Here is a 57,671-nt window from a genome sequence, read left to right as displayed (position 1 = left end):
AGACTTTCAGCCAAATCACTGCAAGGCTACCAAAAGGTAATACCTTTAACTAAAGTGATCATGCAGTCTATTAGCGACCTTGCCAGTCATAATCAAGATGATGCCAAACGTTTTATTGAGCTTGGTTTAAAGCCTGAAAAGGCACGCGTATTTGGCTCAATTAAATTTGATATTACGCCAACAAATGAGCAATTAAATAAAGTCGCAGCACTTAAAAACAAATATAACAACGAACGATTTATCTGGGTTGCAGGCTCCACTCACCCTGTTGAACATGAGCTTATTTTAAGTGCTCATGAAAAGCTGTTAAAAGCCTTACCCAACGCTCTTTTGATTATTGCTCCGCGTCACCCAGAGCAATTTGATAAAGTCGCAGAGATATTAAAAAGCTCAACGATGAACTTTAGTCGTCGTAGTGAAGATAACTATGACAACCAACAAGTTGTGCTAGCTGATACTTTAGGCGAGTTACAATGCTTATATGGTGTGGCAAACATCAGTTATGTTGGCGGAAGTTTAATAGAGCGAGGCGGCCATAATCCATTAGAGTCAGCAGCGTTTTCTGTTGGGGTATTAGCAGGTCCTCATACCTATAACTTTGACCATATTTATCCTGAGCTGATTAGTGCTCAAGGAGCTAAAATTGTCATCGATGAAAACCAACTAGCTGACACACTTATCTCTTTGAGTGCTAATCCACAGGAGACGATTAAGCTTGGTCAACAAGCTGCAAAATGCGTTGCTAATAATCAAGGTGCTATCAGTAAAACGGTCAATTTAATTGAGCTTTACTTAGAAAAGTAATTTAGAGAAATAGAATAGAGAAAGAATGTGACTGCAAAACAAGCGATGAATCGCCCAGAAAAACAAATGCGCGAATGGGTATCAAGCGTAATCGTAAAATACAATTTCTGCCCCTTTGCCCGTAAAGAAGTTGAAAGCAATTGCATTCATTATCAAATCAGTCAGTCTATTACACTTGATGACGCAGTAATGGACATGCTTGAGCAGTGTAGCGAGTTAGATCAGCAAGCACAGCGCGAAACAACCCTTTTGATGTTTGAACAAGGCTTTAAGGACTTTGAAGAGTTCTTAGATTTAGTCGATTTAGCCAATGCGCTTTTAGCAGCGCAAGGTTATGAAGGTAAATATCAAATAGCCAACTTTCATCCTGACTATGTCTTTGCTGACAGTGATGACAGCGATGCTGCAAATTATACCAACCGTGCACCTTACCCGACACTGCATTTGATTCGTGAAGCCAGTATGAGCGAAGCGTTAGATAACTACAATGAACCAGAGTCTATTCCGGAGCACAATATTAAACTTGCAAGGCGCAAAGGCATCGACTTTTGGCAGCAATTGTTACAAAACTGCATCGATAAACGCTAATGTTTACCAATCGTGTAAATGTAAAAAAGCCAGCAGTGCTGGCTTTTTCTGTTTTGTACTGATTCGTTTAATAAAGTGAGTTATTTTTTTACCCACTGACCGTTCACTTCAATGTAGTGACCCGGCTTAGTTTTCTCGATAGTTTTAGCAGCTGCAAGTGCTTCAACTTGCGCTAAAGAGAGGTTGTTCTTTTTCGCCAGTTTTAAATATTGCTCTTTGCGCTTTGCATTTATTTCTTCAACCACCGCTTTTGCTTCACTGTTATTAACCACTAAACCTAAATAGCCTGAGCTGTTTTCACCCACTAGCCCTTGGCTCTTTGCATCATCAAGGCTGATAGCCCATACAGAGAAAGATAAACAAACAGCACTGATCATGGTGATCACATTTAGTTTTTTAAGTTGTAATTTACGCATGTTTGCTCCTTAGAATAATTCACTATCATCACTGAATAAGGTATCAAGTTCTTTATCCACTTTTACGCGGATCTCATGATCAACTTTTACATTTAAGTTGATTGTAATCGGCTCTTTTGCTGCCACCTCTACACGGTGAGTACAGGCACTCAGCATGCCTACAGCCGTCAGCATTACTAACCACTTAGCCATCATTGCTTCCTTTTTTTGCATACTCTTTCTCAACTCTTTGAGTAATTTCATCACTTAAACGCAGTGCCCTAAGTAAAGTAAATACATTCTCTTCATGATTATAATTAAAGTTCACCGCTTGTTGCTGCGCTTCATTATAACCCTCTAAATTGACACCTAAATGTAACCAACCATCTGGTTTGAGATTAACACTACTACGTAGTTTTTTAATATCTAAATTTTCAAGTAAACTCAGCGTTGTGCTCAGTTCCTGCTGCTGTGCCTTTACAGCTTCAAAACCTGCATTATTGGTGATCAGTAATTTACCGTCACCTTGATTAACCAGCTGCCCTTGCTTTACTTCTACCCCCTGCTTGCTTATTACAACAGGTAAGGTGCCCGCTAAGCGGCCACTTAAACTAATTCCAGACTCAGCATCAAGGGTGACTAGTTTGCTGGCATCAATATTTTCAAACTTAACAGTCGCGGTTTGGTTATCACTCAGTGGACAGTAGCTATTCACCACAAATTCCCCCCCCATAACCTGACCGGTTAGATTAGCTGCGCAAGGCTGGTTAGCCGTTACCTGCAACTGACCCTGTATATTTTTCACCACTGCACCTGCACGCAGTTCATTAAGTGTAAATTTAGTCGCTGCAATATTAAGCTGCCCTGAATTAAACTTCCCGTTTAGATCCACAGCAAAATCGTTCGCGAGGTAATCGTTGTAAAGCGCACTGAATTTATCTATGTGCAAACTACCCTGTGCTTGTTGAAGATTTACATCACCTTTAATAATGCCCGAAACAACCCCATCAGTGACGGTAGCTAGGGGCTCAAACTGATAAATTATAGGGTTAAGCTTAGCAATTGTCTGCTCTGGTATCACGAGTTCAAATGGGTGCGCAACCTCAGACATATGGTGGCTAATTAGCACTTCAAAGCCATCTGCAAACACATGATGCGTTGCCTGTAAGGCGCGACTTTGTAGTGCATTTGTAACGACGGACAACTTATTTAAGGTAAGCTCCGGAGTTGTTAATTTGGCGGCAGAGGTTTTGGCATCAATATCAGCAAATAACTCCCCCACACTTAGGTCTGTTCTGAGAGTTAGCTCATTACTGATTTTTGCTGCGTTAATATCATTATAATTTAATGATTTAACCTTGCTGTTAGCTTTAACAATTAAGTGCTGCTGGGCATTATGCTCAGCGTCAATAGTGCTAGTAAAGTCAGCTATCGTTGCATCCGATATAAGCGCGTTTTTAACACTTACATTTGCATTCAGTTGAGCAACTATTGGACTCGCAAATAACTCATCAATGTTTAGCTTTCCTTTAGCCCCAATACCCTCAACCAGAGCACCGTCAGCCTGTAAATCTAAAAAAGCTGGTAATGAATTCAATGACAGCTGAAAACCTGATTTAACAGTTCCATCATTTAAATGAGCATCAAGCTTAAATTCACTTATATCTTCACTATTAAAATGAATGCCAACTTGGCTTTTAAGTGATGTGAGCGGGTTCTGTAAAGAAAGTGACGTATTACTTACTTTTATCTCGCTTTGCCTCTCATTTGCTTGCAGCTTAACTATAGGGACTGATAGCAACTCACCATCAACACTTAACGGTTCTGCAATTTGCAACTGCCAAGCAAGCGGCAGCTGCGCTCTAATAAATGATTGGTACTGTTGGTTTGCTATATAGGTAAAACAATCTTGGTGTGCACTAAATTGATTCCGTAAAGCTGATAAATCCGCGTTTAGATGCTGTTGATTTAGTTGGTACTTTGCACTCAGGCTCCCTTCAGTAGCAAAACTTAAGTCACATTGCTCTAAAGCGTGCTGATAATTTACATTTACCACGCTTTTAATAGCAACCGTAATACCATCAAAATTAACCTGTGACTGAGTAGTAAAATGGCTGTTTTTGGGCAGTTTGATGAATCGTTCAAGCACTTTCTCATCAAGGGTGAGATTGGCTTTCACTTCATAATTTGATATTTCAACGTCTGCACTGATATCACGTGAAATCGTAAAATGATTTAAGCGTTTTTCCCGTATCGCCAACCTAACAGGATTGTCGGTAAACGGTGAGACTACATCAAGCTGCTGAATGCTAATTAGCGGTCTTTGCTCTGGTAATACTAAAGCGAGCTTTTTGAATTCTGTTTGTGAAGAGTCAGATTGTTTACTTACCTGATTGCTAAGAGTGAGATTAGCGCGAGAAACTGTTACCTGCTGCTTATTAGCAATAATACCAGCCAACTCAATTTGCTGTCCTTGGTAGGTTAAACATAATTTCTCGATATTTAAATCAAGCTTGCTGGTTAATGACCAATCAATACAATGAAGCGCAACGCCATTTTTACTGAGCATAGGTGTTAAGTACCACGATGTCAGTGGCAATCTGAACAGATACGCCAAAAGCACCATGCTTAGCACGATACCTAGCAACCCTACGCTTATCCGTTTAAAACTCAAAAAACTCTCCTTGCTTCTCGCTTCTCGCTTCTCAGATCATTATAAACAAAAAGGCCACACATGATAGTGCAGCCTTTTTAGTTTAAACGGTTTGTATGAACCTAGCTTGTATAGCTAGGCACATAGCTAACTTCTAGCCAACGTTTTTGCGTGCGTTGCGGAACATACGCATCCACGGGCTATCTTCACGCCATTCATCTGGGTGCCATGAGTTAGCAACCGTACGGAATACACGCTCTGGGTGCGGCATCATAACCGTTGCACGACCATCTGTAGAAGTAATACCTGTGATACCCTCTGGTGAACCGTTCGGGTTAGCTGGGTATTGCGTAGTTGGGTTACCGTAGTTATCAACAAACTTCACTGCCACAGTACCTGACTCAAGCGCTGCTTTAACAGCATCAGCGTTTGCGAACTCAGCATGGCCTTCACCGTGAGAAACAGCGATAGGCATACGTGAACCTGCCATACCATTAAAGAATACTGATGGGTTTTCTTGCACTTCTACAAGGCTAAAGCGAGCTTCAAAGCGCTCTGACTTATTCGTCACGAAACGTGGCCAGTGCTCAGTACCTGGGATCAATTCTTTCAATGTTGAAAGCATTTGACAGCCATTACACACACCTAAGCTGAATGTATCTTCGCGGTGGAAGAAGCTTTGGAACTGCTCACGAGCCATCTCATTAAATAAGATTGACTTAGCCCAGCCTTCACCTGCACCTAGAACGTCACCGTAAGAGAAGCCACCACATGCCACTAAGCCTTTAAATTGCTCAAGTGTTAAACGACCTTCAAGGATATCGCTCATGTGAACGTCAACCGCAGCAAAGCCTGCACGATTAAATGCAGCAGCCATTTCTAAGTGAGAGTTAACACCTTGCTCACGAAGTATCGCCATTTTCGGCTTCGCACCTGTAGCAATGTAAGGCGCTGCAACATCTTCGTTTAGGTCAAAGTTTAGTTTTACGTTAAGACCTGGGTCTTTTGCATCAAACTTAGCATCAAACTCTTGCTTAGCACATTCTGGGTTGTCACGACGTGCTTGCATTTGGTAAGTTGTTTCAGCCCAAATAGTACGAAGCTCAGTACGCGTGTGGTTAAGTACTACATCATCACCACGAGTGAATACCACGCGGTCATCAGCGTTTAATGTACCAATTTCATGACTGATAGCAGCTAGACCGTGGTCAGCAAGAACCGCTTTAACTGCGTCTAAATCGTCATTAGCTACTTGAATCACTGCACCTAACTCTTCATTATAAAGCGCTTCGATGTCTGAACCTGTTAAGCCTGCAAGGTCAACAGTTACACCCGTGTGGCCAGCAAATGCCATTTCAGCAACCGTAGTGAATAAGCCACCGTCTGAACGGTCATGGTAAGCAAGTAACTTATTATCAGCTACAAGTGCTTGCATTGCGTCATAGAAACCTTTTAATAATGCTGGGTTATCAACATCAGGTGTCACATCACCTAGTTGCTTATAAACCTGTGCAAGGCTTGATGCACCCATACGGTTTTGACCAGCACCTAAATCAACTAATAATAGTGATGAGTCACCTTTATCAGTGCGTAGTTGTGGGGTCACTGTTTTACGAACATCTTCAACACGACCAAATGCAGTGATGATCAGCGATAATGGTGCAGTAACAGATTTTTGTTCACCGTCTTCATCCCATTGAGTTTTCATAGACATTGAGTCTTTACCCACAGGGATTGTTAAACCAAGTGCAGGACAAAGCTCTTCACCTACAGCTTTAACTGCTTCATAAAGACCCGCATCTTCGCCAGGGTGACCAGCTGCAGCCATCCAGTTTGCAGATAGCTTGATATTTTCAAGGCCACCGATGTTAGCACAAGCGATGTTAGTTAGAGACTCAGCCACAGCTAAGCGAGCAGAGGCACCGTAGTTTAAAAGTGCAGCTGGTGTACGTTCACCTAATGACATTGCTTCACCGTGGTAAGTATCAAACGCAGCAGCGGTTACCGCACAGTTTGCGACTGGCACCTGCCAAGGACCTACCATTTGGTCACGAGCAACTAAACCCGTTACCGTACGGTCACCAATAGTGATTAAGAATGTTTTCTCAGCAATCGTTGGTAAGCGTAATAAACGCTGTGCAGCATCAGCAGCATCAATGTGAGCAATGTCTAATGGTTGCGATTGTGCTTTTTTCGATTCAACTTCGCGGTGCATTTTTGGTGCTTTACCAAGTAATACATCAAGCGGAAGATCTACAGGACTGTTACCGAAGTGGCTATCTTCAACCGTTAAGTGACGCTCTTCTGTTGCTTCACCAATAACAGCATATTCTGCACGCTCACGTTTACAGATTGCTTCAAAGCGCGCGAAGTCTTCTGCCGCAACTGCTAATACGTAACGCTCTTGAGATTCGTTACACCAAATTTCGTGTGGTGCCATACCCGGCTCATCGTTTGGAATGTCACGAAGTTGGAATTTACCACCACGACCACCGTCGTCTACAAGCTCAGGGAATGCGTTTGAAAGACCACCAGCACCCACATCGTGGATGAAAGCGATTGGGTTTGCATCACCTAGCTGCCAACATTTGTCGATAACTTCCTGACAACGACGTTCCATTTCTGGGTTTTCACGCTGTACCGATGCAAAGTCTAAATCTTCGTTTGATTGACCTGATGTCATACTAGACGCAGCACCACCACCAAGACCGATGTTCATTGCCGGACCACCTAGTGCAATTAGCTTAGCACCTACAGGGATTTCACCTTTTTGAACATGTTCAGAACGAATGTTACCTAAACCACCTGCAAGCATGATTGGCTTGTGGTAACCACGTACTTCTTCACCGTTATGGCTTGATACTTTCTCTTCGTATGTACGGAAGTAACCAAGTAAGTTAGGACGACCAAATTCGTTATTGAATGCCGCACCACCTAATGGACCTTCTGTCATAATATCAAGTGCATTAACGATACGACCAGGCTTACCGAAGTCAGTTTCCCAAGGTTGCTCGTAGCCAGGAATACGTAGGTTAGATACCGTGAAACCAACTAAACCAGCTTTAGGCTTAGAACCACGGCCAGTAGCACCTTCATCACGAATTTCACCACCAGAACCAGTCGATGCACCTGAGAATGGCGCAATCGCAGTTGGGTGGTTATGAGTTTCAACTTTCATCAAGATTTCGATGTTTTCTTGATGATACGCGTACTCACCCTCAAGATTAGGGAAGAAACGACCCGCTACCGAACCTTTCATTACCGCTGCGTTATCTTTATATGCCGATAACACGTTTTCAGGGTTCTGCTCGTAAGTATTTTTGATCATTTTGAACAAAGATTTTGGCTGCTCGATGCCATCAATTGTCCAATCAGCGTTAAAGATTTTGTGACGACAATGCTCAGAGTTTGCTTGTGCAAACATGAATAATTCGATGTCGTTCGGGTTACGCCCTAACTTTTGGAAGTTTTCTACTAAGTAATCGATTTCGTCATCTGCAAGCGCAAAACCTTGCTCAACATTTGCTTTAGCAAGTGCTTCACGGCCACCACCTAAAATGTCAACTGATGACATTGGACGCGGGTCATCGTGGCGGAATAATTTAGCTGCATCAGCCATATCTGCGTGAGTTGCTTCAGTCATACGGTCATGTAACAACGCTGCAACTTCAGCTGTTTGATCAGCTGATAGATTACCTTCAACGTAGTATGCAATACCACGCTCAACACGGTGAACTTGGCTTAAGCCACAGTTATGTGCGATGTCAGTTGCTTTTGATGCCCAAGGCGAGATAGTACCTGGACGCGGCGTTACAAGAATTAACGTGCCTGCTGGCGTGTGCTCAGCAATCGTTGGACCATAAGTAAGCAGTTTTTCCAGCTTTGTTTGCTCATCAGCTGAAAGTTCAGCAGTGAGATCTGCAAAATGCATGAACTCAGCATAAACGTCAGTAACTGGAAGTTGTGCCTGTTGGCAACGCGCTAAAATTTTCTGAACTCTAAAATCGGAAAGTGCTGGTGCACCACGAAGGATCAACATAGGTATTTTCATCCGGGGTTAGGGATTGAACGATATTTTAGGCGCATATTATAGTGCAAATAACGTCTAGATTTAACTCAAAATTACGCTTTTATTTAAATAATCTCGATAACCGCTATTATAGTCACATCAATTAACTATCTTAGTACTCATTATTTTTCTGCAGGTTCTTGTTCTGTATGACTTATCTACCTTCCCCCTGTTACGATTATTAATTTTTAAATAGATATATAAAACTATTCGCCAAGTGACGTGGCTTTGAAGTTTTGTTATAACGGTAACGTAATGGTTTAAGGGGCATTTATAATCTATGCAAAAGTTACTCGCTATTTTTAGTTTAGTGCTCATGTTATGTGCGTGCGATATGCAACAGCAACCCTCGCAACTCGCTCATATCAAGGCACAGAACAAAATTAGAGTCGGCACTTTAGCTGGTGCGAGTAATTACTATCAAGCACCGCAAGGTGTGCAAGGCTTTGAATATGAACTCGCTCAAGAGTTTGCTGACTATGTTGGTGTTGAGCTTGAAATGGTGCCCTTTTTTAATCTATCCGATATGTTCGCACGCTTAGAAAGTGGCGATTTAGATATAATAGCTTCAGGTCTTACATATAATACGATTCGAGCTGAACATTATCGCTTCGGCCCAACCTATCGCACAATTAGCCAAAAGCTGGTCTATAAACAAGGCCGCACTCGTCCTCGTGAGTTTTCAGATTTAACCGGTAACCTAACTGTTCTAGCAAAAAGCAGCCATTCGTTGGCGCTACAGCAATTAAAACAGCTGAATCCAGAGCTTAGCTGGAACGAAACTGAAGACATGGATGAAGAAGAGCTTCTGCAAGCTGTTATCGACGGTGAAATTGATTATACCCTAGCTGATTCACACACCTTGTCGTTGTTTCGCCGCTACCACCCAAATTTAAGCATAGGTTTCTCGGTTACGCGAAATGACCCTATCGCTTGGCTACTAAGAAAAGATGGTGACGATTCTTTATATGCCTTGATGGTGCCATTTTTTGGTGACGTAAAACAAAGCAACCAGCTTTATGTTCTAGAAGAAAAATACTTCGGCCATGTTCGCCAGTTTAATTATGTGAACACCCTAGCTTATATCGAAGCAATAAAAGAGACCTTACCTAAATACCAACCTTGGTTTGAGCAATACGCTGGCAACATAGATTGGCGATTACTGGCAGCCTTGAGTTATCAAGAATCAATGTGGAACCCAAGAGCTAAGTCACCAACGGGTGTTCGTGGTATTATGATGCTCACTCAAGCAACTGCAAAACAGGTCGGCGTAACTAATCGATTAGAACCAGAGCAAAATATTAAAGGCGGTGCAGAGTACCTTGCCAAAGTGATCTCTTGGATCCCTGAACGCATCCCACAGCCTGACAGAACTTGGTTTGCCTTAGCCTCTTACAATGTTGGCTGGGGACACGTAAACGACGCTCGTATCATCACTGAGCAAGAAGGTGCAAGCCCTGACAAATGGGCTGATGTTAAAAAGCGCTTACCTCTTTTAATTAAAAAGCGTTACTATCGTAAAACCAAATATGGTTATGCGCGGGGCGATGTCGCTGTGCAATATGTTGATAATATTCGTCGTTATTACGATGCGTTAGTTTGGCTTGACGAAAATGATGCTATTGCTAATCCCGAGAGCGAGCAACAAACAGCTGAAGAAGCAAAACCTGCAACAGAGGCAAGCGAAATAAAACCAAGCGACAACACTCAACAAACTAACTCAGAGCAGCAGAAGTCAGAAAACAACTAACTTCAAGCACCGAAATCTGTTTACTTGTCATCAAATGATCATTATCTTCCTGTAGAGATCAATATAATGCTTTACTCTCACTTAAGGAGCACACATGTTAAAAAGAAGACGCAAGACACATAAGTTCAAGCGAAATGTTATTTACTCAACGGCTACACGTCGTCGTATCATGCTACGCAATACACACAAAAAAGTTATCTGGCGTCGCCGCCTATTTGCGATGCAGTTAATGGAAGCACAAGTTCCTGCAACGCCGGTTGTCTAACTAGGCGTTGCGAGCAGCCAGCTTTGCCGCCTTTTTCTCTTCTCTACGACGCTTAAAAAACTTAGATATCACCGCCCCACACTGCTCACTCATAACATCACTGGTTACTTCAACTTGATGATTAAGCCTAGGTTCTTGTAGAAGATTCATAATTGAGCCTGCCGATCCTGTTTTTGCATCCTTAGCGCCAAATACAAGTCGCTTAATACGGCTATGAACCAAAAGGCCTGCGCACATCGAACAAGGTTCTAAAGTTACATACAGAGTGCAATCTATTAGGCGATAGTTGTTAAGTACTTTTCCTGCTTCACGGATTGCCATCATTTCTGCATGAGCTGATGGATCGTTATCAATAATTGAGCGGTTATAGCCATAAGAGATCTGTTGATTGTCTTTTACGAGTACTGCACCAACTGGAATTTCATTAATCGCAGCCGCTTCATTGGCGTAGCTCAATGCTTTCTCCATCCAATACTCGTCGCTAAATTGTTCGCTCATATATCACACAAATCTTGTAAAACTGTGAGTAATTATACCTAGTTAGTGAAAAATGTCGGCAATAAATGCTGCTACAATTAAAAATTAACGCAAAATTTAGTGGCTTTTTCATGGCTCAATGGACCCATATTGCGCTATAATCTCGCGCTTTTTTTATTTAGCTTACAACACGGGTAGCAAATGAAATTTCCTGGACGCCGCAGGCATAAACATTATTTTCCGGTGGAAGCCAAAGATCCACTGACGAATCAACTTAACTCAACCGACCGACTACAACGTAGTTATATTACGGGTATCGACCAAATTGTGGTGGATATTGAAGCGAAAGTTGATCAAGCTTTCCTAGATGAATTTCAATTGCGCCGTGGCATGTCGCAAGTGATCGAAAACGATATTACCAATGCGTTATACGACAGACTGAAACTCGATAACATGATCGATTATGAGTTTGCCGGTGGTACGGTGGGTAATACCATGCACAACTATTCAACACTTGCTGACGACCGCTCTGTGTTGTTAGGAGTAATGAGTGAAAATATCAAAATCGGCAGCTATGCATACCGTTTTTTATGTAACACCTCTAGCCGCGTTGACCTTGACTACCTTCAGCCTGTAGATGGCCCAATTGGTCGCTGTTTTACCTTAATTGACGAGACAGGTGAACGCACCTTCGCAATTAGTGCAGGGCTTATGAATCACCTTCGCCCTGAATCAATCGATCAAGCTCTTATTGAAAATTCATCAGCATTAGTGATCAGCGCATATCTGATGCGTACTCAAGGTGATGAAACCATGACAGAAGCCACTATGCAGGCAGTAAAATATGCCAATGATGCAGGTGTTCCTGTGGTTTTAACCCTTGGTACTAAGTTCTTAATTGAACAAGATCCAGCTTGGTGGGCTGATTTTGTTAAAGAACATGTTGATATTCTTGCTATGAACGAAGAAGAAGGTCTTGCTATTACAGGTTTTGAGGATCCGCTTCTGGCTGCCGACAAAGCGCTAGACTGGACTGATTTAGTTATTTGTACTGCCGGCGAAAAAGGCTTATTTATGGCAGGTTACGTAGACGATTCATTCAAGCGTGAAACAGAATACCCATTATTACCAGGTGCAATTGCTGACTTTAACCGTTATGAATTTTCGCGCGCAATGCGTAAAGAGGACTGCCAAAACCCTATCCGTGCATACAGCCACACAGCACCGTTTATGGGCGGCCCTGATAGTATTAAAAACACTAATGGCGCAGGCGATTGCGCTCTTGCTGCGGTCCTACATGACTTATCAGCCAATGTTTACCACAAACTAAATGTGGCAAACTCAGCGAAGCATCAACAACCTGCAATAACTTACTCATCACTTGCACAAATCAGTAAATACGCTAACCGTGCGAGTTATGAAGTACTGGTTCAGCACTCACCACGTTTATCTCGTGGCTTACCAGAACGTGAAGATTGTTTAGAGCAAGTTTACTGGGATCAGTAACCGCAACTAAAAAATAGAAATATCCAGTTTCTGGGATAAACGCTCAAGAGCCGCTATCCCAGCAACTGAATTCCCATATGAGTTAAGTCTTGGCGCCCAAACAGCCACTGTAAATTGATTCGGTAACACAGCTAAAATAGTGCCCGAAACCCCAGATTTACCCGGCATACCCACACGGTAGCCAAAATCCCCCGCAGCATCGTATAAACCACTAGTAAACAGCAACGAGTTTAACTGCTTGTTTTGTCTAGCACTAAGTACTTCTTGCCCATTGGCATCTTTACCTTGGTTCGCTAAGTAGCTGTAAGCTTTTGCTAATTCTACGCAGTTCAGCTCTATGGCACAGAAGTTAAAGTAAGCCCATAAAACATCATCAACTTCATTATTAAAGTTGCCAAATGACTTCATTAGATGCGCCATCGCGGCATTGCGGTGACGAAACTCATATTCAGAATTAGCCACTTTCTTATCAATAACAACCTGAGCATTACCTGATAACTGGCGAAATGATTCAAGCATAGAGTGCATCGGTGCAGATAAACGACTGTATAAAGCGTCACAGGTGACAATAGCACCGGCGTTAATAAATGGGTTGCGTGGTATGCCCTGCTCAAACTCAAGCTGTGTGAGTGAGTTAAAAGCAGTGCCTGAAGGTTCTTTTCCGACTCGCTGCCATAATTCATCGCCATAACGCTGAAGCGCTAAGGTTAAGGTCATTACTTTTGAGACAGATTGAATCGTGAAACGCGTGCTGCAGTCACCAGCGCAATAGGTTTGCCCATCCACGGTATGAATTGCAATTGCGAATTGGTTTGGTTCAACCTCTGCTAGCGCAGGAATATAATCAGCAACCTTACCTTGGCTCAGTAATGGCTGAACTTCTTTTGTTATTTCATCTAATACGTGTTGATAATCAATCTGTGACATACCGCGTCCTTTAAAACAAAAAGCCCCGCATTTGCGAGGCTTTGTAGTCTACTAAAGATGGTTTGCTATAGCGATTGCTATTAGCTCATAGCTGATTGCAGTTTTTTCATCGCTGTTTTTTCTAGCTGGCGAACACGCTCTGCTGAAACATTGTATTTCTCAGCAAGTTCTTGCAGAGTTGCTTTATCGTCAGCTAACCAACGCGCACTTACGATGTCTTGTGAACGCTCATCAAGCGTTTTTAACGCACTGAATAAGCGTGCATGAGACTGTTCTTGCCATTGCTGCTCTTCGATATCATCAGCAAGATCTGCACTGCCATCAGTTAAATATTGTACTGGCGAGTATGTGCTTGTCGGTGCATCGTCATTGTCATCGCCCGTTAAGTCAAAGCCCATATCTTGGCCACTCATACGTGATTCCATCTCACGTACTTCTTTTTCACTTACACCTAGCTCATTAGCAACTGTGCTAACTTCAGCTTGGTTAAACCAACCTAAACGCTTTTTATTTTTACGTAGGTTGAAGAATAATTTACGTTGCGCTTTTGTTGTAGCAACTTTCACGATACGCCAGTTTTTCAGTACGTACTCATGAATTTCGGCTTTGATCCAATGTACTGCGAATGAGACTAAGCGGACACCTACACTTGGGTCGAAACGTTTTACCGCTTTCATCAGACCTATGTTACCTTCCTGAATTAAATCAGCTTGCGGTAAGCCATAACCTGAATAGCTTTTCGCAATATGAGCAACAAAGCGCAGGTGCGACATAATGAGTTGCTTCGCAGCTTCAAGATCACCTTCTTCCTGAAGACGAGTCGCCAACTGCTTTTCTTTCTCTGCATCAAGCATAGGAATAGTGCTAACCGCTTGAAGGTAGCCGTCCATACTTGCGCTCTGTTGACCTGCAGTAAGTGCCATTGCGTATAAATCTTTACTCATTTTTCACCTCAGTGATAAACATTTGAAACCATCTTAGCACTCTTTAAGCGAGAGTGCTAACTTCAATTAAAAACTTTTTTAAAGTTCAAATCAAGTGGTTTTTGTATCTATTTTTAGTCTACGCTAACACGCTGAATAAGCGATGAATTCTAGCTTGGAGTGATATTTTTAAAAATTTACGCGAATACTATTTATCGCTAAAAACGAAGTGTAACAACGAATTGTTACACTTTATCGGGTTCAATTTCTTTTATGTAGCGGTTAACTGATAGGTAAGAACCAACAAATCCTAACCCTGTTGCAAGGGCAACCAAAATGCCAAACTCTTTCAGTGTTAAGCCAATTAAGTCAAAGTTGGTTTCATATACGCCAGCAACATCACTCACCGCAGCGCCAAGCCACCACATCATTAAAGCAACGCAAATAAAAGAGAACAAACCACCAATAATGCCGTACCAAATACCCGTCCATAAAAATGGCGCATGAATAAAGGTATTTGTCGCCCCTACTAACTTCATCACTTGAATTTCATCTTTCTTATCCATGATCGATAAACGGATCGTATTACCAATGATCAGGGTAACGGAGGTTAATAATAGTAGAGCGATGGTAATCACGCTTTCTTTTAATAAACTTAAAAGTGCGTTTAAGCGTTCAAGCCAAGCAATATCGAGCTTACCAAAGTCAACTTCTCTTTCGGCTTCCAGCTTTTGTAATAATTGCTTTGCCGTATTAGGCTGACGGTATCGTGCTGTGGGTGTGACAATAACAACATCAGGTAACGGGTTAGCATCTAAATACTCAAGTGCTTGACCAAATCCTGATACTTGTTTGAATTCAGTGAGGGCATCGCCTTTTGATATAAACTCCACTTTATCTACTTCAGGGTAGAGTGCTAAACGCTTAACTAAAGTCTGCGTTTGTTGTTCAGTCATGGTTTCTTTTACGAACAACGAAATCTCTGCAGCATCTTCAAAGCCACTGCTTACTTGAGAGACATTTTTAACTACTAAATAAAGTGTCGCAGGGAGCGTTAAGCTTAAACCTAATACCGCAATGGTCATCAATGAAGCAAGAGGCGTTCGCCACATTTCACCTAGGCTGTGCACTCCTTGACGAATAAGGTTAATAAAGAAGAAATAAGGCGCAGCTAAAAATGACTTTTTCTGACGTTCGTTTTGGCTATTACGACTTTTAAATAATAAACTCATAGCGTCCCCTCAGCTAAAGGGTCCTCAATCATGCGACCATCTTTAAGCGTTAGACTGCGATAACGCATACGCGCAATTAAGCCGATATCGTGAGTTGCAATGAGCACAGTTGTACCATGATTATTAAAGTCTTCAAATAAACGTAATATGTCCATTGAAAGCTCAGGATCTAAGTTACCTGTTGGCTCATCGGCTAGTAAAATAGGTGGTGAATTTACGATAGCTCGGGCAATACCAACCCGCTGCTGCTCACCACCCGATAACGTTGCAGGATTACACTTTGCTTTATCAAGTAACCCAACTTTATCAAGCGCACCATGAACACGCTTAGCTATTTGCTTATGGTGTGTACCTTCTATGATTAAAGGCAAAGCAACATTATCAAACACTGAGTAACGTTCTAGCAAACGATGATTCTGGAAGATGATACCTATATCGCGACGAACATAAGGGATCTGACGGGATTTAACTGCATTTAAATCAACACCATTAATAAGCACCTGCCCCGCCGATGGACGCTCCATCAAGCTAATGAGCTTCAATAAGGTACTTTTACCTGCACCACTGTGCCCTGTTAAAAAGGCCAATTCGCCAGGTTTAATATGAAAGCTGACTTTTTCAAGGGCACGATGGCCACCTGGATATGTTTTACTGACTTGCTGAAAATTTATCATTTTAGTTATCAATCATCTTGCAGCGAAAAAAGGGAGCAAGCTCCCTCTAATTAATTATGCGTCATCCTCGTCTTGGCTAAATAGCGCATCAATAAAGTCACTACTATTAAAGGTACGTAAATCATCAATACCTTCACCAACACCAATGTAACGAATTGGGATGTTAAATTTATCTGCAACGGCGAAAATCACACCGCCTTTTGCGGTACCATCTAATTTAGATAAAGTGATACCTGTTAAACCAACACATTCATTAAATAGTTTAACTTGGCTAATTGCATTTTGACCCGTACCAGCATCGATAGTTAGCATCACTTCATGCGGTGCATCTGGGTCAATTTTCTTCATTACACGAGCTATTTTCTCAAGCTCCTGCATTAAGTTGTCTTTATTTTGCAAGCGACCTGCTGTATCAGCGATTAACACATCAACATTACGCGCTTTTGCTGCCTGAAAAGCATCAAAAACTACTGAAGCACTGTCTGCACCTGTATGTTGAGCAATAACAGGTATGCTATTACGTTCTCCCCAAACTTGAAGCTGCTCAACCGCTGCAGCACGGAAAGTGTCACCTGCAGCAAGCATCACCGACTTACCTTCACTTTGGAATTGCTTAGCTAATTTACCAATTGTAGTGGTTTTACCAACACCATTTACACCCACCATTAAGATAACAAATGGTTTTTTATCACCACTTACAACCAGCGGTTGCTCAGCAGTTTTGAGCATGCTTGCCATTTCTTGCTTCATTAGCTCGTATAAAGCATCACCATCTTTTAACTGCTTACGATCCGCTGCATCTGTTAGGTTATCAATCAACTTCATAGTTGTATCAACACCTAAGTCCGCTGTCAGTAACTGTGTCTCTAGCTCTTCGAATAACTCATCGTCTATTTTCTTACCACTAAAGATAGAGGCAAATCCTGAGCCGATATTAACGCGAGTTTTTAATAAGCCCTTTTTAAGGCGCGCGAAGAAGCCTTCTTTCTTCGGTTTTTCAGCGGCTTGAGCTGCTTTTTCTTGCTCTAAACGTTCAGCTTGTGCTTTTTCTGCAGCAATGCGCTCTTGTTCTACACGTTCCGCTTCCGCCTTTTCTGCCGCAATACGTTCTTGCTCTAAACGTTCAGCTTGTGCTTTCTCTGCCGCGATGCGTTCTTGTTCTACACGTTCAGCTTCTGCTTTTTCTGCAGCAATGCGCTCTTGCTCTAAACGCTCAGCTTGTGCTTTTTCTGCAGCAATGCGTTCTTGTTCTACACGTTCAGCATCGCGTCTTTCTGCAGCAATGCGTTCTTGCTCTAAACGCTCAGCATCGCGTCTTTCTGCAGCAATACGTTCTTGTTCTAAACGTTCAGCTTGTGCTTTCTCTGCCGCGATGCGTTCTTGCTCTAAACGCTCAGCTTCTGCATTTTCTGCCGCGATACGTTCTTGTTCTAAACGTTCAGCTTGTGCTTTCTCTGCCGCGATACGTTCTTGTTCTAAACGTTCAGCTTCTGCATTTTCTGCCGCGATACGTTCTTGTTCTAAACGTTCAGCTTGTGCATTTTCTGCCGCGATACGTTCTTGTTCTAAACGTTCAGCTTGTGCTTTCTCTGCCGCGATACGTTCTTGCTCTAAACGCTCAGCTTCTGCATTTTCTGTCGCGATACGTTCTTGTTCTAAACGTTCAGCATCGGCTTTTTCTGCCTCGATACGTTCTTGTTCTAAACGTTCAGCTTGTGCTTTCTCTGCAGCAATGCGTTCTTGCTCTAAACGCTCAGCATCGCGTCTTTCTGCAGCAATGCGTTCTTGTTCTAAGCGCTCAGCATCGGCTTTTTCTGCCGCGATACGTTCTTGTTCTAAACGCTCAGCTTCTGCTTTCTCTGCCGCGATACGTTCTTGCTCTAAGCGCTCAGCATCACGTCTTTCAGCTGCAATACGCTCTTGCTCTAAACGTTCTGCTTCCGCCTTTTTGGCTGCAATAAGCTCAGCTTCGCGTTGCGCTTGTTCAGCGGCAACACGTTCTTGCTCTAATTTCATAGCCGCTTCTTGCTCTGCAAGACGGGCTTGTTGTTCTTGACGTTGCTGCTCTGCTGCTTGTTGCTCTTGAGCTAAGCGATCCGCTTCGGCTTTTTCTGCTGCAATGCGCTCTTGCTCTAAACGCTCCGCTTCCGCCTTTTCGGCTTCAATACGCTGCTGTTCTTCTATTTGCTTCTGGTTATCAGCCTCTTTTGCTGCTTGTTCTGCTTGTTGCTTATCTGATTTGCCAAAACCAAACCAAGACAGGAATTTACTTTTTTTTGCCATACTTGCTAATAACCACTTATAAAAATCTGATAAACTTATATGAATAATAGTTTGGTGACAGTTCAGCTTTTTAGCCAAACATAAACAGGTACCATCTATCGCTAAGATCGCAATACTATCACTTTTAGCGCTGTAGAAAAATGACACGCTAGCTATTGCATACAATATTATCTGAGCTAGGGGTCAGTTACCAATAATTAGTGAATTAAATGAGAAAAAAATCAACAGCTAACCGCCAAACAAAAGCAGCGAATAATAAATCATCAAATGGCTTTATTCGTATCATTAGTGGGCAATTTCGCGGTAGAAAATTACCAGTAAAAGATGTGCAAGGCTTGCGCCCAACCACAGATCGTATAAAAGAAACCGTATTCAACTGGCTAATGCAAGATACACGTGGCGCAGCTGTACTCGATTGCTTTGCCGGTTCTGGCGGTTTAGGTTTTGAAGCTTTATCTCGCTTTGCAGAACGTGCTGTCTTTTTCGAGCTAGATAAAGGTGCCGCTAACCAATTACAAGAAAACATTAGCACTCTTAAATTGGATAATGCCGCAATAAAACAAGGTAATAGCCTTTCATTATTGGACCAAAACACGCAAAACGAGCAATTTGATCTAATTTTTGTTGACCCACCATTTCGACAAAATTTGGCTGAAAAAAGTTGTTTTTTACTCGAAAAAAATAACTGGTTAACTGCCCAAGCACTAATTTATGTTGAGGTCGAAAGCGAACTAAGCGACTTAGACATTCCAGGTAACTGGATGCTTTTAAAAGAAAAAACTGCTGGGCAAGTGATTTGTCGTTTGTATCAACGCGAGACAAATTAACACTATTTTGCAAACCTAGTTTCTGTTAATATTATTCTTTACATGTGGTGTTGCTTCGGATTACAATACCGCACCATTTTTGAACCACTTGATCGTTATTCGATCAACTTGAGCAACGCTCATTATTTAGGTAGGTGAATTTTTAATGCCAGTAATTAAAGTAAGAGAGAACGAACCGTTTGACGTAGCACTTCGTCGCTTCAAGCGTTCATGTGAAAAAGCAGGTATCCTTTCAGAAGTTCGTCGTCGCGAGCACTATGAAAAACCAACAGCTGAGCGCAAGCGTAAAAAAGCTGCAGCAGTAAAGCGTCACATGAAGAAGCTTTCTCGCGATAACGCACGTCGCGTTAAATTATACTAATCAGTATTTGGTCTTGTATAAATGAGCCTTTTATTAACGCTAAAAGATGCGCAAAAAGATGCGATGAAGGCAAAAGACAAAGAACGTCTTAAGCCTATCCGCATGGTACTTGCTGCAATCAAGCAACGTGAAATTGACGAGCAAATTACGCTTGACGACGACGGTATTACCGCTGTTTTAGTAAAGCTTGTTAAACAACGTCGCGATTCTTACACCCAGTACATTGATGCGGGTCGTGAAGATTTAGCTGAAATTGAAGCCAGTGAGATTAAAGCACTTGAAGAATTCTTACCTCAACAATTGAGTGAAGAAGAAATCATTGCTCTTATTGACTCGGCTATAGCTGATACAAACGCAGCGGGTATGCAAGACATGGGTAAGGTAATGGGAGTTATCAAAAGCAAAGCTGAAGGTCGTGCCGATTTAGGTAAGATTTCTGGCTTAATCAAGCAACGATTAACTGCCTAGCCCCCACATACAGATGTATGATTCAAGCAAACCGAGCCCAGTGCTCGGTTTCTTGCTTTTAGTCTTTCATAAACACAGTAATTGTGTTCAAATCTTATTTTAGAACGCATAGATAGCGCAGGAAAAACAACAGCTATGGCCGGAAAGATCCCTCGACAATTTATAGATGATTTACTCGCTCGCACAGATATTGTTGAGTTAATTGATTCGAGAGTTGGCCTCAAAAAAGCGGGTAAAGACTACCAAGCCTGTTGCCCTTTCCATAACGAAAAGTCACCTTCTTTTACCGTTTCTCAAGATAAACAGTTTTACCACTGCTTTGGTTGTGGTGCGAATGGCAATGCAATTTCGTTTGTTATGGAATACGACAAATTAGAGTTTGTTGATGCTATTGAAGAATTAGCGAGTATGCTCAATTTAGACGTACCTCGCGAACAAGGCACAAGCTCAGGCCCGCAACGCACCGCAGAACAAAAGCGCTCTGATTACGATTTAATGTTGCATGCTGCTCGCTTTTATCAACATCAATTAAAGCATCATGCCAACTCAAAAATGGTTATCGACTATATTAAAGGTCGTGGTTTAAGCGGTGAAACAGCGAAAAAGTTTATGATTGGTTATGCGCCTAGTGAATGGGAAGCACTCTGCCAACAACTTGGCCGCAACAAAGAACAAAAAGAACAACTTGTTGAGTTAAAGCTTGCCTCTGAAAAGTCGCCTGGTCGCCAATTTGACTTCTTCCGTGACCGACTCATGTTCCCTATTCGCGATAAACGCGGTCGGGTGATTGCGTTTGGTGGCCGTGTTATGCAAGCGGATCAAGGTCCAAAATACCTCAACTCACCAGAAACGCGTATTTTCCATAAAGGCTTTGAACTTTATGGTTTATACGAAGCAAAGCAAGCACATAAAAAACTTGAACATATTTTAATTGTTGAAGGTTATATGGATGTTGTTGCTTTAGCTGAGCAAGGCATCGAGTATGCCGTTGCAGCCCTTGGCACTGCAACTACCGCAGAGCATATGCACACTTTATTTAGAACTACAGATAAAGTAGTTTGCTGCTACGATGGTGACCGTGCTGGCCGCGATGCTGCTTGGCGTGCTCTGGAGAATGCGCTTCCTTATCTTGCAGATGGCAAATCATTAAAGTTTGTGTTTTTACCAGACGGTGAAGACCCTGATTCACTGGTACAAAAAGAAGGTAAAGACGCTTTTGAAGCAAGGTTAAAGGAAGCCGATGATTTTACCAAGGTGCTGTTTAATAAGCTCAGCCAAGAGATTGACCTTACACAAGATGCAGGTAAAGCAAAGCTACTTAGTGATGCCCTCCCGTTGATTGAAAAAATTCCCAGTGATTTTTACCAAGAAAATATATTGGAACATCTTGGCCGCTTAATAGGTCGAACAAGAGAGCAATTAAATAATCGCGTTAAATCACCAAAGCAACAGCACGCTATTGAACGTAAATTTAAAATAACGCCGATGCGCCAAGCGATTGGTATTTTATTGCAACACCCAAACTTGGCGACCAGCATAGCTTATATGCCGGAATTGGCAGAAATGAAAATAGCTGGTATTGAGCTGTTTTTGCGGATACAGCACTTAGCGCTAGAGCGTGAAGGCATAACGACAGCACAAATTTTAGAGTCATTTCGCGATACCGCCGAATATGACGCGCTGGTTAAATTAGCAACTTGGCAGCACCAAATAAATGACGATCGTTTAGAGACTGTTTTTAAAAATACTTTTAAATTTATTGAAGACCAGTGTTTAAATTATCGACTAGAGACCCTATTAATAAAAGACAAGACCCAAGGCTTAAGCAGTGAAGAAAGGCTAGAATGCCACTTACTGACGCAAGCGTTAAAAGGCAGCAACAGCTAGTCAGAATTGAATAATGCTGTTATACTGTGCTATTCACTGCGTCTAGTTAGTTTTCGTGTCGCTTAATTAATAAGCGAGCTGGCGCCTGTTGTATCAACTTTCAGAGTGGAAGAATAAATCTCTATGGATCCAACTCCTCAGTCACAATTAAAGCTTCTGATTCAAAAAGGTAAAGAGCAAGGTTATTTAACTTTTGCAGAAGTTAATGATCACCTTCCACAAGACATTATCGACTCAGATCAGGTAGAAGATATCATTAGCATGATTAATGATATGGGTATCAAGGTAAGTGAAAACGCGCCTGATGCCGATGAATTAATGATGCAAGAAACAACGACAGACGAAGACGCAGCAGAAGCCGCGGCAGCTGCACTTGCGACTGTAGAAAAAGAGATCGGTCGAACAACTGACCCTGTACGTATGTATATGCGTGAAATGGGTACTGTTGAACTTCTTACGCGTGAGGGCGAAATCGTAATCGCTAAGCGTATTGAGGAAGGTATTAACCAAGTACAGATTTCAGTTGCTGAATACCCAGAAGCAATTACCTATCTACTAGAGCAATGGGACAAGTTTGAAGCAGAAGAAATGCGCTTAAGCGACATTATTTCTGGTTTCTTTGACCCTAACAATGAAGATGAATCACAAATCTCTGCAACACACATCGGTTCTGAGTTAAACGAAGAGCAACTCGACGACGAAGACGACGAAGAGGATGATGATGAAGACAGTGATGATGATGACGATAGTGATGGCGATACAGGCCCTGATCCTGAAGAAGCGCGTATTCACTTCGAAAATTTACGTGAGCTTTATAACAAAGCACGCGATACGTTCGAAGAAAAAGGTCGCTCACATCCTGATTCACAGGAAGCTATTACAGAAATCGGCGAACTATTTAAAACATTTAAATTAGTGCCAAAACAGTTTGACCGCATGGTTAATAACATGCGTGAAATGATGGACCGCGTTCGTGTACAAGAACGTATTATCATGAAGCAAGCTGTACAAATTGCTAAGTTACCGAAAAAGAACTTCATCAAGCATTTTGCAAACAACGAAACGGATGCTAGCTGGATTGACCTTGAGATTGCTGCAAATGAGAAATACTCTGTAGCTCTTGAAGAAGTTAAACCAGAAATCATTCGTTGCATCAGCAAACTAAGTGCAATTGAAGAAAGCACGGGTCTTAGCATCGAACGAATTAAAGACATCAACCGTCGTATGAGTATTGGTGAGGCGAAAGCTCGCCGTGCGAAGAAAGAAATGGTTGAAGCGAACTTACGTCTTGTAATTTCAATCGCGAAAAAATATACCAACCGTGGTTTACAATTCTTAGACCTTATCCAAGAGGGTAACATTGGTCTAATGAAAGCGGTTGATAAGTTCGAATACCGCCGTGGTTATAAGTTCTCAACTTATGCAACATGGTGGATCCGTCAGGCAATTACGCGTTCGATTGCTGACCAAGCACGTACCATCCGTATTCCTGTACACATGATTGAGACGATCAACAAGTTAAACCGTATCTCTCGTCAAATGCTACAAGAGATGGGGCGTGAGCCGAGCCCAGAAGAATTAGCTGAGCGTATGTTAATGCCTGAAGACAAGATCCGTAAGGTACTTAAAATCGCTAAAGAGCCAATTTCAATGGAAACGCCAATCGGTGATGATGAAGATTCGCACTTAGGTGACTTCATTGAAGATACCACTATAGATTCACCTATTGATTCTGCAACAATGGAATCATTACGTGGCGCTACAAACGACGTATTAGCAGGCTTAACAGCACGTGAAGCTAAAGTACTGCGTATGCGCTTTGGTATCGACATGAACACTGATCATACATTAGAGGAAGTTGGTAAGCAGTTTGACGTAACACGTGAGCGTATTCGTCAAATCGAAGCGAAAGCGTTACGTAAATTACGTCACCCTTCTCGCTCTGACTTACTGAAAAGCTTCTTAGATGCTAAGTAATTTAGTATCGCATTTTTAACTAAAAGGCCGCTGTTGCGGCCTTTTTTCTATTCGAGAGATATTCATGGCTTGGATCCAAATTCGTATCAATGCAAACGCTGACAACGCAGAATTAATCAGCGACTTATTAATGGACACCGGCAGTGCCTCAGTGACCTATGTTGACGCCAAAGATACCCCTATTTATGAGCCAAAGCTTGGCACAGTTCAACTATGGGCTGATACCACTGTCATTGGCCTTTATGACGCAAACCACGATATGGACAGCGTTGTAGAGACTCTAAAAGCTGAAGCAACACTCGCCGATAAACTTGTTTATAAGATTGAACAGCTTGAAGATAAGGATTGGGAACGAGAGTGGATGGATAACTTCCACCCAATTCAATTTGGTGAACGCTTATGGATCTGTCCAAGCTGGCGTGATATTCCAGATCCTAATGCTGTTAATGTATTACTCGATCCTGGTCTTGCTTTTGGTACGGGTACCCATGCAACCACGGCGCTTTGTTTAAAATGGCTAGAAAGCCAAGATTTAACAGGTAAAACCGTTGTCGATTTTGGTTGTGGCTCGGGTATTTTAGGAATAGCGGCAATCAAATTAGGTGCTGAGCGCATGATTGGTATCGATATTGATCCACAAGCCCTTGAGGCAAGCCGCGATAATGCAAAACGTAATGGTGTTGCAGATAAACTTGAAGTGTATTTACCTGAAGATCAGCCAGAGTTCACAGCCGATATTGTGGTTGCAAACATTCTAGCTCAACCACTTCGCGAACTACATGAAGTGATCTTAGGCCTTTTAAAACCGAATGGTAAAATTGCTATGTCAGGTATTTTAGAAGAGCAAGCTCAGTCTGTTGCCGACGTTTATGCCCCATTTTTAGTCCTTGATGAAGTGGCTGCTGAGGGGGAATGGACCCGAGTAAGCGGCATAAAGAAAGCCTAAACAGCCCTAGAGCATTTACTCAAACATAATAGGTAAAGCCAGTATTTAACAGGCTTTACCTTATTTTTACAGTTAGTAGTTTCTCACTTTTTAGTGAGTAAAAATTTTTCTGTTCAAATAACAAACAAATCAACCTACCCGTCAAACTGTTATCAAAAGTCAATACGAAAAGGGCAAAAAAAAGTCACTTTTGTTCAATTTATAGCCTTTGATTTTTGCTAAAAAAGCCGTAAACTTAGCGCCCCTTGAAAAGAGGCCAATTGAATAACAGTGCGTATCGGTTCATACCAACTTGAGAACAACGTAATTGTCGCGCCAATGGCAGGCATTACAGACAGACCATTTAGACAACTTTGCCGTCGCTTAGGTGCTGGCCTTGCTGTTTCTGAAATGCTCTCGTCAAACCCGAAAGTATGGAAAACCGAAAAATCGATGAACCGTATGGATCACAGCGGTGAGTCGGGAATTCGCTCGGTGCAAATCGCCGGTGCCGATCCTGAGCTTATGGCGCAGGCAGCACAATTCAATGTCAGCAATGGTGCACAGATCATAGATATCAATATGGGGTGCCCGGCTAAAAAAGTGAATAAGAAACTCGCAGGCTCTGCCTTATTACAGTTTCCTGAATTAGTACAAGAGATACTCGATGCCGTTGTTAATGCTGTCGATGTCCCTGTCACTTTAAAAATCCGTACCGGATGGGATCAGGATAACCGTAATGGTGTCGAGATTGCGAGAATAGCTGAACGTTATGGCATTGCCTCACTTGCAGTACATGGACGAACACGTGCATGTATGTATAAAGGTGAAGCAGAGTACGCCACAATTAGGGATATTAAACGTTCAGTGTCTATCCCTGTCGTTGCCAATGGTGATATTACTTCACCAGAAAAAGCAAAGCAGGTTTTGGATTATACGGGTGCAGATGCCATTATGATTGGTCGAGCCGCCCAAGGTCGCCCTTGGATTTTTAGGGAGATAGACCACTATTTGCGAACTGGAGAACATTTGCCAGCACCTGAAATTTCAGAAGTGCGTAGCATTTTGATGGAGCATTTAGACAATCTTCATCAGTTTTACGGGGAGCCAATGGGAGCGCGTATCGCTCGAAAGCATGTATCTTGGTATTTGCAAACCCATGACAGTGACGGTCAGTTTAGGCGAGTATTTAATGCGTTAGATAACCCACAGGCACAAGTCGACGCATTAGAAGAATACTTTAAAACACTAGCAGCTAACTAAGAAAGAAAGAGACATATAACGATGTTCGAACAAAACGTGACTTCTCCATTTATCACAAACCCTCATGTACAGTCACACGAGAAACCACAGCCGTTGCGTGATGCAGTGAAAAAAGCTGTTCATCACTACTTAAAGCAACTTAATGGTCAAGACGTACAAGACGTATACGACCTTGTTCTTTCTGAGCTAGAAGCACCATTACTTGAAGAAGTAATGACGTACACGCGTGGTAACCAAACTCGTGCTGCAATCTTACTAGGTATCAACCGTGGTACTTTACGTAAGAAGCTTAAAAAATACGGCATGAACTAATACTGGTTATTGAAACCGTAATCATTCTAACGAGCTATCGTTATAATTGCTTACAGCTTCATAGTAACTGGTAATAAGTTATTTGAAAAAAGCACCTTAGGGTGCTTTTTTTATAGCTGTTAAAAACTATGCAAAATCCTCACGCTTTAAACGTCGTTTTTTAAAGCAGATTCAGTTAAAATACCGCCTTTCTAAGCTAGCTCAAACATTGAGGTAATCAAAACTACAATGGATACACATCGTCCAATTCGTCGCGCACTATTAAGTGTGTCAGATAAAACCGGTATCGTTGAATTTGCTCGCGCTCTTGAAGCACAAGGCGTGGATATTTTATCAACTGGCGGTACTTGCAAATTACTTGCTGATAACGGCATCAAAGTCACTGAAGTATCTGACCATACTGGTCACCCTGAGATCATGGATGGTCGCGTAAAAACACTTCATCCAAAAATTCACGGCGGCATCCTAGCGCGTCGCGGTCAAGATGAAGACGTAATGAACGAGAATAACATCTCTGCTATCGATATCGTTGTAGTTAACTTATACCCCTTCGCAAACACTGTTGCGAAAGAAGACTGCAGCCTAGAAGATGCAATTGAAAACATTGATATCGGTGGTCCAACTATGGTTCGCGCTGCGGCGAAAAACCATAAAGACGTGACTATTGTTGTAAATGCAAAAGATTACGACCGTGTAATCAGCGAAATGCAAAACAACAATGGTTCAACAACTTATAAAACGCGTTTTGATCTAGCTATTGCCGCTTATGAGCACACAGCTCAGTACGATGGCATGATTGCAAACTACTTCGGCAAAATGGTTCCTGACTATACAGAGGAAGCTGCTGAAGAGACTAAGTTCCCACGTACTATCAACATGCAGTTCACTAAGAAGCAAGATATGCGCTACGGTGAGAACTCACACCAAGACGCTGCTTTTTATGTTGAAAACGACTTAACTGAAGCATCTGTTGCAACTGCGGTTCAACTGCAAGGTAAAGCACTTTCTTATAACAATATTGCTGATACTGACGCAGCATTAGAGTGTGTAAAAGAATTCGACGTACCAGCGTGTGTTATCGTAAAACATGCGAACCCTTGTGGTGTGTCAATTGGTGACAACATTCTTGAAGCCTATGATCGCGCATTCAAAACTGACCCTACATCAGCATTTGGTGGCATCATCGCGTTCAACAAAGAACTTGATGCAGACACTGCTGAAGCGATTGTTTCTCGTCAATTCGTTGAAGTTATCATTGCACCTAAAGTATCTGAAGCAGCTGCACAAATCGTATCTGCTAAGCAAAACGTACGCTTATTAGAATGTGGTGAATGGTCTGGTAATGCAACGGGTCACGATATCAAGCGCGTTAATGGCGGTATTTTAGTTCAAGACCGTGATCTAGGCATGGTAACGCAAGGCGACCTTAAAGTTGTATCTAAGCGTCAACCAACTGAGCAAGAATTAAAAGATCTATTATTCTGCTGGAAAGTAGCTAAATTCGTTAAGTCTAACGCGATTGTATATGCTCGTGACGGTATGACTATCGGTGTAGGCGCAGGCCAAATGAGCCGTGTTTACTCAGCGAAAATTGCAGGTATCAAAGCAGCTGACGAAAACCTTGAAGTAAAAGGTTCTGTTATGGCATCTGATGCATTCTTCCCATTCCGTGACGGTATTGATGCAGCTGCAGAGGCTGGCATCACTGCTGTTATCCAACCAGGTGGTTCAATGCGCGATGAAGAAGTTATCGCTGCAGCTGACGAAGCTGGTATGGCAATGGTATTTACAGGTATGCGCCATTTCCGCCACTAATCACATAAAGGGTTAAGCAAATAGCTTAACCCTTTTTGTTTGCCACAAATTCACGTATTCTGATTAATAATAATAATTACCCATATAATGAAGGAACAGATGATGAAATTTGCCGTAAAATCGTTACTCGTTGCCAGCCTTGCGCTAACATCAGCACAGGCACTAAGCCACGCCCATGAATCAGCGCTTACAAATGCTGTGCAATCAAGCGAACGTGATGCTAAAAATAGCGCACGTGATAAATATCGCCATCCAGTTGAAACACTTGAGTTCTTTGGCTTTAAGCCAAACATGACAGTTGTTGAAATTGCTCCAGGCGGTGGATGGTATAGCGAAATCCTTGCACCAGCCGTAAAAGGTCATGGTGTTTACTACGCGGCACATTTCCCAGCAGATTCTGAAGTGGGTTATTACCAACGTTCATTAGCTGGTTTCAAGAAAAAGATGAGCGATGACGCGCGCTTCAGTGAAGTTAAACTGACTGAATTTGCGCCAGTGACACATCTTGATATTGCACCAGCGGATAGCGCTGATCTTGTCTTAACATTCAGAAATGTCCACAACTGGTACATGGGTAAAGATAAAGAAGGCGCGTTAAGTGCATTTAAAGCATTTTATAAAGCACTTAAACCAGGCGGCACTTTAGGTGTAGTTGAGCACCGCCTTCCTGAATCGCGCAGCGATGAAGATCAGAAATCATCAGGTTATATGAAACAAAGCTATGTAATTGAAATTGCAAAACAAGCTGGCTTTGAACTGGTGGCAAGCAGTGACATTAATGCAAACCCTCTTGATACAGCTGATCACCCTAAAGGGGTATGGACACTACCACCACGTTTAGCACTTGACGAAAAAGACGCTGCTAAATATAAAGCGATTGGTGAAAGTGACCGTATGACGCTGAAGTTTAAAAAACCGCTATAAATAGGATTATACGCCATGAATGTACTTGTCATCGGCAGTGGCGGCCGCGAACACGCTCTTGCGTTTAAGGCTGCACAAAATACTAAAGTAAACACCGTTTTCGTCGCTCCAGGTAACGCGGGTACTGCACTTGAGCCAAAACTTGAAAACGTTGCTATTAATGTTGAAGACTTAGCAGGTTTAGTTACTTTTGCTAAAGAAAACAACGTTGAGTTAACCATTGTTGGCCCTGAAGTACCTCTTGTTTTAGGTGTGGTTGATACATTCCGTGAAAACGGTTTGGCTATCTTCGGCCCAACAGCTGGTGCTGCACAATTAGAAGGCTCTAAGTCGTTCACTAAAGACTTCTTAGCACGTCACGACATTCCAACAGCGGATTATCAAACATTTGAACAAATCGAACCTGCGCTTGCATACCTAAAAGAAAAAGGTGCGCCAATTGTTGTTAAAGCTGATGGCTTAGCAGCGGGTAAAGGCGTTATCGTTGCGATGACTGAACTTGAAGCTGAAGAAGCTATTCGCGATATGCTTGCAGGCAACAGCTTTGGTGAAGCTGGTAGCCGTGTGGTTATCGAAGAGTTCTTAGAAGGCGAAGAAGCATCTTTCATCGTGATGGTTGATGGCAAAAACGTGTTGCCATTTGCAACTAGCCAAGACCACAAACGTGCTTACAATGGTGACCAAGGTCCAAACACTGGCGGCATGGGTGCATACTCACCTGCACCAGTGGTTACAGATGAAATTCACCAGCGCATTATGAACGAAGTGATCAACCCGACAGTTGAAGGCATGGCAAAAGAAGGCCACCCTTACACTGGCTTCTTATACGCTGGTTTAATGATCACCGCTGATGGCACTCCAAAAGTGATTGAATACAACTGTCGTTTTGGCGATCCAGAAACACAACCTATGATGCTTCGTCTTAAGTCTGACCTTGTTGAGCTTATCGAAGCGGCTAACCGTGAAGAACTTGATAAAACCGATATCGAGTTCGATCCGCGCGCAGCTGTAGGTATTGTACTAGCAGCAAAAGGCTACCCAGATAGCTACCCGAAAGGTGACACTATCAACGGCTTACAAGTTACTTATCCTGAAGGTGAAAAAGTATTCCACGCAGGCACTAAGCAAGACGGCGAAAATGTTGTTACGGCTGGCGGTCGTGTGCTTTGTGCTACAGCGCTTGGCAACACAGTTACTGAAGCGCAACAACGAGCTTATAAACTAGTTGATGAAATCAGCTGGGAAGGCATGGAATATCGTACAGATATCGCTTACCGTGCAATTGCTCGCGAACAGAATTAAGGTCAAACCAGTCTAATTCTAATAAAGCGCAGTTTATCTGCGCTTTTTTAATGCTACACTAATAAGAATATTTACCTAGATAAAGAACTAATTTTGAATAATAAAGCACTGAAATATAACTTTGTTTCATTTCTTATTTTAACAATTTTGTTTTTTATCATTGCCACCCTAGCGGCTCATTTAGCCAGCCCTACCCGCTATACCATTGACAAAACGGCGCCTATTTACAGTAAAACGGCGTATCGAATCGACTACAGTAAATCACTAACTCTGGAGCAGTTTTTAGCAGAACCAGAAAAGCTAAAGCAACGCCCTTTTAAAGATATTGAGTGGGATTTAGCCGAGCAAGATTATTGGCTAAAGCTTGATTTAGAAAACCGTCAAACAAAGCCAGTAGAGCTGTCTATTCACTTTGACAACCCAATGGTTGATTACCTCACTGTCTATCATGTTGATGATAAGGGGCTGCTTATAGATACAACCGAGCTAGGAGATAAAGTAGCTGGGCTCAGTTTGTTCCAATACAGCACACCGCACAGCATTTTAACAATGCAGGGCAACGAGCAAACAACCCTCATTATTAAGATAGATACTGTTGGTATTAGTAAGACACCTATCAATATTTATGGTGAAAAAGAGTTCCAAGATTTACTTCGTTCACAGTCGGGTATTTGGGGGATCTTTATTGGCGTGCTGATAATGGCTGCACTCTATAACTTGGTATTATTTTTAGGGATTCGTGACCGTGTCTACCTTATTTACATAGGTTATATAATCTCAGCATTGCTACTTATGGGCTCAGTGCTTGGTTTTGGTTTTTATCTATGGCCTTTGTCATGGCAAATGTTTTTTAATGAGCAAGTGGTCTTCAGTAACTATGCAATAGCCTTTTTCACTGTAGCATTTTGCACTATGTTCTTACGCTACCATAAAGACAATTGCCGCCTTTATAAACTCAGTATTAGCTTTTTAGCCCTGCTCTTCAGTCTCAGCCTGATCAGTTTTTTCATGCTGGAATATCATTCTTCAAAAATCTTTTTTGCCATCATGGTACCGCTTTATATTTTATGTATTTGCATGATATACAAAAAGTTAGTGAGTGGCTTTAGATGGGCAAAGTTTTATGTAATGTCTTGGGTGCCACTGATAGTAGGCGCTGCAATTCAACCTTTAGAGCTTACTGGATTTATTCAGTATAGCTTTGCAGTTAGACATATTTTTTTAATCGCTATTCTGTGTGAAATTGTGCTCATGGCAATGGCGCTGGCTGATCGAGTCCGGTATCAACGTGAAAAAGCGCTGTATCATGCAACTCATACTCAACAAACAGAGTTACTCAATCAAGCTATGCTCAAACAAGCCTATATGGCGATCACTTCAGAGCACAGGCTCGCTAATCTTTGTTTAGTGAAAATAGAGCAATTTAATGCCCTAATGAGCATCCTTAAGCCAAGTCAGAGTAGCCAAATAATTATCACAGTTGCTCAATCCCTAGAGCATCAAATCAATAAAAAGAGACAATTTATTAATTTAGAGTCGGCTTTAGATAATAGCCCAAAAGTAGCTGATTTAGGGAATGGTATACTCGCCTTTATTTCTACCAAAATTCAATCTCAAGTAGAGCTTTATCAAGAGCTTAACAACCTTTGTAAACAGCTCCCTAAACAATATAAAGTGGCAGACTTAGACCTACAGCTTTACTATCGCTTTAGCATTACCGAGCCGGTTAGTGATGATGGCTTTGATATTTGGCTGCAGCGTGGCTACTTGGGTTTATCACAAAAACAACAAAATATTGACTTTAACGCACCACATATTGATATGGATGTCAGCCTTGCTGCAGAATTACAGCAAGCAATACGAAGCAATACATTAGCCATTTACTTACAGCCAATTATCAATTTACACAGCGGCGCTATCTGTGGTGCTGAGGCGCTATTACGCTGGCCTACAGCTGGTAAGTATCTCGATATTGAGCAACTGATTTTATTGGCTGAACGAACAGGTTTAATCAATGAACTAAGCTTATGGGTAATTGATCAGGCTTGCCTTGCTGCTGCACAGCTTAATCGACAAGGTTACCGCGAGCATACTATTAGCGTTAATTTAAGTGCGAAAAATCTCGCTATCCCTAAACTCGTCGAAAAAGTCGAAAACACTATCTTAAAACATGGTATTACCGCGGATCAGTTAAAGTTTGAATTAACCGAGTTTGCGCTTATTAAAAACCATGATGAAATGGTCAGCTTTATCAGCGAGCTCAATAAACTCGGGAGTAAGGTAGTACTCGATGACTTTGGTACTGGCTACTCTTCGTTGAACTACTTGGTGAATTATTCATTTAGCACTATAAAAGTAGATAAGTGCTTTATTCTGGATTTAGTGGATAACACAACTAATCAAGTGGTTGTAAAAACCGCCATTGATATGGCCCATAACCTTGATATGAATATCACCATCGAAGGTGTTGAAAACCAAGCTACAGAGAAAATGCTGATCAAAATGGGGGCTGATCAAGGCCAAGGCTATTATTACAGCAAAGCACTGCCGATTAATGAGTATCTAAGCTTTATTGCCTCACAATTTAAATAGGGCGTGTTACACTGCTCTTTTTAACATCTTTAGGGGCCATGTAAAGATGCAAGGTACGATCAGAAAATTAAAGTCGACACTTACCTCTCCTGTCGAATATCAATTACCTATTGGTGATGAGCTAGTTTCGTTAAATGACTATATTGGTAAACCGCTAACACTCACTTTTACTGGCAATATTTTTTGCTGTAACTGCGGTAAAAAAACCAAGAAAAGCTACTCTCAAGGCCACTGTTTCGTGTGTATGCGCAAACTGGCTAGTTGTGACATGTGTATCATGAAGCCTGAAACGTGCCACTTTGATAAAGGTACCTGTCGTGAGCCGCAGTGGGGTGAAGAAAACTGCATGATCCCGCATTACGTGTATTTAGCAAACACCTCAGGCCTAAAAGTAGGTATTACACGCCATACTCAAATTCCTACACGCTGGATTGACCAAGGTGCGACGCAAGCTTTACCTATCTTCAAAGTACAAACCCGCCTTCAATCTGGTTTAGTTGAGGTTGCCTTAGCCAAGTTTATTGCTGATAAAACCAATTGGCGAAACATGCTAAAAGGCCAATCTGAAGCAATTGATTTAAAAGCCGCTGCCAGTGAGCTGATCCCACAAATTGATGCTAAGCTGAGTGAACTTGCTGAACTGTTTGGCTCAACGGCAATTGAAAAGCTCGATGAAGATGTGGTTGAGCTAGACTACCCTGTGAGTGAATACCCAAGCAAAATCAGCTCTTTCAATTTTGATAAAGCACCAGAAGTATCGGGGATTTTAAAAGGCATTAAAGGCCAGTACCTAATTTTTGATACTGGCGTAATTAATATTCGTAAGTTTACTTCTTATGAGATAAGCCTTAATTAATCGCTTTTTTCTGTATTAAGGTAAAAGTCATACCATTGCTGTTTCGCTACGGGACGGCAAAAATAATAGCCTTGAATGATATCGCAGTTAAGTGAACGTAAGTAATTTAACTGCTCTACCTTCTCAACCCCTTCGGCGACAACATGAATACTTAAACTTTTCGCAAGACTAATAATCGCCGTTACTATTTCACTATTACCATATTCATCAGGTACTTTTGCTATAAAGCTGGCATCTATTTTTAACGTATCAATAGGCAGTTTTGTTAAATAACTTAAAGCCGAATACCCCGTACCAAAGTCATCCAAAGTAATATGCACACCTAGTTTTTTCAGCGCCAACAACTCTTGCTTGGCCTCACTAAAGTGGCTTATAAAACAGCTTTCCGTCAGCTCAACTTCAAGCTTGTGTGGGTCAACATCATAACGCTCAAGTAAACGCTCAACATTCGATGCTAATTGCCCCTGACGTAAGTGATTCGCCGATATATTAATTGCTAAGCGCCCTGCTTCAATCCCTTGTTGCTGCCACTTTTCTAACTCTTTACAAGCCTGCTCGATTACCCATAAATCGAGTTTTACAATTAGACCAAGCTCTTCAGCAAGGGGGATAAATTTAGCCGGTGAGATCACGCCAAGATTCGGCTCATGCCAACGCAAAAGCGCTTCAACACCTAAAATTTTACCCGAGTTTAACTCTTGCTTCGGTTGGAAATAAAGCTCAAATTCGTCACATTCAATGGCATTTTGCAAACGGCTCATCATTGCCAGACGTTCTAAAGAGCGCGCATTCATAGCTGGTTTAAATAATTGAAATGAATTACGACCGACTTCTTTGGCGCGGTACATAGCAATATCAGCATGCTTAAGTAATGTGGCGCTATCTACGCCATCATCTGGATAAACTGCTGCGCCAATAGAGGCTGTAATTGCAACTACATGCTCGTTAATAGCAAGCGGCATACTCACTTGCTGTAATACTTGTTCTGCAAAGTTTAATAACGTTTCAACACGATTTACTTCGCATAGTAAAACAAATTCATCACCACCTAAGCGTGCTAGGGTATCCCCTTCAGGTAAGATTGATAAAATTCGTTCAGCAACTTGTTCAAGCAAATTATCACCTGCGTCATGTCCTAAGCTGTCGTTGACCTCTTTAAAGCGATCTAAGTCAATAAACATTACAGCTAAAAGATCATGGTTACGCTTGGCGGTGCTTAGTGCAATGGAGAGCCTGTCATGAAATAAGCGCCGATTTGGCAGGCCGGTCAATTCATCGTAATAGGCAAGCTGGGCAATTTTTTCTTCAGCACGTTTACGCTCAGTAATATCGCTAAAAATAGCTGCATACAGCACCTCATCAAAGTTAGGGTCTTTAATTTGAATGATGGTTAGCCACTCAACAAACTCTTCGCCGCCTTTCTTACAATTACAGATCTCCCCTTGCCACACCCCTTCATATTCAATGGCATGCCACATTTTTTGATAAAAAGAACGACTATGTTTTGTTGAGCTTAGAATATTTGGCCGCTTACCTATTACTTCATGTTCAGCAAAACCTGTCAGCTCAGTAAAAGCTGGGTTAACTTGAATAATGGTGCCGTCTTTGCGAGTTAACATGATGCCATCAAGTGAGGCATCAATAATTTTATTTGCAAGAAATAGGTTACGTTGTGACTTTTGCAAAGCAAGATCACGCTGCTCAATAGCACGCTCAAGCTCGCAACAATAAGCCGATTCAATCTCTGTGATCAAATCAGCAAATGAAATCACCCCACAGATCTCATCATCTTTGACCACCAAATGGCGAACATTATGCTCTGTCATAGTGCGATAAGCATCAAATAAACTACTTTCACAATCAATTTCAATTAACGGATAACTGGCATACTGCCAACAGGGATTTAGCCACTCAGTTTGGATTATCAATTCAACAATGTCGCGCTGAGTAATAATACCGTGTACTTCAAGCTCTCGGTTATAAACCAGCACACTATCAAGCCTGCCAGTTCGCATCAGCTGCACAACCTCTTCAATCGGTGTCTGCGCATCAACGACCTCAAGGTCGGTGCGGTATTGCTCATGAATAGGCCTAAACTGTAGGTAGTGGTCCAGACCTTGGTTATGAACGATATCAGAAAGGTTCAGCATACCAGCAGGTTGGTTCTCACTATCCATTACTAATAAATGGCGAATACCATGTTGTTGAAAACGCAGCGTTGCATCACTGACTGAACATTGGTTAGGCACCGTAATAACAGGTGCTGACATCACCTCATGAATGGCAAGATTCTTGTAAGCTGGGCTGCTGATATCAATTTTCAAACAATCAGCTTCAGTCCAAATCCCAACCACGGACTGTTCATGTTGGATAAAAATAGCCGTTACATTGTGAACATGCATCAACCTTACCGCATCGACCAAAGGCGTATGCGCAGGACATGATACCAATTTATGCGAAAAGACATCACTGACCTTTTGATGTCGTCTTGGTTGATTCATAAGTCGACTTTCCTAGTTCTTGCATGAATTGACAATTATAATCATTTCAATATTGGCAACTTTGACACAGGACAATAAATGCACTCATCATTTCCTAAGATTATTTTTTCAGCTAATGAATTAGCATTAGTAGAAGATGAAGCCGATATTGAAAGCTTTGTTTATGGTTTGAGTGAGGAGCAGCAACTCGCAGTTATTATGCTTTTAGCTACAGGGCAGTATGTTAATTTGCAGGGTGAGAGCGTTAAAGCCTTAACTGACGCTGAGCTTGCGACTAAAGTGACTGAGCATCTAGCACAAGAAGGAGTGTGCTGTTTAAGTAAGGTTTCTCGGCTTAGACCATCGCAAGCCTTTGCTATGCTGGCAGATTAAGGTGCATCCACCAGCGCTTTAATATGCGCCACAGCACTTCGACCAAGGGCTGATAAGGCATAACCCCCCTCGAGGTAAGAGACAATCCCTTTACAATCTTGCTGTTGGCAAAACTCAGCTAGTTGTGTAGTGAGCCATGCGTAATCATCTTCAACAAACTTCAGGCTTGCCATGTCATCTTCAAGGTGAGCATCAAACCCAGCACTAATAAACAATAGTTCAGGCTTAAATTCATTGAGTTTTGGCAGCCATTGCTCAAGGTACACAGCTTTCAAGTCATTACCATCACTGGCAATTGGCAGCGGTGAGTTCACTAAAGTCGCGTTATTTTCAACCGCAGTATTAGGATAAAATGGGTGTTGAAACAAAGAGCAAAACAACACATTATCATCTTCTAAAAAGATATCTTGAGTGCCGTTTCCATGGTGAACATCGAAGTCTAAAATAGCGATGCGTTTTACACCTTTGCTTTGCGCATATTTCACGGCAATGGCTAGATTATTAAAAACGCAAAACCCTGCAGAGGAGCTGCGGTTTGCATGATGGCCCGGCGGTCTAACCGAGCAAAAAGCTGCATCTAGCTTATCAGCAAGGATCTCATCAACGGCTAATAACCCGGCGCCAACGGCGCGCTCAATCGCTTTCATTGAGTCTGGACACAGCCAGGTATCGCCGTCTAATTCAGCAAGCCCGTCATTAGGAATTGTTTGTTCTACATGGCTGACCAAAGACTCATCATGAGCACGTAAAAAATCGTCGCGGCTAGCTTTTGGAGCTTGTAAATGAGTAATTGCAATATCAACACCGCTTGCTAGCAAACGGTCGGTGATCACATCTAAACGCGCGGGACATTCTGGGTGATCCTCAATCATTTTATGTTTACGACAAAATGGATGTGAGATAACTGCCGTTCTCATAATACGCTCCTTGGATTATTTTCCCCCAGTATAACAAAGCCACCGAATGGTGGCTTTGCGACTTTGGTTTACTTTTTAGCGCGTAAATCTAAATTTCTAAAGTCAAAACTAAAGTCAGTGACCGCCGTTGATACAGCGCGCATTTTCGCACCACTCACTCTGTTTTCTGGGCTCATTTGAAACTCTATGTAAGCATCCGCTTCAAGTAACTTTTCATCCCACTTAACAATAAAGGTATTGCCAGTGTAATGCTCTAGTTGACCTTTTAAGCGCTTTGTATGAGTAAAATCAATACGTAGCTGACCATTTAACTCTTCGATGACCACATCACCATACCAGTTATCATGCAGTGTACCTGTGTAGTTGATGTTTGGTAGTTTCGGTTGATAATCGGCCGGTGTTTCTGGTTTTGCATTTGCGTAAGCTTCTTTTTTACCTTCAAAATGCTTTTTCGCAAGATCTTCAACCCAGTCTTTATCTTCAAGATCTAATGCATCTTCTAACACTTCATAAGTTACTGCAGATAACGCACTAAATGCTTGCTGGTTACTAAGAATCACAATACCGAGGTTTTTCTCTGGTAATAATGTCACTTGAGACACCATACCTAAGATACCACCACCATGGCCTAACTTTTTAATGCCGTGGAAGTCTTCAATACTCCAGCCTAAACCATAGCCTCTAAATTGCTGATGGTAAGCTTCATAAGCTCTTTTTGAGGCCATTGACGTAGTATGTGGATGCCACATTTGTTGCTGCTGCTTTTCAGTGAATAACTGATCGCCATTTGGCATTTTGCCATGTGCAAGCTGCGTGCGTAGCCATTGGCTCATATCACTCACGCTTGATGCAATCGCACCTGCACCACGGAAGTCTTCAAGGTAGTTAACAAAAAATGGATGTAGTTGCCCATCCATTGGGATATGACCCGTAGCCCAGTTTTTATTACTACTAGGGATACGTGAAAAACCAGCTCGCGAGTTTTTCATATCGAGAGGCTCAAGAATATTTTTCTCAATATAATCATTCCAGCTCATGCCAGAGACACGCGCAACCACCTCACCTGCTGTCACAAACATTAGGTTGTTATACGCGTATTTACTGCGAAAACTACTTGCCGGTTTCAAATATTTTAGGCCTGCGATGATCTCATCAATCGATTTGTCGGTATCTGGCCAAATCATTAAATCACCTTGCCCTAAACCCAAACCGCTACGGTGGCTTAATAAATCGCGAATGGTCATTTCACGCGTAACATAAGGGTCATACAAGCGAAACTCAGGTAGATGATCAATAACTTTGTCATCCCAGCTTAGCTTGCCTTCATCAATCAATTTAGCTAACGCTGCTGCGGTAAATGCTTTGGTGTTTGAGGCTATACCGAATAATGTGTCTTTATTTACTTTTTTACCGGTATCAAGGTGAGATACACCAAAACCTTTTGCTAACACGACTTTATCATTTTCAACAATCGCCACAGCCATACCCGGTACATCAAAACGTGCCATCGACGTTTCGATCACTTTTTCGATTTTCTTAGTATCAATATCAGCATAGCTGTAAAACGAACAGCTTGATAACAATGCCGCTGCAACGGCTAATTTACGGAGTTTCATAATATCCCTTGGTGATTTTTATTGTTGTGAATAGCGAACTCTTTCGCTGCTCGGGTTTTATCTGGATCATCGCAACTTTGTCTTGCGAGTATTGCTTCACTGTAATGATTTGGTACACCTGCTTCAAGCGCTCCGCGATGAACATGCTGAAGATACCAGTCGAATGGAAGTAAAGACTCATCAAGGGTGTTAGCAATATAACAATGCGCAGCGAGTTGCTCGCCATCAATTAGCTCAACGGTGATATCTACACAGTCATAACGTGGCCCTTCGATATCATCAAGAATCGACTTTTCCGCTTCGTTAAGCTGATAAACAACGCCATATACCAAGGTATCTGCTTGCCCTGTTTTACGCACGCTGCATTTTGCAGAACCATCGGTACTCACCATATCAAAAGTCAGCTCATAACCCTTTAAAATGGCTGTGCCCACCCGTTTTGCTCCAGGTAGCCTTGCCAGCAATCGACTCGATGACATATTTGAACCAAATGAAAAGTTATACAGCGCCATACTCACCTCACACAACAACGCGAATAGCTAAGGCAATTAAGATCACCCCAATGCCTCTATCAAACCAATATCCGCTTTTTAAGAAAAATGCTCTCACCGATGTTTTTGATAACACCAATGATAAAAATGAAAACCACAACCAAGTTGCCATTGCCATATATACACCATATCCAGCTTGCACTAAAACGGGTGTTTCAGGACTAATCACAAGAGTAAACAGCGACATAAAAAACAGCGTTGCTTTGGGATTAAGGGCATTAGTAAAAAAGCCGCGTCGAAATGCTTTATACACAGATTCAGGCTCAGCAGGTGCAAGAGTTTGCTGCTTACTATCGTTGGGTTTTGCACTGCGTAAGGCTTGTACACCTAAGTAAGCCAGATAGGCCCCTGCAACGTATTTTAAAGCCATAAATAAGCTTGGTGACTGCGATAATATTAACGCCACACCTAATACACAATAAGCAATATGTAACAGAATAGCCGCACCCACACCGGCACTTGTCCAGAGCGCATTTTTACGACCTTGTTGAATACTTTGTTTTAGTACGATCGCAAAGTCAGGGCCTGGACTTGCCACTGCAAAAAAATGAGCAATAGCAATCAATAAAAACTCATCTAAATACTGCACGAAAAATTATCCTACGGCTTGTTCATCTAGAGCCAACAGCAAAGGATTTGCACTATTACTAATCAAAGCGTTAATTTGCTTTTGCGCTTTTTTATATTGGCTGCGTAAATGGGGCTTTAAAAACTTTTTCGACTGACTGTCCCCTTTAAAGTGCGTAACCAGCGCATGCATAAACAGAGTCTGTGGTTCAGTCAGCGCCGCTTGGCGATTGGCATAGGGGTTATAACCGCAGCCACAGCCACCTTTAAATTGATATACCGTATTGCTCATCATTACCCCAAAACCTAAATAGCATGCTAACGCATCACTTGCTTGTGGTAAGTACTCTTTACCGCCAGGAGGTAATACACCCACATGGTGAATCAAAATAGTGGCTAAGGTTCCTGCAAAACTTGCGACTAAATCTTGTGGTTGATTTATTTGGTTTGGGTTAAACGAGATATTCACCGGGTGATTTGCCGGTACGATTAAACTTGCCTCGCTACCGCGTAAATTGTCTTGGAACTCAAAGTGCGGAAACACCTGAGGAGTCAGCCCTGATGGCGCAACTAAGTTAATTGGCCACGCCTTCATACCCGCATAATCAACAACTCGACTAAATACCTTTTCAGCCATTTCACTGACGCTCGACACCCTATCTGGAAAAAATTGTCCGTTGGGTAAAATAACTTGGGTATGCTTTAAAAAATAATCACTATCAAAATGCTCAACCGCCCATAAAAAGGTATCAATTAACCATTGCTGCTCTTGCTCATCAATTAACGGGGCTGATTTAAATAACGCTAACATAAATTACTCTTGTGTTTGTGCCCATTGCCATGCATCCGTGTTGTAAAGGGGCACGGTAGATAAAGCGTGATGATGGCTGCCACTTGACTCTTTGGTTGAATAAGACAAATACAAAAGAGTGCGTGTAGGTGCATCATAAATTCGACGCACTTTTAACGATTTAAACAAAATACTTTTCGATGACTTAAATACCACTTCACCCGATTTACTGCGGTCAATTTGCTGTAATTGTTCAGCCGTAATCGGCCCTGTTTGACGACAGGCAATAGACATATCGGATGGATCAGCAAAATCAAGATTCGCTTCAATATGACTAATGTGGCAAGTAACACCGCTGATCAGCGGATCTTGTTGTGATACCACTTTAATATCTTTGGTAGTGAATAACCCTAAACTTACCGAAGCAGCATCATCCGAGCAACCGCTCAACAAAACTAGTGGCGCAGTCAAAGCAGCTAATTTTAGTAACTTCATCCTAGTGTTCCTTATTAAAAAGCGATAGTTGTCCGTTTACAACGATTTGCTTGCTATGTTTCAATACTATCTCAAAATATCTTCAACAACGAGCATCTAAACAATGAAAAAATCGTTTGGTTTACTGTGTTTCATGTTCTTAAGTAGTACAGCTCATGCTGGCTACTCTATTAGCGCTGGTTTTGGCAAAAACTTTACTAACTCGGTGCAAACCGAAGAAAACCTTAAAATTGAGCTTGAGGATGACAGCCATTTTACTGTCAGTCTTGATAGAACCATTGATAATGCTCGTTACGGGTTCTTTTATTCAGCAACCGAACTTGATATGAAAGACCAAACCAACAAGCAAGTCGAGATGCAATATCTGCTATTTCAAAGTGCCGTAGAAGTGCCATTGGCTGACCGTGTGGTTGGTTTTGTTGGCGCCCAAATTGGCGCAAACTACGTCAGCACTGACTTTGCCGATTCTGATACATTTTTTACCTCGGGCCTTTATGCTGGCGCTGATTATTTATTTACTGAACAAGCTCGGGTTTATGTTGAAACTCGCTGGCTGGCAACTATTGTAAATAATGCAAGCAATGTATCGTGCACATTGCCAACATCAGAAGACAATCAATGTCTATGGCACTTTGATGGTGATGTGTTAAACCAATTTCAGACAAACATCGGTTTTAGTTACCGCTTTTAAGGAAAACCCTATGCCGCACATTGTTATAGAACACTCAGAAGACTTGCCAATTCTGCCACAAGTGTTAGTTGAAAAAGTTCACCAAGCCGTTTTTGACTCTGGCTTATTTGAGCTTTCGACCATAAAGACTCGTGCAATTGCTTATCAGCATTACGAATTAGGTGAAGGCAAAGATGGCTTTATTCACATCGGCGCATCAATCATGGCAGGCAGAACCATAGAGCAAAAGCAAATGCTCAGTGAGCAATTGCTAAGTTGCTTAAAAACATACTGCCGCCGCTCGTATAGTTTAAGCGTTAATATTTACGATATGGATGCTGATATCTATCGTAAGTGTTAACTCACTTAGGTAAATAGGCTGCAGGTAAGCGCTTGATTTCTGTCTCTGGCGATAGGTATGCGGTGTAAACCAACCAACGCTCATTGGGTATGTAGGTCAGACCCGATGAGCGGCTATAAGCTCGCTCAGGTAAAGCAATTAAATCATGGTGCTGCTTACTCGCTAAGTCATAGTAGCTTATGCGGTAATCACCTAAGCGTTCTTTATAATAATAAATACGCCCATCATGGTAAGCATTTTTTGCCACCAGCAACCATGCATAATTGCGCGCCAATTTAATATCATTCACAAGCATTTCTTCAACACCCGTCTCATGGTGTTTAATCCAAATAGCATGGCGTGAATTAGTAAATAAAATATCACCCGCTTGTGTTTCAACGCCGAACTGCGCTGGTACATCAACGGCTTTGCCTAGGCTTTTTGCTGTTAAGTCATAACGGTATAGGTAGTCACCATCAGAGACTAAAATATGCTGGCTATCAGCGCTAAACTTGGGTTTAACTGCATGACTAAATGGCAGCTTGATTTGTTGGCTTTGCTCTACTTTGAAATCATAAAAGTATAAGCGGGTACTGCCATTGTCGTACAAAGAAAACAAAATATAGCGCCCATCAGCTGACCAAGTTGGGTCACGAATTTCCCCCGTGTTATGTGCAAAATGGGTAAGTTGCTTTCGCGAGCTGCTATCGGGGTTTACAATCCAAAGCTGCGAACTGCCCGATTCATTCGACACATACAGCAGTTTATCTTGCTGCTGATTATATTCAGGAAATAGCGAACTAAAGTTGGTCGACAGCATAGAAAACGGTGAGCTGGCTACTTGCTCGTCTATTTTCAAACGCGTGATCACTTTATCTAAATCCCATTGATGATAATAAACACTGCCATCGCTACTGTAATTAGGCGAGCTCATACCAGCGATTTGCGTGTTAATTAGGGTTTGATCATTAATATCGTAAAAATAGCCATAACGTTTGCCGCCTTCAACTGCGCTAAACGCCAATTGCTCTTTAGATGGATGCCAATCCACACCATGAATATCAACAAAGTCATGAGTTAAGCGTTGGCTTTGCCCTGTCTTTACATCAATTAAAAACAGCGCTTTTTGGTTGTTTTTAACAGTACGAGTAACCACAACTCGCTGAGCACTTGGCGAAAACGATACCGACTCATACACAGTTTCGCAGTCATTATTGCAAGGAATAACCGTTTCACTTGTTTGTTTTGCCTGTAAATCGAGCAGCTTAATACGAGTTACATAATCACCTGACTTACTGGTGTGATCAGCAATGTAAGCCAAGGTTTTACCATCACTACTGATATCAAGATCTGGGGCATATTTATTACTGCACTCCCCTAATACAACACTGGTAGCATTAACCAAAGACAGCTTTACAATTTCACAGACATCTGACGCCATTCGGTAATAGTACAACGTGTTTGCATCTGGGCTAAACACAGAGCGGCCTTCAGTATAGGGTGAGTCTGTTAATTGCTTAGCAGGATGCTCAGGAAAATGTAAATCGCGTAAATATAGGTTATTTGGTTTACCAAGCTGACGCCACGAATACACTAAATAATGCTGATCATCTGAAATTGAAGGGTAAATCTCACGACCAGGGCTTGCCGTAACACTTTCGATGCTATTGAGCGGTAGCACAAAGCTTGAATTTGTTTGTTCTGAAGGCGAAGAAAACAGCCAATACATCACTGCTAGGCTAATTACACATAAAGCTACGAACAGCTGGCGAATCTGCGCAGCAGTGATACTTAAGGGACCAGGTTTATCTTTATCAGCTGTATCTATTGGCTGAGGCTTTAACAAAACGCGATAGCCAGTTTTTCGTAATGTCTCTATGTAAGTTTGTTCTGGGTCGAGCTCTTTAAATGCTTTTCGTAAATGCCAAATAGCATTCGTTAAGGCTTTTTCACCGACATAAAAATTGCCTTCCCATACATGATTGATGAGCTCTTCACGCGTGATTGGTTCGGGGTAACGCGCCACTAAGCAGGCTAACAACTCAATAAACTTAGGCTGCAAAAGTTGTTCACTACCATTGCAGATCAGTTTATTTTCGAGTGGGTTAACAATACATGAGCCCAGCAGATAAACGCGATTAGATGTTTCCATTTACTCTAAATAAAACCCCATTTTAGAAGTACAGCAGTATAAAGCCCTATCAATTTATCGTAAAAGTGGTTCTTTCACCAGCTTTAACGTTGCAAAACAGTTAACAATGACCACTTCTTAAGCCACTGATTTTAAATAAATAGATATTCAATAGATGTAAAATAGAGACATAAACGAGCCACCTAAGATTGTAGTTAAGTTCACATTCCTATAAAAATTTTTACGTCAATACCGACCAACCAGAGTGTTGCTCACTGTAAATTTTAACTGCCCTTAAAAAGAGCATCACTCTGGTTCTAAAAACTAAAAATAAAACAACTAGGAACGCCTGTGAGAAATCTACTAACCAAACCTTGTGCTATTGCACTTGCTGTTGCCAGTGGTTTTAGCCAGCATGCATTTGCCAATGAGGCTGAGATTGCCCGCCCTGCCAACACCACTCCAGCAGCTAATGAACAAACTGAAGAACCTGAAAAAATTGTTGTAACAGGTTCACGTATTAAACGCGATAGTTTTTCAATTCCAACACCACTGGTCACAATGGACCGTGAAGCCATTGCCGATACAGGTTTAACCAACTTATCAGATATTCTTGTTGATAATATGCCTGCTCTTAGTGAGAGCATAGGTAACACCACCAGCCAATCAAGTGTATCAGCAACAGGGTTATCTACAGTACAACTACGAGATTTAGGTGCTAATCGTACACTAACACTGATTGATGGTCGCCGTGTTGTTTCAAATAGCTACAGCGGCAACTATGTAAGCTTAAATACCATTCCGAGCGGCATGGTTGAGCGTGTTGAAATAATCAGTGGCGGTGCATCTGCAACCTATGGTGCCGATGCTGTAGCGGGTGTGGTAAATATTATCACCCAATCAAAAAAAGAAGGCTTTGACTTTAAAGCGAATACAGGTGAAACCACCGATGGCGGCGGTAAAGAATTTACCCTTGATTTAAACTACGGCACCTCATTTGCTGAAGATCGCGGTTACGCCTATTTCAGTGCCAACTGGGACCGTGATTTCGGTATGACTTTTTACGATCGTAAACGCGCACAAATTGAAGATAGTTACGATTACGACCCAGATCGCATGTGTAATGTAATGCAAACAGCAGATGGCGATCAATGTATGCGTGACATCACACAAGCTGATTGGGTTAGCAAAAGCGATGGTATTCCGGGCGGTGTGTTCTTAGAAAATAATAACAACGACACTCAGTTTTGGTATGACGGTCAAACCCTACGTGATGACTGGAAAGGCAACGAAGAAATTTACGGTGTGAATTCAAATCAATACGTGATGCTTGATGTACCAAGCGATAACGTATCTGCAGCAGTTAAAATTGATTATGACTTAACTGACGATGTGATGTTTTACGCACAAGTTCAATACAGTGAAAGTGGCTCGTTTAACAATAAGTCGCCTGAAGATGAATACGAAGGTGCCTATGTACCGCGTTATGACCCTACCACTGGCGAGCCTCTTGCAGATGTAGCACCGGGCTATATCCCAATCGACAACCCATATGTGCCGCAAGAAATTCTCGATGCCAACCCATATAAAGATCGCATTTATTGGGATCGCCGCTTTAGCGAAGTCGGTAATATCAGCACAGATAATACCCGTAAAACTATTCGTAGTTGGGCAGGTCTTCAAGGCACGTTATTTAACGACGAGTGGGACTGGGATCTATCAGCAAGTTATGGTCGTTTTACCCAGCACCAAATCCGCAGTAATGAATTAAATACCGTAAAACTTAATCAAGCCTTGCAAGCTGAACAGTTAGCAGATGGCACCATTCAATGTATTGATGAAGCAGCTCGCGCTGAAGGCTGTGTGCCAATTAACTTATTTGGTGAAGGCTCTATCACCGAAGAGATGGCCGCTTGGATCCGCACCAACCCTATTATTGATACCGAAATAAAACAATATGGCGTGGTCGGCTACGTAGCGGGTGATTTATTTGAATTACCAGCAGGCTCTGTATCCGCTGTATTTGGTGGCGAATATCGTAAAGATAGCCAAGACCTATCAACCAGCGACGACATGAAAGCTGGTGGTATTACCTTCAACTATGTACCAAATTTTTATGGCGAAGTTGAAGTCTATGAAGCTTTTGCAGAACTTGCGATCCCGCTGTTAAAAGATGCTCCTTTAGCAAAAAATTTAAGTGCAGAAACTTCATTACGTTTAGCTAACTACAGCATGGAAAACGTCAACACCGTTGCCAGCTACAAGCTAGGTGTATTTTGGGAACCAATCGAAGGCTATGCATTTAGAGCAAACTACGCTCGCGCTCAACGTGCACCAACGATCACTGAACTTATGTCACCAGCACGTGGCGATTACGACAGCTATGATGATATTTGTGACGGTTTAACAGCAACATCAACTAAACCAGGTCACGATAACTGCCGTAAAGAGCCAACTTTAGCAACACAACTTGCTGCTGATCCAAACTTTGAATTCAGCGATGAGAACAACAGCTATTCTCCAGGGGCTGGTAACGAAAATCTAAAAGAAGAAACCGCTGATACTTATACATTTGGTGTGACAGTGGCTCCTGCCTTTATAGAAAACTTTAATCTTGCCGTTGATTACTACGATATTGCCATTGTTGATGCGATTTCGCAGATCAGTAATGAAAACATCATGCGTGAGTGCTACAACTCAGAAGCTGCATGGGGTGAAGACAACGTATTTTGTAATGACATTACCCGTAATAGCGAAGGTAACATTATCAAAATTCTACAGCGTCAATATAACCTCGATGAGCTAACTGCACGTGGTTACGATGTGGTTGCACAGTACAAACTAGACTTAGATAACCTAGGTCAGTTGTCGTTTAAACTAGATTACAACCATGTAATCGAAAATTCGCAAACTTATGAAGGCCTTGATGGCAGCTTAGTAACTAGCCATTACGCAGGTTACGGCAGCAGCAAAGATAAAGCATCAATGTCACTTACATGGCGTAACGATAACTTACGTATTCGCTGGCGTACAAATTACTTAGGCTCATTTAAAGCAAGCCAAAGTCTTGAAGAAGATTACCAAGAGTATATTGCCGAAAACGATGCCCGCTGTGAGACTGGTGAAGATACCTGTATCAGTAACCCAGAAAAACTTGCCTACCAAGATTATGGTTCGTTCTTAAAACACAGCCTTTCAGCGTCTTACACTCTATCACTTGGTAAACAGAGCCAACTGCGCGTATTCGGTGGTGTGAATAACGTGTTTGATAATAAAGGTGACTTTTATCCATATGGCCGTGGTAACTACTATAGCGCATACGGCGGTGGTGCAGGTCGCTACGTGTATGTAGGTGCTCAATATAGCTTTTAACCGTTTCATATGAAGATCCCCAGCTAGGCTGAAATCAAAGGCGCATTTTTATTGCGCCTTTTATCTTTTCCAGCTTTGCATCTCAACTAATCGAGATTCAGTTCGCGCATATTCAAATGCCAGTTTTTGCCCTTGATATAAATCGCTAATACCCACCTCGGCCGAAATCACCAGTAATCGGCTGCGATCATAAAACTCATCAACCAAAGCAATAAAGCGCCGAGCTTCATCATCTAAAAAGTGTTCTTGTAAATCTTGCTTTTCTCGCTGATAACTATCTTCAATGCCATGCACAATTTGCTTGCCCGTTGCCCCGCGCCCCATTACTGGCACATTGACTAAATAAACGCGCAGAAACTGCTCTGCCAAATAAATATAATCCGCCGTGCTTCTGGGTCCTGAGCAAAGCGTCATAAAATCAAACATAATGGCGTCTTGAGCTTGCATTACACAACTAAGCTTACGATGGCAAACCTCTATCATTGTTTGCCTTTGCACTGCTTGCTCTTGTTTTAAAAAGCGCTCTGTTAGGGCATCTTTGTTATTAATAAAATAATGTTCGGTTTGTTTGCCAAAGCGAAAGCGATGATCTGTATCGCCTTCAACACTTAAAACATGACAATGCTCATTTAATAAATCGATAGTGGGTAAAAATCGTGCTCGCTGTAAACCGTTGCGATATAACTGCTCAGGTTGGCAGTTTGAGGTCGCGACTAACACGACTTGCTGCTCAAACAGGGCTTTGAATAAACCACCCAAGATCATAGCATCACCAATATCAGAGACAAAAAACTCATCGAAACAAATCAAGCGAATGTGCTCTGCCCACTCTTTAGCAATCACCTTTAGAGGATTTTTTTGCCCTTGCAGCTGGGTTAGGCGCTCATGCACTTGCTTCATAAAATGATGAAAGTGCAAACGCTGCTTAGCTTCAATATTGACCAACTTGAAAAACACGTCCATCAACATGGATTTACCACGTCCTACTGGGCCATATAAATAGACCCCTTTTATTGGCTTTGCGCTTTGCCACCAATGTCTTGGCGCAGCCAGTTCTGTGGCTAGATTATCAAGAGCATTAATCGCTGTGCGCTGGGCACGGTCTTCTTGCAAATCACCTTTGGCTATTTGCGCTTGGTAATACTGTAATATTTGTCCTTGCTGTACTGTCATAGGTAACTAGTATCCGCTATACTCGCCGCCATTGTAGCCGACTAAAAATGTGATCCCAATGAAATTTCCATGCCGTTTAGATAAATTTATCAGCCATATTGCCGAGTTACCTCGCAGCAAGACCAGAGCAGGTATTAAACGCAAATACGCCACTGTTAATGGTGAGGTGATCACCTCATTCGATTTGTCTGTAACACAAGATGATGATATTCGCTGGCAAGGCGAGCCGCTGGTCTTTTTAGGCAAGCGCTACTACATGCTTAATAAGCCAGCGGGCTATGTGTGTGCTAATAAAGATGACCTTCACCCGACTGTATTCGATTTACTTGATGAACCAAACATGAGCGACTTTCATGTTGCAGGTCGGTTAGATATCGATACTACAGGTTTAGTGATCATTACTAATGACGGCGACTGGTCACACAAAATTACAGCCCCAAAGCATAACAAGTTCAAAACTTATTTAGTTGAAACTCAAGAGCCTATTGATGAAGAAGCGATTGCAGCGTTAGAGCAAGGGGTACAATTGCACAACGAAAAAGAGCTAACTCGCCCTGCTATTGTTGAAAAACTTGCAAGCTACAGCTTACGCCTTTCAATTTGCGAAGGTAAATACCATCAAGTTAAACGAATGCTTGCCGCTGTAGGCAATAAAGTTGTTGAATTACATCGTGAAAAAATAGCGGATATCACCCTCGATGAAAGCCTTGCAAGCGGTGAATATCGTGCTCTTACAGAAGCCGAACTCAAGCTCTAAATAGGTACTTGAGCAAAAGTCATGATAACGCTGTCATTTTTCCTTAATAAAACCAGACAAACGTGGTAAAAGTTAACAGGGGAAATAATAAAGGAGGCTGACTGTGTTATCAGGACTAGCTTTAAAAACAAAAATCACCTTATTTGCTATCGCTATGTTTATTGCGTTATCTGCGATAGCTTTACTTGGCTTACAGTCTTTACGCCATGCTAGCGAAAGCGACAACATCGCGCGTATCAACCAGCTCATGAAAAGCACTACCAATATTGTTGAGCAATTTGAGTTGATGGTTAAAAACAACCAACTCAAAGAAGCACAAGCAAAGAAACTTGCTATTCAGGTGCTGCGCGAAAATAAATACCACGACTCAGAATATGTGTACGTCGTCGACAACAACTTAAATTTTGTCGCTACCCCACACGACCCTGAGCTGCATGGCACCAGCTTTAATGATTTTAAAGACGCCAGTGGCAACAGCATCGGCCGTATGGTCGAAAATTTAGTGGGTAACACAACCAATAAAATTATCACCTATCATTGGGATTCAGTGCGTGATGGTGAAACGGTAGATTTAACCTCTGTAGTACAAAAAACACCGCTGTTTGGCTGGTATGTTGGTACTGGCATTAGCGCTAAAGAAGTTGATGAACGTTATTGGAATACCGCTAAGTGGTTGCTGGGCCTTTCCATGCTTATTGCCATTGCGCTGACTTTTGCTATTGCTCGCTTTGGTTCATCGCTGACTAATGCCTTAGGCGGCGAAATTGATGAAGTAATTGGTATTGTTAAAAACGTCTCTCGCGGCAACTTAAACTCACATATTCGCCAAGATGCTCCTCCAGAGAGCATTATTGCTGCCATGCATTACATGCAGCAAGGTTTACGTGGCGTTGTTGGCGGCATTAAAGGCGTTACAGATAGCTTAAAGAATCAAAGTGTCGATAACGAATCTCGCTCTGTTGAACTCGATAAACTGACTCGTAGCCTTAATGAAGAAACTCAAATGGTTGCTTCAGCAATTACCGAGTTAACAGCCTCAGCGCAAACGGTTGTTGAACATGCCGAACAAGCAGCCTACTCAGTGCAAGAAGCTGAGCAGCAAGGTCAAAGTGCAAGTCACTTAACCAGCGAGGCTGCTGACACCATCGCGCTTTTAGAGCAGCAAATTGACAGCGCTGGTAATAATATTCAAGTACTCGATGATGAGGTAAATAACATCGCAAATGTACTCAGTGTTATTCAAGGTATTGCCGAGCAAACCAACTTGCTTGCGCTTAATGCTGCGATAGAAGCCGCCCGTGCTGGTGAGCAAGGGCGAGGCTTTGCTGTAGTTGCTGATGAAGTGCGCGGACTTGCCCAGCGCACGCAAACCAGCACAGAAGAAATTCGTAATATGATTGGCAAACTGCAAGCAGCAACCCAAGATGCCAAATCATCAGTGTCCCTAAGTATGACAACCAGCGAACAAACCGTTGAAAAGTCGAAAAAAGCGAATGACGAGCTAAAACGGGTAGCAAGCTCACTCAGCGCCATAGCACAAATGAGCCATCAGATAGCTATTGCTGCAAAAGAGCAACTAGATGCCGGTGAAGACACAGCCAAACGCATCGTAACTATCTCAGACACGGCTTCACAAACGGCTGATGTATCTAATCAGGCTCATACAGCAACCGATTTGATCAAAGGCCTTACTAACGATTTAGAAACTGAAACCGCTAAATTCAGCTAACCTTCGCTAACTTAAAACGAGAAAGCCCAGCAACTGCTGGGCTTTCTTGTTATAAAATTTGCACTAAGACTTTATTTGTACCAAATCAAAATCGGCCATACCAGGCACCATTTGTTGTAAGCGTGATTCAGTGACATCTAACGAGTTCAAACACTCACAGTACTCAGATGCCTTCATCTCTAACTGCTCTGCTTTCTTTTGCAGTGACTTATCAATTTCTTTTGAGATGATATCCATACGCTGCCCCATATCATTGATACGGTCTTCGATATTACCTTCGCGCGACTTAAAAGCATCCCCTAGCGAGACTAAAATAGCGCCAAGTGAACCGTGAACTGCAGAGTGAATTTTTTGGCTGATTTCTTTGGTAAAAAAATCATCGATTTTCGACAGCGACTGCGGGGCAATAAAGAAAAAGTCATCACCACGCTTAAATTTATCCATTAATGCACGTTCAACATATTGCAGCTGAGTTTTTAGCACTTCAGGCTCTTTGTCTGACATGCCCTCAACAACTTGCTCGATGGCACTTAAGCCAAGGTTTACACCATCTGTTGCCAGGTCAACAAGTTCAGGGACGGTTTGTCTGATCCCTCGGCTGAACTGCTCAACGACTTTGCTTTCTTCGGGACTTAAATCAACCCAATAACCTCGTATAAACAATTGGTTATCGTTGTTAATTTGCACGCGAGTTTGACCCTTATCAACAATACGAATGACATCATCGGTAATGATTAAGCCATGGCTTAGCTCTACATCACATTGTTTTTTTTCTAAGGTTGCGTAGCTGGAAAAGCTAGAGAATGTAATGGCCGCTGCTAACAACGAGCGAGAAAAGAACGCCATATACACCTCAAAAAGACAAAAAAGGAAGGCCGCTAGATTAGCAAATATCCAATTTTATGCAAGTAAAACGCCTAGCTATGCTAGGGCGTGTTGACCTTTTGTGATTAATTTTGCAGCAGTGTGTTTGGTATTTAGGCAAGGCAGAACCTATGTAGTGTGGTTGTTCCACATAAGTAGGTGATAACGCAGCATCAATGCCAAACACGCGCTGCCCTTCGGGTTCTTCCTAGGGGCGATTAACTCTTTGTTGCTCGATTTTTACTTAGCCCACTAGGTTACAAATCTCGCGCCGCGATTAAATCGCCCCTAGAGTGAACAAATTTTAATCCACAAAGGTCAACACGCCCTAGGCGCTTTGAAGTAAAAATGGATTAAATTGGTGAGCCCGGTGGCATTGGCAACACTTTAAAGTTTGCAGGCCATTCACCGCTTTCTAAAAAGAGACTGATTTGCTCACTTAAATATTGCTTAAATGCACTGTTCCCAACGGATGCACTGCCTAGCATTGATTCTTGCTGGTAACTCTTTGCGAGTTTAGCTAAGTAATAACGCAATTGAGCTTGTACTTCGGGTGCCACTTCATTGCTTGCAACTAAGTCAGCAAATTGTTTCGCTGTTAAAAGCTGCACACGTTGGCTAATTTTACCAGCCATCCCTGAAGCAACCTGTTGTTCGAAAATTTGCTGATAAGTTTGTGCTAATAGTGCATCTAAACCATAAAATGCATCACTTCGTGCTTGTTGCTGCGCTAAACGATTAATGCGTTGGCTATTAAAAAGTAGGCTCAAACTATGTGCAGCTGCAACCTCTGGCAGTGCCATCGCATCAAGCGTTAGTCCTGTACGACCAACAATGCTCTCCCGTGATTTTGATTCACCATAGGCTTTTGGTGGAATAAGCGCTAATACCGACTCAGGTAAAACAAGGTTCTCAGCTTTTAATGTCGCAAGCATAGCATCCACTGCAGCTTGTTGTGTTTGCTTTGCAACAACCTGTGCCCCTTTAGGTTGTGAGCCATCACGCACTTCGTATTCGTAATTCACGCCAGCAATTAGCTTAACAGCAGCTTCAACTTGATAGCGATGGAATAGATAAAGCGGCACCAGCATTTCTTCTAATTGCGACAAAGCAGTGCCTGTTTTGATGTTTTCTATACCAAAGTTAGTCAGCGCTTGCTTACGAACATCAAGTACTCGCATTAGCTCATCACTTGGTGAACGACCATTATCCCATAAATGCCCTGTTGGATGAGCACCACCTTGAGCGCGGGCATCACTGTCTGAGATAAACTCCAGCCCTTTGTTTTTATTCTCAGCTAAAATTGCGGCCAATTGCTGTGCTTCATCTTGATTTGTGAAATCGCTATAACCGTATTTAACAACTTGGGTATCCCAAACGCCCATACCAGAAGCATAGCCTCGGCTAACATCTAACTTACCTTGTTCATTAAAGCTAAGTAGCGGGTGTGGATAATCCATCACAGAGGCTCTATCTGCCACTGAGGCTGCAAAGTTATGAGAAATACCTAAAGTATGCCCCACTTCATGAGCACTTAACTGACGAATACGATCAAGTGCCATTGCTTGTAAGCGCTTAGCCACTTCATTCCCTTCAAAATAAGGTGCAGCTAATGCTTCTGCAATTAAGATGTCTTGACGAACACGTAATGAACCCAGAGTCACATGGCCTTTTATAATTTCGCCTGTCCGCGGGTCAATCACAGAGCTACCATACGACCAACCACGCGTTGCACGGTGCACCCATTGGATCACGTTGTAGCGTACATCCATAGGGTCGGCATCATCTGGTAGCACTTTAACTATAAAAGCATTCTTGTAGCCTGCTGCGTTAAATGCATCATTCCACCATTTAGCACCATCAAGTAATGCTGATTTAACTGGCTCAGGTACGCCCGGATCTAAATAATAAACTATCGGCTCAACGGGTTCGCTGATTGGTAGGCTTGGATCTTTTTTCGCTAGACGATGGCGAGGGATGTAACGCACATACATAGACTCACCCAGCGCTGCCGCATAATCTTTGTGCTCAATGCTCCAGAAACCTGCTTGAGGGTGGAACTTACGCGGGGTGTAGTTATCATCAGGCAGTTCAATTAATGAATGATGCATATGCACCGTTAGCGCGTAAGGGTCTGCACTCACTTGGCGAACATACTTACCAGGCTTATTACCTTGAAAAGTAAGTACTGCTTCTAATTCAGTATTTTTTTCAAATGCTTTTGAGCGTGCTAAATAAACCGCACTGCGGTTGCTATCTAAGTTAAAACTTCCCTGGCCAGTTGCCGATAAACGACGGCTCACACCATGAACATCGCTTAATAAATAAGGTGTGTAATCCACTAATACGGCGGTTTCTGACTGAGCAACAACACTAAACCCTGCTAAGATACTTGATGCAAATGCCTCTTTAATACTTTGTTGTTCCGCAAGGTTATTAGTGTTAGCACGGTAATAAGTATTAATGGCTCTTAACATCACCTTATCGCCAAAACGTTCAAACTGAACTAAGTGAGTATCACCTAGCTGACCGCGATCTAAGCCAATATCGTTTGAACCGACACCATAAGGTAAGCTTTGTTGTAATAAAAATTGCTGCTCGAGTTTATCCACCTCAAGATACAATTTGCCGTTTTCTGTATCGTAGTAAAATGAAAAATAGCCTGAAAAATGAGTCATTTTTTCAGTAAAATCATTTATAGACTTAATTGCTGCGTGTGCTTGAGTTATCATAGTAAGTAGCACAGCTAAGAGCAGATATCGTAGTAATGGTATTTTTTGCATAATCTTATCTTTGTTATTCGCGTTTTAAATACTGTATAGGTATTAAGCAGTATAAAGTACCGCCAAGAAAAATCAGCTATTTAAGACGAAATTCAGCGCTTGCTAAGACATTCTCTCTCACACTAAAAATGTCTGGCTACAACGTTATCAGGAAAATAGAATGCGTAGACTCCCACCGGTATTGTTAGAAGATGGTTGCCCTCGTGAACTGATCTCATTGATCAGAACGGTACTTGCGGCATGTAAAGAGATTTCATTTCGTGTTGGTCAAGGCGCCCTATCTGGCGTATTAGGCTCAACCCTAGACGAAAACATTCAGGGTGAAACACAGAAAAAACTCGACGTTCTAACTAACCAACTTTTAAAAGATATTTTATTAGAATCGGGCTACGTAAAAGCCATTGCCTCTGAAGAAGAAGACTTCACCGTTGCGGGTAACCCTAATGCCAACTACATTGTTGCATTCGACCCACTTGATGGTTCATCAAATACAGATATCAACTCACTCGTTGGTACGATTTTCTCAATTATGGCGGCGCCTGAAGGTGCAGATCCGGCCGACCCAAGTATCTTTATGCAACCGGGTAAAAACCAAGTAGCGGCAGGTTACGTGTTATATGGCCCATCAACGGTGCTAGCATTAACAACAGGCAAGGGTACACGCTTTTTCACCTTAGATAAAACTCACGGTACCTTCTTATTAACAGAAGACTTTGCAAAAGTACCTGAAGATACTAGCGAATTTGCTATCAATGCTTCAAACCAACGTCATTGGCAGCCAGCGATGCAAAATTACATCAATGACTTAATTGCTGGTGACACAGGCCCGCGTGGTCGTAACTTCAACATGCGCTGGATTGCTGCAATGGTGGGTGATGTGCACCGTGTATTATGTCGTGGTGGTATTTTTACTTACCCAACCGACACGAAAGATCCAAATAAACCTAACAAATTACGTTTATTATACGAAGCAAACCCAATGGCAATGTTAATCGAACAAGCTGGCGGTATAGCCTCTACTGGTACTGAGCGCATCATGGATATTCAACCTGATGCAATTCACCAACGTGTGGCGGTGATCTTAGGTTCGAAAAACGAAGTTGAAACCTGTTTAAGCTACCATAAATAGCAACAAGCGAATGCCTTAAGCTAAATAAGCTTAGGGCTAAAAGAAGCTATTTCATCACATCTAATAGCTTCTTTAGCGTACTTTTACTCAATTCACCCATTTGCTCGTTATTGCTTAAAGCGTAAATAGCCCCTTCTACGGCACTTTCATCTATGTCTTGTCGTGACTCTAGTACGTTCGCCCAAAGTTCTAATTCATCAATATCTATTTCGCCGTTAATAACACGCTGTAGAACCTGACAGAACACTTCTTGCGTTAGAATATACACATCATCTTGGATGTCAGGAGTGCTTGTAATAACTGAAATTGCCTCAAATCGATTATCACCAAAACGAGCAAACTCTCCTAATGCGTCTAATTTATCCATTTGCTATGCTTACCTTTTCAATCTCAAAGCACCTTTTAATTAATGACAACCCTTACATGCTCACGATGCAAAGCAACCCTTAACTGCCAAGCCGACAATATTAATGCCTGTTGGTGTAATGAGCTACCCAACATTTTACCACTCGATGAGACCGCAACAGAATGTTTATGCCGAGACTGTACTATAAAAAAGATAAATTCATTTTTATCAGAACTTTACCAACAACCTCTTGAACAGCAGCTTGCCTTTGCTAAGCCTTATTTTACTCAGGGTAACTTAATAGAAAACCTCGATTACACTATGCAAAACAATTACATGGTATTTAGCCGCTGGTTCTTTTTAAAACGCGGCCATTGCTGTAGTAATGGTTGTACGAACTGCCCTTATTCCGATAGCTAACACCTAAACAGAGTATTTATTCAATTATTTTGCATTTAATTGCAAATAACGCATGGACGATGAGAATAAAAATACATTATAATTGGATATAAA

Annotated in this window: 48 protein-coding genes (1 of these 48 running past the window's edge); 26 read left to right on the top strand and 22 right to left on the bottom strand. The window is 42.0% G+C overall.

All coding sequences use genetic code 11. The annotated features are described in order from the left end of the window. Positions 1 to 804, top strand: the 3' portion of a protein-coding gene (gene waaA / locus L1D46_RS04000; protein ID WP_239976842.1) for a lipid IV(A) 3-deoxy-D-manno-octulosonic acid transferase. 456 nt of this gene lie to the left of the window's left edge; only the last 804 of its 1,260 coding nucleotides appear in the window; its start codon lies off the left edge, out of view; the stop codon is at positions 802 to 804. Positions 805 to 849: 45 nt separating this feature from the next. Continuing rightward, positions 850 to 1,392 (top strand): DUF1415 domain-containing protein, encoded by a 543-nt coding sequence (locus L1D46_RS03995; protein ID WP_130052249.1) that lies wholly within the window; start codon positions 850 to 852, stop codon positions 1,390 to 1,392. A gap of 80 nt (positions 1,393 to 1,472) precedes the next feature. Here L1D46_RS03995 and L1D46_RS03990 read toward each other — a convergent pair whose 3' ends face one another. The 4 genes from L1D46_RS03990 to purL form a co-directional block, all read right to left on the bottom strand. Further along, on the bottom strand, positions 1,473 to 1,808 hold the full coding sequence (locus tag L1D46_RS03990) for a YdbL family protein (RefSeq protein ID WP_130050624.1): 336 nt from the start codon (positions 1,806 to 1,808) through the stop codon (positions 1,473 to 1,475). 9 nt (positions 1,809 to 1,817) lie between these two features. Continuing rightward, complete coding sequence (locus tag L1D46_RS03985; protein ID WP_054551055.1) at positions 1,818 to 2,000, bottom strand: YnbE family lipoprotein; 183 nt, start codon at positions 1,998 to 2,000, stop codon at positions 1,818 to 1,820. Continuing rightward, positions 1,993 to 4,461, bottom strand: a complete 2,469-nt coding sequence (locus L1D46_RS03980) for a YdbH domain-containing protein (RefSeq protein ID WP_239976841.1) — start codon at positions 4,459 to 4,461, stop codon at positions 1,993 to 1,995. Before L1D46_RS03980 ends, L1D46_RS03985 begins: the two co-directional genes overlap by 8 nt. A 133-nt stretch (positions 4,462 to 4,594) precedes the next feature. Then, positions 4,595 to 8,479, bottom strand: coding sequence for a phosphoribosylformylglycinamidine synthase (gene purL / locus L1D46_RS03975; RefSeq protein WP_130050622.1), 3,885 nt, complete (start codon positions 8,477 to 8,479; stop codon positions 4,595 to 4,597). Between the two features lie 310 nt (positions 8,480 to 8,789). On the opposite strand from purL, the gene mltF reads away from it, so the two are divergent. Then, complete coding sequence (gene mltF, locus L1D46_RS03970; RefSeq protein WP_130050621.1) at positions 8,790 to 10,259, top strand: membrane-bound lytic murein transglycosylase MltF; 1,470 nt, start codon at positions 8,790 to 8,792, stop codon at positions 10,257 to 10,259. 94 nt (positions 10,260 to 10,353) lie between these two features. Beyond that, positions 10,354 to 10,524, top strand: a complete 171-nt coding sequence (locus tag L1D46_RS03965; protein WP_167658517.1) for a hypothetical protein — start codon at positions 10,354 to 10,356, stop codon at positions 10,522 to 10,524. Here L1D46_RS03965 and tadA read toward each other — a convergent pair whose 3' ends face one another. Next, positions 10,525 to 11,022, bottom strand: coding sequence for a tRNA adenosine(34) deaminase TadA (tadA, locus tag L1D46_RS03960; protein WP_130050620.1), 498 nt, complete (start codon positions 11,020 to 11,022; stop codon positions 10,525 to 10,527). 180 nt (positions 11,023 to 11,202) lie between these two features. Here tadA and L1D46_RS03955 point away from each other — a divergent pair, with 180 nt between their 5' ends. Then, entirely contained in the window at positions 11,203 to 12,507 is a 1,305-nt protein-coding gene (locus tag L1D46_RS03955; RefSeq protein WP_130050619.1) for an inosine/guanosine kinase, read from the top strand. 6 nt (positions 12,508 to 12,513) lie between these two features. Here the strand turns inward: L1D46_RS03955 and glsB are convergent, their stop codons facing one another. The 5 genes from glsB to ftsY all read right to left on the bottom strand — a co-directional run bounded on the left by glsB (position 12,514) and on the right by ftsY (position 18,546). Next, positions 12,514 to 13,434, bottom strand: coding sequence for a glutaminase B (gene glsB / locus L1D46_RS03950; RefSeq protein ID WP_130050618.1), 921 nt, complete (start codon positions 13,432 to 13,434; stop codon positions 12,514 to 12,516). Positions 13,435 to 13,514: 80 nt separating this feature from the next. Further along, positions 13,515 to 14,378 carry an RNA polymerase sigma factor RpoH gene (rpoH, locus tag L1D46_RS03945; protein WP_054551048.1) on the bottom strand — a complete coding sequence of 288 codons (864 nt, stop codon included), beginning with the start codon at positions 14,376 to 14,378 and terminating at the stop codon, positions 13,515 to 13,517. A 224-nt stretch (positions 14,379 to 14,602) separates the two neighbouring features. Continuing rightward, the gene (ftsX, locus tag L1D46_RS03940) at positions 14,603 to 15,589 is read right to left on the bottom strand and encodes a permease-like cell division protein FtsX (RefSeq protein ID WP_130050617.1); all 987 of its coding nucleotides are present in this window, start codon (positions 15,587 to 15,589) and stop codon (positions 14,603 to 14,605) included. Beyond that, complete coding sequence (ftsE, locus tag L1D46_RS03935) at positions 15,586 to 16,263, bottom strand: cell division ATP-binding protein FtsE (RefSeq protein ID WP_130050616.1); 678 nt, start codon at positions 16,261 to 16,263, stop codon at positions 15,586 to 15,588. The genes ftsX and ftsE overlap by 4 nt, the downstream gene beginning before the upstream one ends. 54 nt (positions 16,264 to 16,317) lie before the next feature. Continuing rightward, positions 16,318 to 18,546, bottom strand: coding sequence for a signal recognition particle-docking protein FtsY (gene ftsY, locus L1D46_RS03930; protein ID WP_239976848.1), 2,229 nt, complete (start codon positions 18,544 to 18,546; stop codon positions 16,318 to 16,320). Between the two features lie 209 nt (positions 18,547 to 18,755). Here ftsY and rsmD point away from each other — a divergent pair, with 209 nt between their 5' ends. The 13 genes from rsmD to L1D46_RS03865 all read left to right on the top strand — a co-directional run bounded on the left by rsmD (position 18,756) and on the right by L1D46_RS03865 (position 34,055). Continuing rightward, positions 18,756 to 19,373 (top strand): 16S rRNA (guanine(966)-N(2))-methyltransferase RsmD, encoded by a 618-nt coding sequence (gene rsmD / locus L1D46_RS03925; protein ID WP_239976839.1) that lies wholly within the window; start codon positions 18,756 to 18,758, stop codon positions 19,371 to 19,373. A gap of 145 nt (positions 19,374 to 19,518) precedes the next feature. Beyond that, entirely contained in the window at positions 19,519 to 19,734 is a 216-nt protein-coding gene (rpsU, locus tag L1D46_RS03920) for a 30S ribosomal protein S21 (RefSeq protein ID WP_002957797.1), read from the top strand. Positions 19,735 to 19,755: 21 nt separating this feature from the next. Then, positions 19,756 to 20,202, top strand: coding sequence for a GatB/YqeY domain-containing protein (locus tag L1D46_RS03915; protein ID WP_054551044.1), 447 nt, complete (start codon positions 19,756 to 19,758; stop codon positions 20,200 to 20,202). A 135-nt stretch (positions 20,203 to 20,337) separates the two neighbouring features. Beyond that, positions 20,338 to 22,089, top strand: coding sequence for a DNA primase (gene dnaG, locus L1D46_RS03910; protein ID WP_130050614.1), 1,752 nt, complete (start codon positions 20,338 to 20,340; stop codon positions 22,087 to 22,089). Positions 22,090 to 22,212: 123 nt separating this feature from the next. Continuing rightward, positions 22,213 to 24,066: an RNA polymerase sigma factor RpoD gene (gene rpoD, locus L1D46_RS03905; protein WP_130050613.1), complete on the top strand. Its 1,854-nt coding sequence runs from the start codon at positions 22,213 to 22,215 to the stop codon at positions 24,064 to 24,066. 64 nt (positions 24,067 to 24,130) lie between these two features. Then, the gene (gene prmA, locus L1D46_RS03900) at positions 24,131 to 25,012 is read left to right on the top strand and encodes a 50S ribosomal protein L11 methyltransferase (protein ID WP_130050612.1); all 882 of its coding nucleotides are present in this window, start codon (positions 24,131 to 24,133) and stop codon (positions 25,010 to 25,012) included. 270 nt (positions 25,013 to 25,282) lie between these two features. After that, complete coding sequence (gene dusB, locus L1D46_RS03895) at positions 25,283 to 26,254, top strand: tRNA dihydrouridine synthase DusB (protein WP_054560983.1); 972 nt, start codon at positions 25,283 to 25,285, stop codon at positions 26,252 to 26,254. Between the two features lie 21 nt (positions 26,255 to 26,275). Continuing rightward, positions 26,276 to 26,566, top strand: coding sequence for a DNA-binding transcriptional regulator Fis (gene fis, locus L1D46_RS03890; RefSeq protein ID WP_002957804.1), 291 nt, complete (start codon positions 26,276 to 26,278; stop codon positions 26,564 to 26,566). Positions 26,567 to 26,794: 228 nt separating this feature from the next. Beyond that, positions 26,795 to 28,381 carry a bifunctional phosphoribosylaminoimidazolecarboxamide formyltransferase/IMP cyclohydrolase gene (purH, locus tag L1D46_RS03885; RefSeq protein ID WP_130050611.1) on the top strand — a complete coding sequence of 529 codons (1,587 nt, stop codon included), beginning with the start codon at positions 26,795 to 26,797 and terminating at the stop codon, positions 28,379 to 28,381. Positions 28,382 to 28,483: 102 nt separating this feature from the next. Beyond that, positions 28,484 to 29,305 carry a class I SAM-dependent methyltransferase gene (locus L1D46_RS03880; protein WP_130052247.1) on the top strand — a complete coding sequence of 274 codons (822 nt, stop codon included), beginning with the start codon at positions 28,484 to 28,486 and terminating at the stop codon, positions 29,303 to 29,305. Positions 29,306 to 29,320: 15 nt separating this feature from the next. Next, complete coding sequence (purD, locus tag L1D46_RS03875) at positions 29,321 to 30,607, top strand: phosphoribosylamine--glycine ligase (protein WP_130050610.1); 1,287 nt, start codon at positions 29,321 to 29,323, stop codon at positions 30,605 to 30,607. Between the two features lie 93 nt (positions 30,608 to 30,700). Then, positions 30,701 to 33,199: an EAL domain-containing protein gene (locus L1D46_RS03870; protein ID WP_239976838.1), complete on the top strand. Its 2,499-nt coding sequence runs from the start codon at positions 30,701 to 30,703 to the stop codon at positions 33,197 to 33,199. Between the two features lie 46 nt (positions 33,200 to 33,245). Further along, positions 33,246 to 34,055 carry a DUF2797 domain-containing protein gene (locus L1D46_RS03865; RefSeq protein ID WP_130050608.1) on the top strand — a complete coding sequence of 270 codons (810 nt, stop codon included), beginning with the start codon at positions 33,246 to 33,248 and terminating at the stop codon, positions 34,053 to 34,055. Here the strand turns inward: L1D46_RS03865 and L1D46_RS03860 are convergent. Continuing rightward, positions 34,052 to 36,556 (bottom strand): EAL domain-containing protein, encoded by a 2,505-nt coding sequence (locus tag L1D46_RS03860; RefSeq protein ID WP_130050607.1) that lies wholly within the window; start codon positions 36,554 to 36,556, stop codon positions 34,052 to 34,054. The genes L1D46_RS03865 and L1D46_RS03860 overlap by 4 nt on opposite strands. 78 nt (positions 36,557 to 36,634) lie before the next feature. Between L1D46_RS03860 and L1D46_RS03855 the strand changes: the two genes are divergently transcribed. Beyond that, a complete protein-coding gene (locus L1D46_RS03855) occupies positions 36,635 to 36,928 on the top strand; it encodes a hypothetical protein (protein ID WP_239976837.1) in 294 nt (97 codons plus the stop codon). Here the strand turns inward: L1D46_RS03855 and L1D46_RS03850 are convergent. The 6 genes from L1D46_RS03850 to L1D46_RS03825 form a co-directional block, all read right to left on the bottom strand. Next, positions 36,925 to 37,845 (bottom strand): histone deacetylase family protein, encoded by a 921-nt coding sequence (locus L1D46_RS03850; RefSeq protein WP_167659186.1) that lies wholly within the window; start codon positions 37,843 to 37,845, stop codon positions 36,925 to 36,927. The two genes, L1D46_RS03855 and L1D46_RS03850, sit on opposite strands and share 4 nt — an antisense overlap. 68 nt (positions 37,846 to 37,913) lie before the next feature. Beyond that, a complete protein-coding gene (locus L1D46_RS03845) occupies positions 37,914 to 39,461 on the bottom strand; it encodes a serine hydrolase (RefSeq protein ID WP_239976836.1) in 1,548 nt (515 codons plus the stop codon). Next, entirely contained in the window at positions 39,458 to 39,973 is a 516-nt protein-coding gene (locus tag L1D46_RS03840) for a gamma-glutamylcyclotransferase family protein (protein ID WP_178927398.1), read from the bottom strand. The genes L1D46_RS03845 and L1D46_RS03840 overlap by 4 nt, the downstream gene beginning before the upstream one ends. A gap of 7 nt (positions 39,974 to 39,980) precedes the next feature. After that, on the bottom strand, positions 39,981 to 40,601 hold the full coding sequence (locus L1D46_RS03835; RefSeq protein ID WP_130050602.1) for a LysE family transporter: 621 nt from the start codon (positions 40,599 to 40,601) through the stop codon (positions 39,981 to 39,983). A 6-nt stretch (positions 40,602 to 40,607) separates the two neighbouring features. Continuing rightward, positions 40,608 to 41,390, bottom strand: a complete 783-nt coding sequence (locus L1D46_RS03830) for a hypothetical protein (protein WP_239976835.1) — start codon at positions 41,388 to 41,390, stop codon at positions 40,608 to 40,610. A 3-nt stretch (positions 41,391 to 41,393) separates the two neighbouring features. Beyond that, complete coding sequence (locus L1D46_RS03825) at positions 41,394 to 41,864, bottom strand: CreA family protein (protein ID WP_130050600.1); 471 nt, start codon at positions 41,862 to 41,864, stop codon at positions 41,394 to 41,396. A 103-nt stretch (positions 41,865 to 41,967) separates the two neighbouring features. Between L1D46_RS03825 and L1D46_RS03820 the strand changes: the two genes are divergently transcribed. Further along, positions 41,968 to 42,555 (top strand): hypothetical protein, encoded by a 588-nt coding sequence (locus tag L1D46_RS03820; protein ID WP_167659181.1) that lies wholly within the window; start codon positions 41,968 to 41,970, stop codon positions 42,553 to 42,555. Positions 42,556 to 42,565: 10 nt separating this feature from the next. After that, entirely contained in the window at positions 42,566 to 42,895 is a 330-nt protein-coding gene (locus L1D46_RS03815) for a 5-carboxymethyl-2-hydroxymuconate Delta-isomerase (protein ID WP_130050598.1), read from the top strand. A gap of 1 nt (position 42,896) precedes the next feature. Here the strand turns inward: L1D46_RS03815 and L1D46_RS03810 are convergent, their stop codons facing one another. Continuing rightward, entirely contained in the window at positions 42,897 to 45,026 is a 2,130-nt protein-coding gene (locus L1D46_RS03810) for a winged helix-turn-helix domain-containing protein (RefSeq protein ID WP_239976834.1), read from the bottom strand. Between the two features lie 330 nt (positions 45,027 to 45,356). Here L1D46_RS03810 and L1D46_RS03805 point away from each other — a divergent pair, with 330 nt between their 5' ends. Continuing rightward, positions 45,357 to 48,377, top strand: coding sequence for a TonB-dependent receptor (locus L1D46_RS03805; RefSeq protein ID WP_239976832.1), 3,021 nt, complete (start codon positions 45,357 to 45,359; stop codon positions 48,375 to 48,377). A gap of 60 nt (positions 48,378 to 48,437) precedes the next feature. Here the strand turns inward: L1D46_RS03805 and zapE are convergent, their stop codons facing one another. Beyond that, on the bottom strand, positions 48,438 to 49,550 hold the full coding sequence (zapE, locus tag L1D46_RS03800; RefSeq protein ID WP_239976831.1) for a cell division protein ZapE: 1,113 nt from the start codon (positions 49,548 to 49,550) through the stop codon (positions 48,438 to 48,440). Between the two features lie 58 nt (positions 49,551 to 49,608). Between zapE and rsuA the strand changes: the two genes are divergently transcribed. Together rsuA and L1D46_RS03790 are read left to right on the top strand one after the other, a co-directional pair. After that, positions 49,609 to 50,307, top strand: coding sequence for a 16S rRNA pseudouridine(516) synthase RsuA (gene rsuA / locus L1D46_RS03795; RefSeq protein WP_178927402.1), 699 nt, complete (start codon positions 49,609 to 49,611; stop codon positions 50,305 to 50,307). A gap of 154 nt (positions 50,308 to 50,461) precedes the next feature. Then, on the top strand, positions 50,462 to 52,036 hold the full coding sequence (locus L1D46_RS03790; protein WP_130052246.1) for a methyl-accepting chemotaxis protein: 1,575 nt from the start codon (positions 50,462 to 50,464) through the stop codon (positions 52,034 to 52,036). A 63-nt stretch (positions 52,037 to 52,099) separates the two neighbouring features. On the opposite strand, the gene L1D46_RS03785 is transcribed toward L1D46_RS03790, so the two are convergent. After that, entirely contained in the window at positions 52,100 to 52,882 is a 783-nt protein-coding gene (locus tag L1D46_RS03785) for a YggN family protein (protein WP_063702994.1), read from the bottom strand. Between the two features lie 371 nt (positions 52,883 to 53,253). Beyond that, a complete protein-coding gene (locus L1D46_RS03780) occupies positions 53,254 to 55,683 on the bottom strand; it encodes a zinc-dependent metalloprotease (protein ID WP_130050593.1) in 2,430 nt (809 codons plus the stop codon). A gap of 160 nt (positions 55,684 to 55,843) precedes the next feature. Between L1D46_RS03780 and L1D46_RS03775 the strand changes: the two genes are divergently transcribed. Next, positions 55,844 to 56,812: a class 1 fructose-bisphosphatase gene (locus L1D46_RS03775; RefSeq protein ID WP_167658685.1), complete on the top strand. Its 969-nt coding sequence runs from the start codon at positions 55,844 to 55,846 to the stop codon at positions 56,810 to 56,812. A 46-nt stretch (positions 56,813 to 56,858) separates the two neighbouring features. Here L1D46_RS03775 and L1D46_RS03770 read toward each other — a convergent pair whose 3' ends face one another. Beyond that, a complete protein-coding gene (locus tag L1D46_RS03770) occupies positions 56,859 to 57,179 on the bottom strand; it encodes a hypothetical protein (protein ID WP_239976830.1) in 321 nt (106 codons plus the stop codon). Positions 57,180 to 57,221: 42 nt separating this feature from the next. On the opposite strand from L1D46_RS03770, the gene L1D46_RS03765 reads away from it, so the two are divergent. Continuing rightward, entirely contained in the window at positions 57,222 to 57,578 is a 357-nt protein-coding gene (locus tag L1D46_RS03765; protein WP_239976829.1) for a DUF5522 domain-containing protein, read from the top strand. The last annotated feature ends 93 nt before the right edge of the window (positions 57,579 to 57,671 follow it).

It is taken from the genome of Pseudoalteromonas sp. Isolate3, from assembly GCF_022398505.1.
Lineage (GTDB): Bacteria > Pseudomonadota > Gammaproteobacteria > Enterobacterales > Alteromonadaceae > Pseudoalteromonas > Pseudoalteromonas apostichopi.
The sequence above is the reverse complement of the archived record's forward strand: the minus strand, read 5'-3'. Positions and strand labels throughout refer to the sequence as shown.

Bases quoted from the DNA above. Each gene is read 5' to 3' on its own strand.
- L1D46_RS03995 (WP_130052249.1), top strand. From the start codon at position 850: ATGAATCGCCCAGAAAAACAAATGCGCGAATGGGTATCAAGCGTAATC.
- L1D46_RS03990 (WP_130050624.1), bottom strand. From the start codon at position 1,808: ATGCGTAAATTACAACTTAAAAAACTAAATGTGATCACCATGATCAGT.
- L1D46_RS03985 (WP_054551055.1), bottom strand. From the start codon at position 2,000: ATGGCTAAGTGGTTAGTAATGCTGACGGCTGTAGGCATGCTGAGTGCC.
- purL (WP_130050622.1), bottom strand. From the start codon at position 8,479: ATGTTGATCCTTCGTGGTGCACCAGCACTTTCCGATTTTAGAGTTCAG.
- mltF (WP_130050621.1), top strand. From the start codon at position 8,790: ATGCAAAAGTTACTCGCTATTTTTAGTTTAGTGCTCATGTTATGTGCG.
- L1D46_RS03965 (WP_167658517.1), top strand. From the start codon at position 10,354: ATGTTAAAAAGAAGACGCAAGACACATAAGTTCAAGCGAAATGTTATT.
- tadA (WP_130050620.1), bottom strand. From the start codon at position 11,022: ATGAGCGAACAATTTAGCGACGAGTATTGGATGGAGAAAGCATTGAGC.
- L1D46_RS03955 (WP_130050619.1), top strand. From the start codon at position 11,203: ATGAAATTTCCTGGACGCCGCAGGCATAAACATTATTTTCCGGTGGAA.
- glsB (WP_130050618.1), bottom strand. From the start codon at position 13,434: ATGTCACAGATTGATTATCAACACGTATTAGATGAAATAACAAAAGAA.
- rpoH (WP_054551048.1), bottom strand. From the start codon at position 14,378: ATGAGTAAAGATTTATACGCAATGGCACTTACTGCAGGTCAACAGAGC.
- ftsX (WP_130050617.1), bottom strand. From the start codon at position 15,589: ATGAGTTTATTATTTAAAAGTCGTAATAGCCAAAACGAACGTCAGAAA.
- ftsE (WP_130050616.1), bottom strand. From the start codon at position 16,263: ATGATAAATTTTCAGCAAGTCAGTAAAACATATCCAGGTGGCCATCGT.
- ftsY (WP_239976848.1), bottom strand. From the start codon at position 18,546: ATGGCAAAAAAAAGTAAATTCCTGTCTTGGTTTGGTTTTGGCAAATCA.
- rsmD (WP_239976839.1), top strand. From the start codon at position 18,756: ATGAGAAAAAAATCAACAGCTAACCGCCAAACAAAAGCAGCGAATAAT.
- rpsU (WP_002957797.1), top strand. From the start codon at position 19,519: ATGCCAGTAATTAAAGTAAGAGAGAACGAACCGTTTGACGTAGCACTT.
- L1D46_RS03915 (WP_054551044.1), top strand. From the start codon at position 19,756: ATGAGCCTTTTATTAACGCTAAAAGATGCGCAAAAAGATGCGATGAAG.
- dnaG (WP_130050614.1), top strand. From the start codon at position 20,338: ATGGCCGGAAAGATCCCTCGACAATTTATAGATGATTTACTCGCTCGC.
- rpoD (WP_130050613.1), top strand. From the start codon at position 22,213: ATGGATCCAACTCCTCAGTCACAATTAAAGCTTCTGATTCAAAAAGGT.
- prmA (WP_130050612.1), top strand. From the start codon at position 24,131: ATGGCTTGGATCCAAATTCGTATCAATGCAAACGCTGACAACGCAGAA.
- fis (WP_002957804.1), top strand. From the start codon at position 26,276: ATGTTCGAACAAAACGTGACTTCTCCATTTATCACAAACCCTCATGTA.
- purH (WP_130050611.1), top strand. From the start codon at position 26,795: ATGGATACACATCGTCCAATTCGTCGCGCACTATTAAGTGTGTCAGAT.
- L1D46_RS03880 (WP_130052247.1), top strand. From the start codon at position 28,484: ATGAAATTTGCCGTAAAATCGTTACTCGTTGCCAGCCTTGCGCTAACA.
- purD (WP_130050610.1), top strand. From the start codon at position 29,321: ATGAATGTACTTGTCATCGGCAGTGGCGGCCGCGAACACGCTCTTGCG.
- L1D46_RS03865 (WP_130050608.1), top strand. From the start codon at position 33,246: ATGCAAGGTACGATCAGAAAATTAAAGTCGACACTTACCTCTCCTGTC.
- L1D46_RS03860 (WP_130050607.1), bottom strand. From the start codon at position 36,556: ATGAATCAACCAAGACGACATCAAAAGGTCAGTGATGTCTTTTCGCAT.
- L1D46_RS03855 (WP_239976837.1), top strand. From the start codon at position 36,635: ATGCACTCATCATTTCCTAAGATTATTTTTTCAGCTAATGAATTAGCA.
- L1D46_RS03850 (WP_167659186.1), bottom strand. From the start codon at position 37,845: ATGAGAACGGCAGTTATCTCACATCCATTTTGTCGTAAACATAAAATG.
- L1D46_RS03845 (WP_239976836.1), bottom strand. From the start codon at position 39,461: ATGAAACTCCGTAAATTAGCCGTTGCAGCGGCATTGTTATCAAGCTGT.
- L1D46_RS03840 (WP_178927398.1), bottom strand. From the start codon at position 39,973: ATGGCGCTGTATAACTTTTCATTTGGTTCAAATATGTCATCGAGTCGA.
- L1D46_RS03830 (WP_239976835.1), bottom strand. From the start codon at position 41,390: ATGTTAGCGTTATTTAAATCAGCCCCGTTAATTGATGAGCAAGAGCAG.
- L1D46_RS03825 (WP_130050600.1), bottom strand. From the start codon at position 41,864: ATGAAGTTACTAAAATTAGCTGCTTTGACTGCGCCACTAGTTTTGTTG.
- L1D46_RS03820 (WP_167659181.1), top strand. From the start codon at position 41,968: ATGAAAAAATCGTTTGGTTTACTGTGTTTCATGTTCTTAAGTAGTACA.
- L1D46_RS03815 (WP_130050598.1), top strand. From the start codon at position 42,566: ATGCCGCACATTGTTATAGAACACTCAGAAGACTTGCCAATTCTGCCA.
- L1D46_RS03810 (WP_239976834.1), bottom strand. From the start codon at position 45,026: ATGGAAACATCTAATCGCGTTTATCTGCTGGGCTCATGTATTGTTAAC.
- zapE (WP_239976831.1), bottom strand. From the start codon at position 49,550: ATGACAGTACAGCAAGGACAAATATTACAGTATTACCAAGCGCAAATA.
- rsuA (WP_178927402.1), top strand. From the start codon at position 49,609: ATGAAATTTCCATGCCGTTTAGATAAATTTATCAGCCATATTGCCGAG.
- L1D46_RS03790 (WP_130052246.1), top strand. From the start codon at position 50,462: ATGTTTATTGCGTTATCTGCGATAGCTTTACTTGGCTTACAGTCTTTA.
- L1D46_RS03785 (WP_063702994.1), bottom strand. From the start codon at position 52,882: ATGGCGTTCTTTTCTCGCTCGTTGTTAGCAGCGGCCATTACATTCTCT.
- L1D46_RS03780 (WP_130050593.1), bottom strand. From the start codon at position 55,683: ATGCAAAAAATACCATTACTACGATATCTGCTCTTAGCTGTGCTACTT.
- L1D46_RS03775 (WP_167658685.1), top strand. From the start codon at position 55,844: ATGCGTAGACTCCCACCGGTATTGTTAGAAGATGGTTGCCCTCGTGAA.
- L1D46_RS03770 (WP_239976830.1), bottom strand. From the start codon at position 57,179: ATGGATAAATTAGACGCATTAGGAGAGTTTGCTCGTTTTGGTGATAAT.
- L1D46_RS03765 (WP_239976829.1), top strand. From the start codon at position 57,222: ATGACAACCCTTACATGCTCACGATGCAAAGCAACCCTTAACTGCCAA.